At 27.9% G+C, this 45,582-nt stretch carries 49 protein-coding genes, 1 tRNA gene and 1 pseudogene (1 of these 51 cut by a window edge); 9 read left to right on the top strand and 42 right to left on the bottom strand.

Going from position 1 to position 45,582, the window contains the following annotated elements; translation table 11 throughout:
• Window positions 1-125 precede the first annotated feature (125 nt).
• Genes HUU89_RS05810 through sufC form a run of 6 tightly spaced genes read right to left on the bottom strand, consistent with a single transcriptional unit; the run spans window position 126 to window position 5,382 of the window.
• Complete coding sequence (locus HUU89_RS05810; protein ID WP_175301229.1) at window positions 126-650, bottom strand: 5-formyltetrahydrofolate cyclo-ligase; 525 nt, start codon at window positions 648-650, stop codon at window positions 126-128.
• Entirely contained in the window at window positions 643-2,022 is a 1,380-nt protein-coding gene (gene sufB / locus HUU89_RS05805; RefSeq protein ID WP_022002250.1) for a Fe-S cluster assembly protein SufB, read from the bottom strand. The genes HUU89_RS05810 and sufB overlap by 8 nt, the downstream gene beginning before the upstream one ends.
• On the bottom strand, window positions 2,012-2,464 hold the full coding sequence (gene sufU, locus HUU89_RS05800; protein WP_032091421.1) for a Fe-S cluster assembly sulfur transfer protein SufU: 453 nt from the start codon (window positions 2,462-2,464) through the stop codon (window positions 2,012-2,014). Before sufU ends, sufB begins: the two co-directional genes overlap by 11 nt.
• Window positions 2,448-3,671, bottom strand: coding sequence for an aminotransferase class V-fold PLP-dependent enzyme (locus HUU89_RS05795; RefSeq protein ID WP_175301228.1), 1,224 nt, complete (start codon window positions 3,669-3,671; stop codon window positions 2,448-2,450). The genes sufU and HUU89_RS05795 overlap by 17 nt, the downstream gene beginning before the upstream one ends.
• The gene (locus tag HUU89_RS05790) at window positions 3,671-4,570 is read right to left on the bottom strand and encodes a SufB/SufD family protein (protein ID WP_032091423.1); all 900 of its coding nucleotides are present in this window, start codon (window positions 4,568-4,570) and stop codon (window positions 3,671-3,673) included. Before HUU89_RS05790 ends, HUU89_RS05795 begins: the two co-directional genes overlap by 1 nt.
• On the bottom strand, window positions 4,570-5,382 hold the full coding sequence (gene sufC / locus HUU89_RS05785; RefSeq protein ID WP_119363162.1) for a Fe-S cluster assembly ATPase SufC: 813 nt from the start codon (window positions 5,380-5,382) through the stop codon (window positions 4,570-4,572). The genes HUU89_RS05790 and sufC overlap by 1 nt, the downstream gene beginning before the upstream one ends.
• 135 nt (window positions 5,383-5,517) lie before the next feature.
• Here sufC and HUU89_RS05780 point away from each other — a divergent pair, with 135 nt between their 5' ends.
• Window positions 5,518-6,597, top strand: coding sequence for an AI-2E family transporter (locus HUU89_RS05780; RefSeq protein WP_032091425.1), 1,080 nt, complete (start codon window positions 5,518-5,520; stop codon window positions 6,595-6,597).
• A 19-nt stretch (window positions 6,598-6,616) separates the two neighbouring features.
• Here the strand turns inward: HUU89_RS05780 and HUU89_RS15440 are convergent, their stop codons facing one another.
• Window positions 6,617-6,691: a YjcZ family sporulation protein gene (locus tag HUU89_RS15440; RefSeq protein ID WP_081919121.1), complete on the bottom strand. Its 75-nt coding sequence runs from the start codon at window positions 6,689-6,691 to the stop codon at window positions 6,617-6,619.
• A 133-nt stretch (window positions 6,692-6,824) separates the two neighbouring features.
• Here HUU89_RS15440 and HUU89_RS05770 point away from each other — a divergent pair, with 133 nt between their 5' ends.
• From HUU89_RS05770 to HUU89_RS05760, 3 genes are read left to right on the top strand one after another with little or no spacing between them, the layout of a single operon-like run.
• A complete protein-coding gene (locus tag HUU89_RS05770; RefSeq protein ID WP_175301227.1) occupies window positions 6,825-7,820 on the top strand; it encodes a peptidylprolyl isomerase in 996 nt (331 codons plus the stop codon).
• Window positions 7,820-8,728, top strand: coding sequence for a hypothetical protein (locus tag HUU89_RS05765; RefSeq protein ID WP_119363160.1), 909 nt, complete (start codon window positions 7,820-7,822; stop codon window positions 8,726-8,728). The genes HUU89_RS05770 and HUU89_RS05765 overlap by 1 nt, the downstream gene beginning before the upstream one ends.
• A 54-nt stretch (window positions 8,729-8,782) precedes the next feature.
• The gene (locus HUU89_RS05760; RefSeq protein ID WP_175301226.1) at window positions 8,783-9,184 is read left to right on the top strand and encodes an HIT family protein; all 402 of its coding nucleotides are present in this window, start codon (window positions 8,783-8,785) and stop codon (window positions 9,182-9,184) included.
• A 20-nt stretch (window positions 9,185-9,204) separates the two neighbouring features.
• Here HUU89_RS05760 and HUU89_RS05755 read toward each other — a convergent pair whose 3' ends face one another.
• From HUU89_RS05755 to HUU89_RS05705, 11 genes are all read right to left on the bottom strand, one after another.
• Window positions 9,205-10,098, bottom strand: a complete 894-nt coding sequence (locus tag HUU89_RS05755) for an SPL family radical SAM protein (protein ID WP_032091428.1) — start codon at window positions 10,096-10,098, stop codon at window positions 9,205-9,207.
• 116 nt (window positions 10,099-10,214) lie between these two features.
• Window positions 10,215-11,831, bottom strand: coding sequence for a polysaccharide biosynthesis protein (locus HUU89_RS05750; protein ID WP_175301225.1), 1,617 nt, complete (start codon window positions 11,829-11,831; stop codon window positions 10,215-10,217).
• A 78-nt stretch (window positions 11,832-11,909) separates the two neighbouring features.
• Window positions 11,910-12,533 (bottom strand): DUF4878 domain-containing protein, encoded by a 624-nt coding sequence (locus HUU89_RS05745; protein ID WP_175301224.1) that lies wholly within the window; start codon window positions 12,531-12,533, stop codon window positions 11,910-11,912.
• 62 nt (window positions 12,534-12,595) lie between these two features.
• The gene (locus HUU89_RS05740; RefSeq protein ID WP_032091431.1) at window positions 12,596-14,023 is read right to left on the bottom strand and encodes a 6-phospho-beta-glucosidase; all 1,428 of its coding nucleotides are present in this window, start codon (window positions 14,021-14,023) and stop codon (window positions 12,596-12,598) included.
• A gap of 92 nt (window positions 14,024-14,115) precedes the next feature.
• Window positions 14,116-14,667, bottom strand: a complete 552-nt coding sequence (locus tag HUU89_RS05735) for a DUF3793 family protein (RefSeq protein ID WP_032091432.1) — start codon at window positions 14,665-14,667, stop codon at window positions 14,116-14,118.
• Window positions 14,668-14,669: 2 nt separating this feature from the next.
• Window positions 14,670-15,020, bottom strand: coding sequence for a class Ib ribonucleoside-diphosphate reductase assembly flavoprotein NrdI (gene nrdI / locus HUU89_RS05730; protein ID WP_032091433.1), 351 nt, complete (start codon window positions 15,018-15,020; stop codon window positions 14,670-14,672).
• Window positions 15,021-15,202: 182 nt separating this feature from the next.
• Window positions 15,203-15,694: a hypothetical protein gene (locus HUU89_RS05725; RefSeq protein WP_175301223.1), complete on the bottom strand. Its 492-nt coding sequence runs from the start codon at window positions 15,692-15,694 to the stop codon at window positions 15,203-15,205.
• An 82-nt stretch (window positions 15,695-15,776) separates the two neighbouring features.
• Window positions 15,777-16,529, bottom strand: coding sequence for a hypothetical protein (locus HUU89_RS05720; protein WP_175301222.1), 753 nt, complete (start codon window positions 16,527-16,529; stop codon window positions 15,777-15,779).
• A gap of 373 nt (window positions 16,530-16,902) precedes the next feature.
• Entirely contained in the window at window positions 16,903-18,834 is a 1,932-nt protein-coding gene (locus HUU89_RS05715; protein ID WP_175301221.1) for an FAD-dependent oxidoreductase, read from the bottom strand.
• Between the two features lie 125 nt (window positions 18,835-18,959).
• Window positions 18,960-19,757 carry a MerR family transcriptional regulator gene (locus tag HUU89_RS05710; RefSeq protein ID WP_117783268.1) on the bottom strand — a complete coding sequence of 266 codons (798 nt, stop codon included), beginning with the start codon at window positions 19,755-19,757 and terminating at the stop codon, window positions 18,960-18,962.
• Between the two features lie 91 nt (window positions 19,758-19,848).
• Window positions 19,849-19,925: transfer RNA gene (locus HUU89_RS05705), tRNA-Arg, on the bottom strand.
• Between the two features lie 94 nt (window positions 19,926-20,019).
• Here HUU89_RS05705 and HUU89_RS05700 point away from each other — a divergent pair.
• Window positions 20,020-20,904, top strand: a complete 885-nt coding sequence (locus HUU89_RS05700) for a DMT family transporter (RefSeq protein ID WP_175301220.1) — start codon at window positions 20,020-20,022, stop codon at window positions 20,902-20,904.
• A gap of 141 nt (window positions 20,905-21,045) precedes the next feature.
• On the opposite strand, the gene HUU89_RS05695 is transcribed toward HUU89_RS05700, so the two are convergent.
• The 7 genes from HUU89_RS05695 to HUU89_RS05665 all read right to left on the bottom strand — a co-directional run bounded on the left by HUU89_RS05695 (window position 21,046) and on the right by HUU89_RS05665 (window position 27,253).
• The gene (locus HUU89_RS05695; protein WP_175301219.1) at window positions 21,046-21,438 is read right to left on the bottom strand and encodes a hypothetical protein; all 393 of its coding nucleotides are present in this window, start codon (window positions 21,436-21,438) and stop codon (window positions 21,046-21,048) included.
• 195 nt (window positions 21,439-21,633) lie between these two features.
• The gene (locus tag HUU89_RS05690; protein WP_147579880.1) at window positions 21,634-21,867 is read right to left on the bottom strand and encodes a hypothetical protein; all 234 of its coding nucleotides are present in this window, start codon (window positions 21,865-21,867) and stop codon (window positions 21,634-21,636) included.
• A gap of 88 nt (window positions 21,868-21,955) precedes the next feature.
• A complete protein-coding gene (locus HUU89_RS05685; protein ID WP_175301218.1) occupies window positions 21,956-22,834 on the bottom strand; it encodes an HAD hydrolase family protein in 879 nt (292 codons plus the stop codon).
• Between the two features lie 11 nt (window positions 22,835-22,845).
• The gene (locus HUU89_RS05680) at window positions 22,846-23,769 is read right to left on the bottom strand and encodes a hypothetical protein (RefSeq protein ID WP_175301217.1); all 924 of its coding nucleotides are present in this window, start codon (window positions 23,767-23,769) and stop codon (window positions 22,846-22,848) included.
• Between the two features lie 56 nt (window positions 23,770-23,825).
• Window positions 23,826-24,464 (bottom strand): hypothetical protein, encoded by a 639-nt coding sequence (locus HUU89_RS05675; RefSeq protein ID WP_052011132.1) that lies wholly within the window; start codon window positions 24,462-24,464, stop codon window positions 23,826-23,828.
• Window position 24,465: 1 nt separating this feature from the next.
• Window positions 24,466-25,782, bottom strand: a complete 1,317-nt coding sequence (locus HUU89_RS05670) for a M18 family aminopeptidase (RefSeq protein WP_175301216.1) — start codon at window positions 25,780-25,782, stop codon at window positions 24,466-24,468.
• A gap of 31 nt (window positions 25,783-25,813) precedes the next feature.
• Window positions 25,814-27,253 carry an APC family permease gene (locus tag HUU89_RS05665; protein ID WP_175301215.1) on the bottom strand — a complete coding sequence of 480 codons (1,440 nt, stop codon included), beginning with the start codon at window positions 27,251-27,253 and terminating at the stop codon, window positions 25,814-25,816.
• A 326-nt stretch (window positions 27,254-27,579) separates the two neighbouring features.
• On the opposite strand from HUU89_RS05665, the gene HUU89_RS05660 reads away from it, so the two are divergent.
• A complete protein-coding gene (locus HUU89_RS05660) occupies window positions 27,580-27,837 on the top strand; it encodes a hypothetical protein (protein WP_032091467.1) in 258 nt (85 codons plus the stop codon).
• A 26-nt stretch (window positions 27,838-27,863) separates the two neighbouring features.
• On the opposite strand, the gene HUU89_RS05655 is transcribed toward HUU89_RS05660, so the two are convergent.
• From HUU89_RS05655 to HUU89_RS05595, 14 genes and pseudogenes are all read right to left on the bottom strand, one after another.
• Window positions 27,864-28,604 carry an ABC transporter ATP-binding protein gene (locus tag HUU89_RS05655; RefSeq protein ID WP_032091468.1) on the bottom strand — a complete coding sequence of 247 codons (741 nt, stop codon included), beginning with the start codon at window positions 28,602-28,604 and terminating at the stop codon, window positions 27,864-27,866.
• A complete protein-coding gene (locus HUU89_RS05650; RefSeq protein WP_175301214.1) occupies window positions 28,589-29,857 on the bottom strand; it encodes an FtsX-like permease family protein in 1,269 nt (422 codons plus the stop codon). The genes HUU89_RS05655 and HUU89_RS05650 overlap by 16 nt, the downstream gene beginning before the upstream one ends.
• Before the next feature lie 118 nt (window positions 29,858-29,975).
• Window positions 29,976-30,173, bottom strand: a complete 198-nt coding sequence (locus HUU89_RS05645) for a hypothetical protein (protein WP_032091470.1) — start codon at window positions 30,171-30,173, stop codon at window positions 29,976-29,978.
• A 5-nt stretch (window positions 30,174-30,178) separates the two neighbouring features.
• The gene (locus HUU89_RS05640) at window positions 30,179-32,062 is read right to left on the bottom strand and encodes an ATP-binding cassette domain-containing protein (protein ID WP_175301213.1); all 1,884 of its coding nucleotides are present in this window, start codon (window positions 32,060-32,062) and stop codon (window positions 30,179-30,181) included.
• Window positions 32,059-34,077, bottom strand: coding sequence for an ATP-binding cassette domain-containing protein (locus tag HUU89_RS05635; protein ID WP_175301212.1), 2,019 nt, complete (start codon window positions 34,075-34,077; stop codon window positions 32,059-32,061). The genes HUU89_RS05640 and HUU89_RS05635 overlap by 4 nt, the downstream gene beginning before the upstream one ends.
• Before the next feature lie 104 nt (window positions 34,078-34,181).
• The gene (locus HUU89_RS05630; RefSeq protein ID WP_175301211.1) at window positions 34,182-35,306 is read right to left on the bottom strand and encodes a hypothetical protein; all 1,125 of its coding nucleotides are present in this window, start codon (window positions 35,304-35,306) and stop codon (window positions 34,182-34,184) included.
• Complete coding sequence (locus HUU89_RS05625; RefSeq protein ID WP_032091474.1) at window positions 35,306-35,989, bottom strand: LytR/AlgR family response regulator transcription factor; 684 nt, start codon at window positions 35,987-35,989, stop codon at window positions 35,306-35,308. The genes HUU89_RS05630 and HUU89_RS05625 overlap by 1 nt, the downstream gene beginning before the upstream one ends.
• Before the next feature lie 220 nt (window positions 35,990-36,209).
• Window positions 36,210-37,886 carry an ABC transporter ATP-binding protein gene (locus HUU89_RS05620; protein WP_175301210.1) on the bottom strand — a complete coding sequence of 559 codons (1,677 nt, stop codon included), beginning with the start codon at window positions 37,884-37,886 and terminating at the stop codon, window positions 36,210-36,212.
• Between the two features lie 67 nt (window positions 37,887-37,953).
• Window positions 37,954-38,262: pseudogene (locus HUU89_RS14920) on the bottom strand (GNAT family N-acetyltransferase); the annotation flags it as partial.
• A 54-nt stretch (window positions 38,263-38,316) separates the two neighbouring features.
• Entirely contained in the window at window positions 38,317-38,442 is a 126-nt protein-coding gene (locus HUU89_RS15280) for a hypothetical protein (RefSeq protein ID WP_317992323.1), read from the bottom strand.
• Window positions 38,429-38,848: a hypothetical protein gene (locus tag HUU89_RS05610; protein ID WP_175301209.1), complete on the bottom strand. Its 420-nt coding sequence runs from the start codon at window positions 38,846-38,848 to the stop codon at window positions 38,429-38,431. Before HUU89_RS05610 ends, HUU89_RS15280 begins: the two co-directional genes overlap by 14 nt.
• 116 nt (window positions 38,849-38,964) lie before the next feature.
• A complete protein-coding gene (locus HUU89_RS05605; protein WP_175301208.1) occupies window positions 38,965-39,255 on the bottom strand; it encodes a hypothetical protein in 291 nt (96 codons plus the stop codon).
• A gap of 203 nt (window positions 39,256-39,458) precedes the next feature.
• Window positions 39,459-40,019 (bottom strand): hypothetical protein, encoded by a 561-nt coding sequence (locus HUU89_RS05600; protein ID WP_175301207.1) that lies wholly within the window; start codon window positions 40,017-40,019, stop codon window positions 39,459-39,461.
• A gap of 37 nt (window positions 40,020-40,056) precedes the next feature.
• A complete protein-coding gene (locus HUU89_RS05595) occupies window positions 40,057-40,485 on the bottom strand; it encodes a hypothetical protein (protein ID WP_175301206.1) in 429 nt (142 codons plus the stop codon).
• Window positions 40,486-40,638: 153 nt separating this feature from the next.
• On the opposite strand from HUU89_RS05595, the gene HUU89_RS05590 reads away from it, so the two are divergent.
• From HUU89_RS05590 to HUU89_RS05580, 3 genes are read left to right on the top strand one after another with little or no spacing between them, the layout of a single operon-like run.
• On the top strand, window positions 40,639-40,977 hold the full coding sequence (locus HUU89_RS05590; RefSeq protein WP_147579889.1) for a PadR family transcriptional regulator: 339 nt from the start codon (window positions 40,639-40,641) through the stop codon (window positions 40,975-40,977).
• Entirely contained in the window at window positions 40,970-41,377 is a 408-nt protein-coding gene (locus tag HUU89_RS05585; RefSeq protein WP_175301205.1) for a DUF6120 family protein, read from the top strand. Before HUU89_RS05590 ends, HUU89_RS05585 begins: the two co-directional genes overlap by 8 nt.
• A gap of 22 nt (window positions 41,378-41,399) precedes the next feature.
• Entirely contained in the window at window positions 41,400-41,798 is a 399-nt protein-coding gene (locus HUU89_RS05580; protein ID WP_032091481.1) for a DUF6120 family protein, read from the top strand.
• A gap of 24 nt (window positions 41,799-41,822) precedes the next feature.
• Here the strand turns inward: HUU89_RS05580 and HUU89_RS05575 are convergent, their stop codons facing one another.
• The 3 genes from HUU89_RS05575 to HUU89_RS05565 all read right to left on the bottom strand — a co-directional run.
• Window positions 41,823-44,180: an ABC transporter permease gene (locus HUU89_RS05575; RefSeq protein WP_175301204.1), complete on the bottom strand. Its 2,358-nt coding sequence runs from the start codon at window positions 44,178-44,180 to the stop codon at window positions 41,823-41,825.
• Window position 44,181: 1 nt separating this feature from the next.
• A complete protein-coding gene (locus tag HUU89_RS05570) occupies window positions 44,182-44,880 on the bottom strand; it encodes an ABC transporter ATP-binding protein (RefSeq protein ID WP_147579892.1) in 699 nt (232 codons plus the stop codon).
• Between the two features lie 102 nt (window positions 44,881-44,982).
• Window positions 44,983-45,582, bottom strand: partial view of a Cof-type HAD-IIB family hydrolase gene (locus HUU89_RS05565; RefSeq protein ID WP_175301203.1) — the 3' portion only. Its footprint extends 240 nt past the window's final position; the window shows 600 of its 840 coding nt (coding positions 241-840); the start codon falls outside the window, past its right edge; the stop codon is at window positions 44,983-44,985.

The raw sequence follows: 45,582 nt of genomic DNA, 5'->3' as shown, positions 1-45,582 counted from the left end.
GGCTCGAACCGCTGACCCTCTGCTTGTAAGGCAGATGCTCTCCCAACTGAGCTAAGCCTCCTTGACTAGTGCTCACTTATAATAACATCTCTATACCTTTACGTCAACAGTTTTTTACATTTTTTTCATATTTTTTTATCAGTGATAATGTCATCTAATGGAATATCAAAATCTTCAGATTGATAATGCTCAATATATTGAAATGAATAAGCCAGTCCTATTGTTGGTGCATTAAAATCTTTAAGATATCGATCATAATAACCTCCACCATAGCCCAAACGATAACAATTTGCATCATAACCTACAAGTGGAACAATCATTAAATCAAGAAATTCTTTATTAATTTCTTGTTTATCTATCGGTTCATCAATACCATATTTATTTTTTATCATTTTATCTTGATATAAAGTAAAATACATTTCTTTACCGCAAACTATGGGAACATAAAATTCTTTTTGAGTTTTAAATTCTTCAATTAATTTCCAAGTATCCACTTCATGTTTATAAGATAAATAGATTCCTATTTTTTTACTTTTAATGAAACGTGGATCTTTTTTTAACTTTTCTATAATGAAATGAGATTGTTTTTGATAATCATCAAAAGCCAATCTCATTTGTATCAATTGTTTACGTAATTGTTTTTTATCCAATTCCATTTTCACCAAAGTCCATTTTAATCAATTGATTTAACTCAACAGCATATTCCATTGGTAATTCTCTTGAAAATGGTTCAATAAATCCCATAACAATCATTTCTGTCGCATCTTTTTTAGAAAGACCTCTAGACATTAAATAGAAAAGTTGTTCATCTGAAATTTTAGAAACAGTTGCTTCATGTTCAATTAAAGAATCATTATTTCTAGCATAGTTTGTTGGCACTGTATCACTTGTTGAAATTTGATCTAAGATCAATGTATCACATTCAACTTTACTTTTAGCGTTGATTGCCTTTGGATTATGTTGTACTAACCCACGATAGTTTGTTTTACCACCGTTTTTAGCAATTGACTTAGAAACAATACTACTTGAAGTATTTGGTGCTAAATGAATCATTTTAGCTCCAGAATCCATAATTTGATTTTCTCCAGCAACAGCAATTGTAATACAAGAACCTTTCGCTCCTTCTTCCATTAAAACACAAGTTGGATATTTCATTGTAACAGCAGAACCAATATTTCCATCGACCCATTCCATTTGTCCATTTTTATAAACCTTCGCTCTTTGTGTCACTAAGTTTAAGATATTATTAGACCAGTTTTGAATTGTTGTATAACGGCATTTAGCCCCTTCTAAAACAACAATTTCAACAACTCCTGTATGTAATGAATCTTTTGAATAATTTGGTGCTGTACATCCTTCTACATAATGAATATCAGAACCTTTATCAACAATAATCAATGTTCTTTCAAATTGTCCCATTTGTTCAGAATTGATTCTAAAATAAGATTGTAAAGGTTTTTCTAGTTTTACTCCTGGTGGTACATAAATAAATGATCCCCCAGACCAAACAGCTCCATTTAAAGCTGAAAACTTATTATCATTATAAGGAATAACTGTATCAAAATACTTTTTAAATAATTCTGGGTATTCTCTTAAACCACTGTCAATATCTAAGAAAATAACACCTTTTTCTTGAACTTCTTTCAACATATTATGATAAACCACTTCTGATTCATATTGAGTTGTTACCCCTGATAAATATTTTTGTTCTGCTTCAGGAATTCCTAGCTTATCAAAAGTATCTTTAATCGTTTCAGGGACTTCTTCCCATTTATTTGTTTGTTTATCAGAAGGTCTAATATAATACGTATACTCATCAAAATCTACTCTGCTTAAATCGACACCCCATGTAGGCATTGGCTTTTTCAAAAAACAATCAAGTGCTTTTAAACGATATTCCAACATCCATTCAGGTTCACCTTTAATAGCAGAGATTTCTCTAACGATATCTTCATTAATTCCTTTAGGTGTTTTAAAAACAGACACATCTTTATCAGGAATCATAGTTTCATCATTTTCCATGAGTTTCCTCCTTTTCACTTTCATCAATTAATTGTGTAATTCCTTTCCATCCAAGAGTTGCACATTTAATTCTATTGGCCTGTTTATGAGTGTTATAAAAAGCAATCGCTTCTTCTAATATTTCAGGATCATAATCTTTTTCAAAAATCATATTCATATAATTTTCAATAATAACCCTTGCTTCATCAATTGTTTTACCAATTAATAATTCTGTCATAATGGAAGTACTTGATGTACAAATCGCACACGCTTCTCCATCAAAGCGAATATCTTCAATCACTCCATTTTCTATTTTTGCTTGTATATCAATATTATCAATACAAGTTTCACTATCCATATTGACTTTTTTATAGCTATCGTCTTCAACTAATTCATGATTACGTGGATTTTCATAATGATCCATAATAATTTGACGAAGCATCATATTATCCAAAGAAGGCATCTAAAAAGTCATCCCCTTTCTTACATACTTCAATAAACTGATCTATTTCTTCTTTTGTATTGTAGAAATAGAATGAAGCTCTTAATGTTTGTGAAACATGTAAATATTCATCTAATATTTTTGCACAGTGTTGACCAGCACGAATGGCAATTCCATACGTATTAAATAAAGATGCTCCATCTTGAGAAAAAACATTTTTAATATTGAAAGCAATTGCTCCAACACCATTTTCATTGTAAATTTCAATGTTATCTAATTCTTTCATCTTTTCAACGGCATATTTTCTAAGCATTGCTTCATGTTCTTCAATATTTTTCATACCAATATTTTGTAAATATTCAATAGCACTACCAAGACCAATGACCCCTTCAATATTAGGTGTTCCCGTTTCAAATTTTGTTGGTGCATTTTTAAGCTTTACTAAACCACAGCTATTGTATCTTGCATTACTTCCTCCACCAAAACGTGTTGGTGTCATTTCTTCCAATAAATGATATTTTCCATATAATACACCTACTCCTGTAGGTCCACACATTTTATGTCCTGAAAAAGCAAAGAAATCAACATCTAAATCTTGAACATCAACAGCATGATGAGGTGCACTTTGAGCCCCATCAACACAAACAATAATATCGTGTTCATGAGCAAAATTACAAATTTCTTTAATTGGTGCTAAATATCCTAAAACATTTGTAATTTGCGCAAGTGAAATAATTTTTGTATGTTCAGTCACTGCTTTTTTGACATTTTCTAAAGTCACTTTCCCTTCTTCGTCTAGATCAATATATTTAATGATAGCTCCTGTATGTTTAGCTACTTCAAACCAAGGAAGCGTATTGCTTGCATGTTCAGCAAGAGTAATCAATACTTCGTCTCCTTCTTTTAAATGTGTCATCCCATAACCAAAAGCTACCATATTCAAACTATCTGAAGAACCATAAGTATAAACAACTTCCTCTGGTTTACAATGAATAAAATCAGCAACAATACTTCTTACATGTTCAAATTTTGTATCTACTTCATGTGATAAGTCATAATCTCCACGGTGTGCATTTCCAGAATAATTTGTTAAATAATCACAAACACTATCAATCACACATTGAGGTTTTAAAGTTGTTGCCCCATTATCTAAATAAATAAGAGGTTTTCCATGCATCGTCTTTTTAAGCATTGGAAAATCATCTCTAATTTTTAAAACATCTAACATTATAGTCCCACCTTTTCTTTCAAAACATCTGAAAATCTTTCTTTTAAAGATTCTACACTGATAAATTCTAAAACAGGTAAGAAATAACCATAAGTGACTAGATGCATAGCATCTTGTTTAGAAAGACCTCTAGACATTAAATAATAAAGATGATCTTCATCAATCTTTCCAACACTTGCTCCATGACTTGCTTTAACATCATATTCATCAATATATAAATACGGATTAGCTTGTGCTTTGCACCCTTCATCAAAAACAATAATTTTATTTGTTTGATGTGTATCTGATCCAGACATACCTTTATAAATACGTCCCACACCATCAATAATTAAACTTGCTTTTGATTTAACAATACCATAGTTATCCATATCACCATATGTATGTGGTGCTAAATGTTCTAAAGTCATTTCATAATGTTTATTTTCTTTTTCTTTGCTTAAAGAAGCTAAGCGAAGTTTAGCACTTGCTTCCTCTTCAAGTAAACGATATTTTATTTTTGATAAAGTTGTATAATCTGTTAATTCTACATAAGCGCAAGACACTCTTGCGTACTTATAAACATCAACATTTTCATCTAAATCAAGTTGAATATTTTGATGACTATTTTTTTCAACATATCTTAAAACTTCACTTGATTCATTGATTTTTATATTTTTTGTATAAGAACAAGACTTTGATGCTTCATACATTTCTACAAGATCTACATGTAAACGATCTTTAATTTCAATATTAAATTGATAAGTTCCTTCTTCTGTTGTCTTATAAATAATTTGTACTTTTGCATCTTCATTAATCATTAAAGTTTGATTTTGAATTTGAATATCTTGTTTAAAAGATGTTTCTTTGATTGTTCCATTTTCTAAAACAAGATAATTATCAATATCTACTAATCGACTCATTATTTAGCTTTAACCTTATTTCCGCAACTACCTAAAACAATAGGTTGTTTATCTTCTTCAGTTTCAAAATCAAAACCTAGTTCTTTAACCCAACGATAACCTTCTTTATCAATACGATCTATTAATTCTTGTCCTCCACTTAATACAATTTTTCCATCTACTAATATATGAACATGACTAGGTGGTACAAGTTCAAATAATCTTTCATAGTGTGAAACCATCACACAACCAAATGAATCTGATTTCATATCATTGATAGCTTCAGAAACAATTTTTAAAGCATCAACATCTAAACCAGAATCAATTTCATCCAATAATGCAAATTTTGGTTTTAATAATTTCATTTGCAAGATTTCATTTCTTTTCTTTTCTCCACCAGAGAAACCTTCATTTAAATAACGGTGTGCTAAATTTTCGTCCATTTTTAAATCAGCAATATTTTTATCCAATTCTTTAATAAATTTAAATAAAGATACTGGTTTTTCTTGATGAGCATTGAGCGCAGCTCTTAAAAAATCAGAAGTGACAACTCCTGGAATTTCTTGAGGATATTGCATTCCTAAAAAGATTCCTGCTTTCGATCTTTCATCGACTGACATTTCTAAAACATTTTGTCCATCCAAGTAAATACTTCCCTCTGTTACTTGGTATTTAGGGTTTCCCATGATAGCTGATAGCAATGTTGATTTACCATTACCATTAGGTCCCATTAATGCATGTATTTCTCCTGTATTGATTGTTAAATCAATTCCTTTTAGTATTTCTTTATCATCAATACAAACATGTAAATTTTCTATTTTTAAAGTTGACATAAATCAAGCCCCTTTCTACCCACAACATTTTACTAAAATGTCAAAAAAAAAACAATCAATGTGATAATCTTTTGTATTAACAATTTATATTATATCCAAAATATGGTATATTATTTAAACAAAAGGAGTGATAATGTGAAATTTTTGAAATCTTTATTTCAAGTCATATCATCTAAAAAAATTACACAAACCCTGTTAAACTTACTTATTTTATTTTTGATCGTTCTTTTATTAGATATTACAAAAGAAGTATGGGGTGGCGCTTTTAGTATTTTTTGGAAGATTATAAAACCATTCTTTGTAGCATTTGCAATCGCTTATGTTTTAAATCCGCTTATTGAATGGGTACAAAAATATGTAAAAAATCGTGGATTATCTTTAATTATTGTTTATGTAGGAATCATTGCTTGTTTAATACTTATTTTATCACTAGCAATTCCTCTTGTAATTAATAGCGTAACAGACCTCTATCCTGCTTTTGAAGACGGTTTGATTTTTATTTCGCGCTTTGTACAAAGTCATTTAGGCTTCAATATTTCTGAAATAACAACTTATATTCAAACAGAAGCAGCGAAGCTTTTACAAGATATGACAGTTATTAATACAACGTTTGATGTTTTAAATTCTGTTATTGTAAAAATTGGAAACGGCTTGATTTATTCAATCCTTGCAATCTATATGTCTATAAAATTTGATAGTATAAGAATTGCAATTAATCATTTTGCAGGAAAGTTTGATGAAAACTTACCTGTTTATTTAAAGGAAATCAATATTTCTTTAATTGAATATATTGAAGCTTTTGCTTTAAGTGCTCTTATTCAAGGTCTTACAACAGCTTTTGTCTATTTGGTTATTGGTCATCCAAACTGGATCTTACTTGGTATTTTCTCAGCTATCAGTTCGGTAATCCCTTATGTAGGTCCAATTGTTGCTAATTTACTTGGAATCGTCACTTCAATTACGATGGGGGCAACAAAACTTATTATTTTATTTGTACTGATTTTTATTCAATCAAATGTTGTTCCTTATGTCATTCAACCAAAAATATATTCATCAAAAATCGATTTATCGATTATGTGGGTATTATTTGGTATTTTAACTGGTTCAACTTTGTTTGGTGCATGGGGAATGATCATCGCAATGCCTATTCTTGTTACTATTAAAATCAGTTATCGTGTTTATCGTCAGCATAATCCTCAACCTAAAAATGCTTAGCAATTTGCTAAGCATTTTTTTATAACATATTACAAATAATCACTAATAAAATAAAAAGTACTAAAACAAGCGTAAAAGAATTTTCACACTTCATATAAACCCCTCCCTTATATCCTTTTAGTATAAATTATGTAATAAATATGTTTGACCATGTGTTTTTGCCCATAATATTGAAATAAGTGGGAAAAAATAGTATACTTTTTAAGTCTACAAGAAGGAGGAAAATTATGAAATTAAAAAAATGTGCTGCCTTATTACTTGTAAGTAGCTGCCTTTTGACTGGATGTACAACTTCATCAGCAAAAAAAGTTGATTCAAAATACGTTGTTGCATCTTTAGAAAAAGGAAATAAAACAAAAAATATCTTTGCTGATAATTTATATAAAGATATTATTGATAATTCAAGTAATAATTCAACAGTCTTTAATGCTGTATTACAAAATTTAGTTGATCAAAAATTCCCTGTCAACGATGATATGAAAGAAGATGCTGCTACAATTATTAAACAAATTAAATCAGCATATAAATCTAATTATGGTGATAATTATAAAGATTCATTAAATCAAGCTTTAACATCTGCAGGATATAAGAATTTATCTGAGTATCGTCAAAGAATGATCAAACAAATTCAATATGCTAATTTCTTATTAGATTATATTGATGATCATTTTGATGATGTCTTTAATGACTATTATCAACAATGTGCTCCAAAATATGTAAGTTTAATTAAAATTTCTGTATCTGATACAAGTTCACCTACAGATGATGAAACTTCTAAATTAAACGAAGTTAAAGAATTAATCAGTAATACGGATAAATCATTTGGAGATATTGCTCAAGATTACTCTGATGATTCTACTTCAAGTAAAAAAGGATCATTAGGTATCGTTGATAGTAAAGATACTTCTGGTATTGCAAATAGTTATGGTAAAGATGTCTTTAATGCTATTGAAGCATTAAGTGAAGGACAAGTTTCTGATGTTATTACTGGTGATGACGGATATTATTTTGTAAAAGTAACAAGTACTGATAAAAAAACTTTAAAGAAAGAATTAAAGAAAACTGATATTGATTCTCCTTTATTAGCTTATGATGATTATTTACAATATGTTGTCTATAATTCTTATAAAATCAATTATAAAGATAAAGACATTAAGAAAATCGTTCAAGAAGTTGTTAATAAAGCCTTAGAAGAAAGAAAAACAGAAAGAGGTGAAGCCTAATGAGTTCATTAAAAGATAAGCTTTACCAATATAGATTATTAGTTATTATCGTATGTATTTGTCTTATTGGTGGTTGTGGTTATGGTCTTTATAAAAGCTTTAACAAAAAAGATGATTCCTATGTAACCCATGTAAAAGATGGTGATTCAGCAGTTGTTAAAACAGGTGATGTAACAATTACTAAAGATGATCTTTATGAATATTTCTTAGATAATGATGGGTTAAATATGACTTTAAACAGTGCTATCAATTATGTAGCTGATCAAGAAATCACTGATGAAGACGCTATTAATTCTAAAGTTGAAGAATTAAAACAACAATACCTTCAATATGCTAGTACAAGTGATCTAGAAACTTACGCTAAAGATGCTGGCTATGAAAGTGAAGACGATTTTGTAAAACAAATTTTAGAACCTAATGCAAAAATTCAACTTCTTCAAGAAAAATATGTTGAAGATAATTTCAAAAGTTTAGTTAAAGAATATAAAGTAAAATATCTTAAATATTTTACAGTTGATACTGAATCACAAGCTTTAAAAATTATTAAAGATTGTACAAGCGAAGAATCTTTCACAAATTATTTTAATGAAAATAGTGGAACAGATGCTGGTTTAGTTACAAAAGAATCAAGTAGCGTTGATTCTAAAATCATTAAAAAATTAGATAAATTTACAAAAGATGGTATTTATGCAAAAGCAATTAAAACATCTGAATCTAAATATGCAATTGTTTGGGTTTATAATACAGATAAATCAAATTTAAAAGATGAAATTAAAGAAAGTTTAACTTCTATTTCTAATTTTTCTACAAAATGTGAAACTTCTTATTTAAGAAAGTATAACTTTGATGTTTATGAACCATCAATCAAAAAGAAAATAAAAAAATCTTCTAAAGATTATTTTGAATAAGGTCTCGACCTTATTCTTTTTTTGTTTTAAAATAAAGCTATGGAGGAAAAGAAAATGAGTAACTGTATTTTTTGTAAAATTATTAATAAAGAAATTCCTGGAAAAATCATTTATGAAGATGATGTATGTATTGCTTTTTTAGATTTATCACAAGCAACTTATGGACATACCCTTGTTATTCCTAAAAAACATTTTGAAAATATTCTTGAAGTTGACGCACAAACATTGGCTCATGTCATGCAAGTCACTCAAAAATTAGCTAAACAAATCGTTGAAAAACTAAACGCTAAGGGATTGAATATTTTAACAAATACAAATGAAGTGGCAGGTCAAACCGTTCATCATTTCCACGTTCATATTTTACCTCGATATGATGAAAAAGAACTTGTTATTGAATTTAATGATCATAGTCAAGATGTTGATTTAAATGAAGTTTATCAAAAAATCGTAAAATAAAAAGATGGTTTTCCATCTTTTTAGAATAAAGAAAGTTGTTCAAAGTCATGAATATCTTTCTTTTTTATTGGTGTTTTTTCTTCAAATTCTTGTAAATATTCAAATATTTCTAAGTAATTACACATCATTTGATATTCTTGGCATTTTTTAAAGAATAAATTCATTAAATCCCTATTATGTGGGCTATTAAGCGTATATTGATCATTATACGTCATTTGATACTTTTCTTTCATACCTGGGAATAAACGATCTAGTTGCTTATAATAATACTCTCTGCTTCCCTCTCTTAAAGTAACTCCCATACCAAAACAAATAATTCCTTTAACTCCTGCTTCATGACATTCTTCTAAAATCTTTAAAATATTTTCTTGGCTATCATTAATAAAAGGCAAGATTGGTGTTAACCAAACAATTGTGGGAATCCCATTTTTATGGAGTTCTTTTAATACTTCTATTCTTCTTTGAGTTGTACAGACACCTGGTTCTAACTTTTGACATAAATTTTCATCAAATGTTGTAAGCGTCATTTGAACAACACATTTTGTTTGTTGGTTAATTTTCTTTAAAAGTTCCAGGTCTCTTAAAATTAAGTCTGACTTCGTAATAAGTGTTACTCCAAAATGATATTGTTCAATAAGTTCTAAAGCTTTTTGTACATGCTTTAATTCTTTTTCTAAAGGCATATATGGATCACACATAGATCCCATTTGAATCATACATTTCTTTCTTTTATGTTTTAAACCATTTTCTAATAAAGATAGCGCATTTTCTTTAACTTCTATATCTTCAAAGTCATGTTCAAAATGATAACACTTGCTTCTTGAATCACAATAAATACAGCCATGTTGACATCCCCTATATAAATTCATTGTATTATCATTAGATAAAATTCCTTTTACTGTTTTATAATGCATATTATAACCCCCATTGCTTATTATTTTAACATAAATTAAAACAATAAGTTTGTCATATTTCAAAAAACACATCAAAAAATTGGATTTAAAAAACGATTTTGTATTTCAAAAATCGTTTATTTCTTCGTTATTCTCTTAATTTTATAATAAAGTGTTTTCATATAAGGAATTTCAAACAAATAAGCTGGATGTTCCCAATAAATATACATAATCATTACAAAATAAACAAATACGCCTACAACAACAGATAAAATAAGAGGTAAAAAGACTCTATGAGTAAGTGTAAATAAACCATAATAAATACCTAAAACAATCGCTCCCATAACCAATGAAGCTAATAAAGGAATCACATAAGTTCTTTTTATTTCTTGTTTATAGCCTATTTTTTGACGTAAAGCTTTTTGATTTAAATAACATACTTGAAGCGCATATGTACAGTTACCAAACACTAAAACATAAACCCCTAAAGGTGTAATAAACAATAATAAAGCAATAATGATGATGTGACAGACAAGTGAAAATGCTGCATTTCTTAATGGAACATTCACTTCTCCTAAAGCTTGTAAGATCCCATTTGTAAGTGTTGATAAACCATAAAAGATAATCGCTGGAGATCCTAAAGCAAGCAATAATGTAGCTGTCATAATTGTCGCTTTTTGAGGAAATAAAACACCCATGATTGGATAAGATAATACTGCCATTCCTACTGCCGCTGGAATTAAAATCAACATTGTTACTGACAAACCAGATGTAATATGTGTTTTTGCTTCTTTAACATTTCCAAGTGCCCAAGCAGATGAAATAGAAGGAATAGAAGCTGTAGACATCGCTGAAGCTAGAGCAACTGGCACATTTTGTAAAACAATATATTTTCCTGCATAAACGCCATAATTTGAAATATAAGTAATTTTATCAATATGATGAAATGATTGAGCAAAATAGAAAATATACATATCAATCGTAGTGACTAAATTATATACACAAGTTGCTAGAATGATGGGTGCAATAATATGCATGATCATTCTAAAAATTTCTTGATACGAATCTACTCGTTCACTCGCTTCTTCATCTTTTTCTTCTACAAAAGTATTTTTCTTTTTTAAATACATAAAAATCATGTAGATCAAACCAACTAAAACACCAGCCCCTGTTCCAAGTGCAGAACCAGCAGCACCATATGATCCTACTTTTGTTGCATCTACACCAAGATATGGTTGAATAAAAATATAGGCAGCTAGCAATGCAACAACTGCATTAAAGATTTGTTCAATGATTTGTGAAACAGATGTATAAATCGTTGTCTTATGTGCTTGAAAATATCCTCTAAATACTCCTAATAAGCCCGATAAAAAAATTGTTGGACATAGGACCCTTAGTGCAGGAACAGCATTAACATCCACAATGAATGGTGCCAAGATAAATAATAAAATTGCTGCACTTCCAGCAATGGCACAAACATAGATAAATACACATTTTAATATTCTTTTAACATTTTTATATTCTTTTAAAGCAATCTTCTCTGATATTAATTTAGAAATAGCTGTAGGAATACTATACGATGAAATAAGTAAAACTAACGCATAAATATTATAAGCTGTTGAATAATACCCATTTCCTTCGTCTAAAATCATCGCAGTTAAAGGACTACGATATAAAAGCCCAATGATTCTAACTAAAATTCCTGCAAGTGCTAAAATTGATGCTTGTTTAACAATTGAATTAGAACGACTCATAACGACCTCACTTTCCAAAATTCATTATAACAAATATTACCATAAAACAAAATAAGCAATCTTATGATTGCTTATCTTTTATTCATCAATACCTGTAATGATCCATTTGTCATTTTTCTTTTCTAAAGTAAATGTTGCTGTTAATTTTTCAGTAGGTGCGCTTTTATATGTATCTGTCATGCTTTGATAAAGAATAGGAGCAATACCATCATATACTTTAATTTGATATGCTGATAAACCTTCTTCTTTATAGACTTTAGCAAGTTCATCTTGATGTTCTTCTACATATTGTTGTGCAGTTGTGTTTAATTCACTTTGATCAAAAGATACTTGTGAGTAATCTTTTTGTTTTCCTGTCACTTTAACTGTTGTTTTATCCCCATCTGCTTTGATATCTTTAATTTTGATATCTGTAAATAAATCTTGAAAAATAGCTTTTTTGAATTTATTTGTTTCATCAACAAAAACTTTACCATATTCTTCTTCAGTATATTGGCTTAATTCTTTTTCCATTTTTTCAAGATCCATTTCTGATAAAACATCTTCACTCGCTACCTTTTTAAGTTTTGTAATGTCGCATTCCTTTACATAATCAAAAAAGTTTGTTACAACTTCTTTTTGTTCATCTGTTGATGAAGAAGCACCGCATCCAGCAACAAATACAAGTGCAAATACGCACATTAACTTCATTAACTTTTTCATACTATTCTTATCCCTCCATAAGATAATTATATCATAAAAAAAGAATGAGGACATCCCCATTCTTATAATTCTTCTCCGTTTGTTTCAATAACATGTTTATACCAATCAAATGATTTCTTTTTACTTCTAGAAAAATCACCTTCATGATTATTATTATAGTTAACATAGATAAATCCATAACGTTTATCATATTCACCAGTTGAAGCTGAAACGATATCAATTGGAGACCACATTGTATATCCAAGTAAATCAACACCATCATATTCAACAGCATCTTTCATTGCTTGGATATGTTCTTTTAAGTAATCGATACGGTATTGATCATCAACTGTACCATCTGCTTCTTTTTTATCGTAAGCACCAAATCCATTTTCAACAATCATCATTGGAAGTTCAAAACGGTCATTGAACCAGTTTAGACACCAACGTAATCCAAGTGGGTCAATTTGCCATCCCCAATCTGATGCTTTTAAGTATGTATTTCTTACGAAATCTTCAGGTACATAATCAAATGTTTTTTCATTACGTCCTTGATATTTTGTCGCAAATGACATGTAATATGAGAATCCAATATAATCCACTTTACCTTCAGCTAAGATTTTCTTATCTTCTTCAGTAATGAAATCATATCCTTTTCTTTCAAATTTCTTTAAGATATGACGAGGATAATGACCTCTAGCATGTACTTCTACGTACCAATATTTTTGATGCATTGCACCTAAAGCATTCATCACATCTTCTGGTTTTGGTGAAGCTGGATATACACCATTCATACCAATCATACATCCTACTTGTAAATCAGGATTGATTTCATGTGCAGCTTTTACAGCTAACGCTGAAGCTACTAATTCATGATGTGCTGATAAATACATTAAGTATTCTGCATCGTCACCTTCTTGAAGTAAAACAGCACCTTCTTGAATTAAGTTATGTTGTGTCACATCAGCTTGGTTATTGATTTCATTGAAAGTCATCCAATATTTAACTTTATGTTGATATCTTTCAAAACATACTTTTGCAAATTTAACGAACATATCGATGGCTTGACGATTTCTAAATCCACCATATTCTTTAGCTAATGCCCAAGGTAATTCAAAGTGTGATAATGTAATAACTGGTTCAATACCATATTTATGACATTCATCAAATAAATCATCATAGAATTTTAAACCTTCTTCATTTGGTTCTTTTTCATCTCCTCTAGGGAAAATACGAGTCCATGCAATAGAAGTTCTAAATGCTTTAAATCCCATTTCTGCAAACAAAGCAACATCTTCTTTATAATGATGATAAAAATCAACACCTACATGGTTAGGATAATCTTCACCTTCAATAACACCATCTGTTAAACGTCTTGGTGCACCTGTAACGTTATCTCCTGCTGTTTCTACATCACTACAGCTAATTCCTTTTCCGCCTTCTTGCCAGGCACCTTCACATTGATGGGCAGCAACTGCTCCACCCCATAAAAAGTCTTCTCTAAATCCCATTCTATTTCCTCCTTAAAATACACATTTATCATACCATTTTTTAGTACCATTTGCATTAGTATAATAAAAATTGGTAAAGAAATCTTTACCAATTAGACATATCTGCATATTTGCTCAACACTTTCTCCTTGATTAAATCTTTTACATAATTCATGTGTACATTTATGATATTTATCAAATGTATGCTGACAATTTTTAACATGACTATAAACTTTCCAATAACCAACACTTAAATATTCTTTCCCTTCAATAAAACCTAAAACATCTGTCATAGGATATCCTAAAAACAAACCGATTTCATGAGGAAAATCATAATCATTGAGGCGTTTTTGTAAATCTAGGATAAGAGTATCTAAAGATGTACAATTATAATTATATTTTTTAAAGATATTTTGGATTTGTTTACATGCACATAATTTATTTAACTTTTCTTTTTGATAAACATAAATCATAGAACGCCCTTTTATTTTAAGTACTTTTAAATAAATATCTTTTTTATTTAAAAGTTCATTATAATATTGGATACATTCTTCTAAATCATCAAGATCATTTAAATTATAAATACATGCAACTTTAAGTTTTGTAAGTGTTGGTGAAGCATAAAAGATTAATCTTCTTTCAAATTCGTGAGCAGACAATGGCATAATTAAGCAATCACTTTTTTGATAGCTTCGATATCTTCGTCACTACCATCATTTTCTACTTTATATAAGCATGGTACATTATATTGTTCAGCAATGACATCTCCTGCTTTACAATAAGCTTCTCCATATCCAGTATCACCACTTACAACAACACCTTTTAGATGTTCACTTTGACTTTGTAAGAATTCATCTACTTCGTAAGGAACATCTCCGAAACCATCAGTATAAGTAAATAAGATATAATCTTCTTCTACGGTTTCACTTCCATCTTCAATTTTTAAAGCATCTTCAATTCCTAATTTAGAAATAATACTTTCAACATTTCCTGTTCTTGATGCATATACGACTTTCATTTTTTTCCTCCTTTAGTTAACTAAAACTAACTCACGATATTATGTTAGCATAAGCTAACTTAACTGTCAAATATTTTCATTTATAGTTTATCTTATCTAATAAAATATATACAAAAAGCTATAAAGAATTTCTTGATTGACAAGATTAGATTCTTTATAGCTCATCTTTTAATTCATTAAATTTAAAACATCTTCTTCACTATTAATATTAAAAAGATATTTAATGTAAGTTCATTCAATTTTTCTAGCGATGTTTCTGTGAGTTGTTTTTCTAAAGGACTTGATAAAGTTCCTAGTTTCACTTTAAGCAGTTCTTTTAAAGTACTTTGTTTTTCTTCTTGTCTACCTTTTTCAATTCCAATACTTTCTCCCTCGTTTCTCATTCTTTGAAATAATTGATCCATTGCTACACACATATTGATTTCATCTCCTCCTAGTAAGTCTTCTTCTTTAATGTCTGTATGCGTAAAGATGGCTGCCATCTTAAAACTCTCTGCACAGATCATTCGATTTTTTCTTAATCCTTCATAGTCTCCTTTAAGCATACTTTGACTGATCTCTACTACTTCTTTTAATCGCTGACTTTTAAGTATTCTAGTATCTCTTTTTTTATATTGATGTAAGGAATTTTCTTGATTTAATTGTATTATATGTTTAATGATAATTTGTCTCATATTTGTTTCATTTCTATTATTATTTTATCTTTTTTTCCTTCTTTCAATGGACGGATAGTCCAATAAAAAAAGATGCTTACATTTAATTGTAAGCCTCTTGATTTTCATCTTCACCTAAATAATCTCTATAATCTATACTAAAGAAACGATGATGATTCATTTTCCATAAATTTGGATTAAAATCATCTAATTGATGATTAATAATAATTTCATTAATAAGTACAGACAATCCTAAAACATCTACTAATAAATCTGGTTGGTTTAATATTTGAATCGTATTAGCAACAAATATTTGAATCAAATCTGTTGGTTCATCTTGATCAAAGAATAAATCAACAGCTTCGTTTATTGCATCAATATCACATTTTTTTATAGTTCCTACTGTTTCTACAAATATTTTATTTAACTCATAAGCAGCATCTTTATATGTGTCTAATTCCACAGAAATCATTTCTTCATTTAATTGTGGATTAAGCCTTATAAACTCTTGAATATATTCTTCTTTGTATTCATTAATTGTATTAAAGATCGTATTCGTATATGCCGCTAAAGCGGGTGCATCAAGTCCTATATGATGAACAAGTTGATCAAAAATATAATCAATTCTTTCAACATCATTATTTGAAATACGATCATGATACATAATTTCTGTAAATTCATCTGTTAAGTTTTGGATACGTTCTCTATTATTTGCATACGTACTGATTTCGTTTAATACTTTTTGATTGATATTATTCATTTCATAACTGATAGCTGATTTTTCAACATCATCCATCATTGTTTCAACTTCACTTTTTTCAAATAAATCATTAATATTAATTTTAAATTGTTTCATGATTATCCCCTTTCAGTTATTCTTATTTAATCATATATTTAAAATAATGTGAATATTATCCGTATACTATTATATAACATTATTTCTCGATAATCATTAGCTAAATAATCCAAAAAAAGGGGATGTTACGAAATAATTTAAAATCATAACATCCTTTTTTGTTATAATTTCTAACTAGAAATAGGATATTGATATTTTACCAATGATATTTATTTCCTACTAATTAATTTCTCAACGATAACGTTTGAGGAATTATTGTAATTAGAAACAATTGCTTCTTATAGTAGAATAATTTTATTATATTTTTATTCTACAAAAGAAAAGGCTGTATGAAATTAATTGTTTAATTTCGTAACAGCCCCTTTAATATCTATTATAATTTTAAGCCAACTTCTAAACCTTCTTTAGTTGCTGGAATAGCGCCATCTGCTTGTTTAGCACCACCAATAACATAGACTTCCTTACAATATTTTTTAGCAATTTCTTCTAATGGATTATATGATTTATAACCAAAAGCAGAGATAACTTGTACAGCTGGAATCGAAACTGTATTTCCACTTGCATCTTCTCCAATAACAGCAGTTTCTGTAATTTCTTTAACTTTAAATTGTGTTTTTACTTTAATACCTGCTTTTTGGATCATTTCTAATAGACATACTTTTGTCATGATCATCATATCATTTAAAATATCAGGTTGCATTTCTAACAATGTCACATCATGATTTTTTTCAGCTAGATAGTGAGCAGTTTCACCACCAACTTCTCCTCCACCACAAACAACAATAGGACCGTTAGAAATATCATATTTACCAAGTAGCATATCTTCTGCAGTAAATACATTTTTACCATCAATACCTTTAATTGGTGGAACCATTGGTTTAGCCCCTGTTGCAAGAATAATAGCATCTGGTTTAATTTCTTGAATCATTTCTTCACTTACTTCACTATTTAAATGTACAGGAACATTAAGAGCTTCTAAATTAGCACGATAAGAAGAAGTTGTAGTAGATAATTCACCTTTTCCAATTGGATATGCAGCTGATCTAAATTGACCACCTAAATGACTACTTGCTTCATATAAAGAAACATCATGACCTTTAATGGCTGCTGTTCGAGCAGCTACTAAACCTGCTGGTCCTCCACCAATGACCATTACTTTTTTAGGTTGAGTCGTTTTTGTTAAATCTGTTTCATATTCACGCCCTACTCTTGGATTAACTAAACAAGTGACACATCCTCCTGTTAATAATGGACCTTCACATCCTTGAAGGCATCCAATACAATAATTAATTTGATCAAATTTTCCTTCTTTAGCTTTTACTGGTAAATAAGGATCTGCTAAAGAACCTCTAGCCATTCCTACAAAATCACATTTATCCATTTCTAGTAAAATATCAGCCATTCCCGGTTCATTAATACGATTAGCTAAAATAACAGGAATTTTAATGACCTTTTTAACATTAGCAGCAGCTTCCATATTTAATGCATGTTTAGTAAACATTGGTGCAATAATTTGATCAATTGGTGCTGCAGCATAAACTCCATTTGAAACATGAATTGCATCAAAACCAACTTCTTCTAAATGTCTTGCAAGTTGATATGTTTCAGCTTCTGTACGTCCTCCTTGAACATATTCATTAGCTGAAATACGTACTTGAATTGGAAAATCTCCTACTTCTTTTCTCATAGCAGCAATAATTTCATCAACAATTCTTACTCTATTATCAAAACATCCACCATATTGATCTACTCTTTTATTGACATAAGATGATAAAAATTCAGCTAATAAATAACCATGAGCACAATGTAATTCAATTCCATCAAAACCAGATTCTTTACATCTTCTTGCTGCTTGACCAAAATCTTCAACAAGTGTATGAATTTCTTCAACAGTCATTTCTCTTGCTAAATCCATACAAATAGGATCTTTTGTTCCTGAAGGTGCTAATGGTTGAACATTACCATTAACCGCATGTGAACTTTGTCTTCCTGGATGATACATTTGACAGAAGATCTTAGAACCATGTTCATGTACACGACGTGTTAATTCTTTATTTAAAGCAACATGTTCATCTTTATAAAATCCTGGAATATATTGATATCCCTTTCCATGAGGTGTAACACTATAATCTTCAGTAATAATCATTCCCCATCCACCTTTTGCTTTTTCTTCGATATAGGCCATATATCTATCTGTTAAAAAGCCATCTTCATCACAATAATTTGTAACCATTGCTGGTACGACCAATCTATTTGGGATCGTACAATTTCCTACTTTCATAGGTGTAAATAATTTTGTTATCATTCCTTTTTCCTCCTTGTAACCACTTATAGTATACGCCTTGAAAGCATTACAAGGTCAAGTACTTGTGAAATAATACACAAATAAGTAAAATAGCTTAAAAAACACAAAAAAACATTGAAATGATTTCAATGTTTTAAAGCAATTGGTATCTGTATTTCCATAATCCTTTGAAAATTTTCTCCTTCATAACCCCTACCTACAATAATTCCTCTAGGAGTTCCTACTATTTGATATTCATCTTTGATTTCATTTAATATATTTTCTAATTGATTTCTATTAAAACAACCTATTTCACCCATATCAATCATTGTACATAGACATAATTGCTTCTTTAAATACTTTTCATCTTTAAAAGAAAGCTGAAGGGATTCTATGTATCTCTCTTCCATTCCATACCACCAAGTTTCTTTCTCTTTTTCAAATAAGACCATAGATTCCACATAAACCATTCTTTCCTTGGAAAAAAGCAAATTTCTATTTTCAATAGATATTTGTAATTTATCATAGTCATCACCTTTTCCATTAGTTAGAAACACAAGTTGATATGCAGGAATATTTTTGACCCAATACTTTCCTAAATTAAATTTACATGTTTCGATTCTTTCTGCTAATTCTTTAACACGTTCTTTCAATAATATTTTTTTAATAATATCTTGATCTATTTCTTGATAATATTGATACAAATGTTGTGCATAGTTTTCTAAATAATGTTCATTTAATAATTCAGAGATATCTTTGATTCCAAAATGAATTGATTGATAGCGAATAATTTCCATTAATAAAAAAACATCCATGACTGAATATGTACGATAATTATTATCTTCTTTCCTTGATGGTTTTAAAATACCTTGTTTTTCATAATAACGAATCATTTCTTTTGAAATATTCAATATTTTAGATACTTCACCTATTTTATATTCCATACGCAATTCCTCTTTCCATTTATATTATTGTATCATAAAAAAATATTCAATAAGCAATAATTGCTTATTGAATAATCTATTGTTTTAAAAATGGCGGTACTAATGAGATTCGAACTCATGATCTTACGTTCCGGAGACGTACGCTTTATCCAGCTAAGCTATAGCACCAGCAAATATATTCTATCATATTAGAGATAAATAATGTATCAAATATAGTATTTTAAATCAATATTTGTTAGAATGTCATCCATGGGGTGAGGTTATGAAAAAAGGAATTATTATTACATTATTAGGTGGTACATTTTGGGGTATTTCAGGAACCATGGGACAGTTTCTATTTCAAACTTATCATTTAAATACAATGTGGCTTACAACATTGCGTATGATCTTTGCAGGAATCATTCTATTAAGTGTTTGTTTTATCAAAGATACAAAAAAGACATTAAGTATTTGGAATAATAAAAATGATGTCTTTCAACTTATTTTGTTTGCACTATTAGGATTAATGTTTTGTCAATATTCCTATATGACAGCAATCTATTATTCAAACAGTTCAACCGCAGCTATACTACAATACTTGAATCCAATCTTTATTATGTTCTATACATGTCTTGTTTGTAAAAGACTTCCTTATAAAAAAGAACTTCTTTGTGTTATTTTAGCTTTTGGTGGAACCTTCATCCTAGCAACACATGGAAATATTCATGAAATGATCTTATCTTTTGAAGGATTGTTTTGGGGAGTGATGGCAGGATTAGCTGCTTCGTTTTATTCATTGCTTCCTCGACATATCATGAATAAATACGGCAGTTTGATTCCTACAGGATATGCCATGATTATAGGTGGCGTCATATTAGGAATAATTGGACGTGTTTGGAATATCTCTGTTTCTTTAGATATCTATGGCTATTTAGCAATGGCAGGAATTATTGTTATCGGAACTGTTTTAGCTTTTTCAATGTATCTTATAGGAGTCAATCTTATTGGACCTATGAGAGCTTCATTAATTGCTGCAGTTGAACCATTAAGTGCAACGATTTGCATGTGTTTATGGTTACATTCTCCTTTTACATTAATGGATGTATTAGGTTTTATTATGGTTATGTCAACAATCTTCATATTATCTTATAAAAAGAAAGCATCATAAAAATGACATAAAGTATTTAACTTTATGCCATTTTTTATGATTTAAAATATTTTTCTATTTCTAAAACTTCATCTTCAGAAACTTTTAACAATTCAACCGCTTTTGAAAATGAAATACTTAAGCTATTCATCAAATCTGTAATCAGTTCAATATTTTTCTTTTTTGTCCTTGTACTAATCCTTTTTCTATATTTTCTCTCGCTATCATTTCTCCTAAATTACACATCTTTTCAACCTCCTTCTCTATTTCTTCAAATCCATATTCTTTCATGATCTCTTTCTTTTTCAAAAGATCATATGTATTATTTAAAAAGATGACTAACGGTGTCTTGATCCAATCACTACCCTCATACTTCTCTTTGATATCATAATCTTTATTTAAGTATACCATAATCTGTTCGCTTTTATCATAACTTTCTAACCTTTCAATAGTACTTCCACTGATATTTTCTAATTTAGAACTTATTCGATTGACATGTCCATCTCCTTTTTTAGCTGCCTGTGGCAGTATCCATATCACATAGGCTTTTTTCATCCCATCATAATTTCGATAATCCTAGTCTTTACCATTTTGACTGGTAATTATTCTTGAAAGATAATCATTTCCTCTTGTAAGCAAAGCATAGCCAGGATTCTCTACATTTTGTATTTCTACATCTAGTTAGATTCTTTTCATTGTTCCATCAACTTGTGACAGATTGATATAACAGAAATAATCAAATTCTACTTTTCAATGATGAGGTATATCAATAACATTATTGAGTTGTTGAAAATAATAATTTCCTTCCTGATCTTTCTTTCCTTTAATAATTTCAATGATTTCTTCTAAAGAGACATCCTTAGCTTCTTTAACAAAGCCTTTGGTGATTCTTCCTAAAGTTTCTGGATGTCCTAATATTCTTTTACAGAGTTTATCGAGCATGATAATATGATCATTTGATGTAATTTCTAGTACTTGGTCCATTTAATTTATCCCTCCTATTATTATATAGACAATTTTTTGACGTTTTTCTTTAAAAAAAGAAAAACTTTCAAAGCTTTTACTTTGAAAGTTAAATCAAATCTAAATCTTTTAAAATATGAAGTCCTTCTTGAATAGCACCATTTCCACCTGTTTTAGTAAGTGTATAGGTTGCTGCTTCTTTAGCCTCCTTACATCCATTAGCTGGTGTAAAACTATAAGGGAATCCTTTTAACATACATACATCATTTAAACCATCTCCAAAAGTTGCTACTTCATCAAGAGTCAATCCTTTTAATTTTAAAACTTCTCTTAACATAATTCCTTTATCATAATCATCACAAGTAATTTCAATATTATCTTCATATGATGAAGAAATGTTTAAATGAGGTATACAATCTAAACGTTCTCTTACGCCCTTTGCTTCTTCAGGATTTAAATGTCTAGCATCTACTTTTAAAGGAAGTGCTCCTTGTTGATAAATTTCATCAATTGAAGAAACCGACGTACAATCATTTAAATATCCCCATCTTCTAAAGAATGTCGTATTTGGAAGGTCTTCTAAAGTAATGCCCTCACGACCTTTCATTAATAATTTAACATGTAAGTCCCAATAACTTTCAAAATCTGTTAAAATATATTTTCCTTTTGTTGTATGAATAGAAATATGATAATTATGTTTTTGTAAAATAGGAATCATCTTTCTAAAAGCATCTTCATCCATTGGATGCACAATATTTTTAGTTCCTTCAATATTTCGATATTGTGTCCCATTATTAATAATCAAATCTCCATCTACATGAGACTTTTCAATCATATCAAGCATCATATTCATATCTCTACCTGAAGCAAACATAAATTCAATGCCCTTTTTTTTATAAAAATCAATCTCTTTAATATCATCATCATAAAAATGATTATCTCTATCAATACTTGTTCCATCAACATCTAATACAACTAATTTAATCATTCTAATTCCCTCTATTTTCCAAATCTATCTTTTAATTTATCAAACAAACTTTGTGAAATACCAAATTTTTTACACATTTCTTTAACATATTGATCAACTTCTTCATTAGACATATTCTTAAGTCTTTCTTCATCAATACCTAAGTTTTCCATTGTTGATTTCATTTGATCATACATTCCTGTATCACCATTTTGATAATTACTCATCATTTCATCGACCCAACGCTTTGCTCCTTCTAATTGTTGGTTTTCTTGACTATCTTGTTGATCAAAGAAACTTTGTGCTTCATTTAAAGCATCAATTTCATCACTATCCAATCCTAAACTTTCAAAGAAATCTAAACAATAACGACATAAAGAACGACATTCATCTTGATAATCTAAATCTTTAAGTTCTTTTGCCATTTCTAATTCATGTTCAATATCTTTAATTTGTTGGAAGTGTTGTTCGTTAAGTTCTAAATCTTCATAAACATCTTCTTTTAAATCATTTAAAACAATTGGTACAAAGTATTCTACTTTTTCATAAGCTGACATTTCATAATGAACAGGCATTTCTAAAATTTCACTTAAACATTCAATAAATCCTTTTAAATTTAAATATTTATTTTTAAAAACAAAAGTATTTGCTTTTGTTTTGATTTTCGCATAAAAATCAAAACCTTCTTCTTTTTTTACTAGTACTAATTCTTCTATATCTTCATATAAAAAGGAATGAGGCTCTTTAAAACAAAAATAAACACCTTGATCTGTAAAAATCATTCCTTGACTTCCATCATCGCTGGCATCAACAAATCCAAGTACTTGATAATCTGTGGTACTTCCATATAAATAAAGTGCTTGAGAGATTTGTGACGGTATATTTTGTTGATTGTAAAATGTTGCTTCATTTACAATATTTTCATCTAAGTTTTCTAATATGATTTCTTTTTCCATTTTTATCACCTTCTAATACTTTACTATAAATTTGAATGAATGCAAAGAAAAAATCCTTAATTGCTTAAGGATTTTGAATACATTTTCTTACTTGTAAAAAATGCGACAACTAAAATAACAAAAGTGATATCAAAAGGACTGTTATAAAATAAGATTGAAATCAATAATGATATAACAATACTTACTATTTCAATGATAAAAGGTTGAAATGAAACTTGATATCGTTTAATCAATTGTCTTTGATTTAAAAGCTGCTTAACACTTATAACAAGCATAATGACTGCTACTAATAAATCAATATAATAATTAATTAAATAATGATTTCCTACCAATTCTTTAACAAAAAGAAGCACAATATATATACACATGGTAAGTAATATTCCAGACATTTCATATTTATTAGAATCTCTTTGTTTTAATTGATTGATTTTTTCTTTGTAATTTATTTTTCTATCTATTTGATCAACAAATGCTTGACTTCCTTTAGTCATCACTTGTTGAACTGTTTTTCCTTGATCTTGAAAAGATTTCATTTGATCAAGAATTTCAGAAAGTAAAATATTTGTCTTTAAAACATCTTTTCGTTTTTTAAACAAGCATTTTTCAATTTCTTGATAACATTTAAAATAATCATCATTTAAACTTTTTACTTTAACACTATTTTCAAAATATAAATCATACTTCTTTTCTTTCATCTTAATCTACCTTTAACGAATGACTATTTACTTCGCTAATATGACTATTAAAGAACTCTGTCATGACTTGAATCATATAATAAGTATCTTTAATACCAGCAGTTTCATATGTAGAGTGCATTGCAAGTTGTGGTAAACCGATATCTACACTATTCATAGAAACTTGTGCCATTGCGATATTTCCTAAAGTACTTCCTCCCGCTTCATCTGAACGATTTGCGAAGAATTGTACAGGTACATTGGCTTTTTTACATAAATCTTTAAATACTGCAACACTTACCGCATCGCTTGTATATTTTTGACCTGCGTGAGATTTTACAACAATTCCTTCATTCATATAAACACAGTTTGTTGCGTCTGTTTTTTGTGGATGATGTGGATGAACTGCATGTGCATTATCAGCAGATAACATAAAACTTGAAGCAATTGCACAATAGAAATCTTCTTCTGTTTTTCCAAGTGCACTGTTAGCACGTTTTAAAACATCATATAAAAGTGTTGAAGCAGCTCCTTGTTTTGTTCCTGAACCAACTTCTTCGTTATCAAAGCAAGCTAATACATCAATTGATTGATCATTTCCACCAGCTAAGAATCCTTTTAATGAAGTAAAAGCACATTGTAAATCATCTAAATGTTGGCTTGAAATAAATTCATCGTTAGCTCCCCAGATAGATGGCGCTGTACGATTATATAGATATAAATCACTACCATAAATATCTTCTACTTGAACTCCTGCTTCTTTAGCAACGAGTTTCATAAAGTCACCTGGTTTACAATCAGCCCCGCCAAATAAAGGAAGCATATCAATTTGTTTATTATATGCATAACCATCATTGACCGCTCTGTTCATATGAATAGCCATATTTGGAATTAAAACTAAATCACGATCAATATTAATTAATTGTGTTTTTAATTCATTTCCATCTTTAACTAATAAACGTCCAGCTACAGATAATGGTTTATCAAACCAAGTTGAACAAATCATTCCTCCATAACCTTCTGTATTTAATTGTGTGTATTTACCCTTTACTTCTAATTCAGCATTTTCTTTTAATTTGAAAGTTGGGCAATCACTATGTGAAGCAGCAACATTAAAACTATAATTTTCTAAATTGCTTCCGACCTTTAAAGCAATAATACTTGAATTATTACGAGTAACATAATATTTTCCACCTGGAGCCATTTTCCAAGGTTTTCCCTCTAATAATTCAACAAATCCATCTTTGTTTAATTCTTTTTTAATGTTTTCAACAGCATGGAATGCTGTAGGACTTTTTTGTAAAAAATCTAATAATTCTTCTGAAATTCCCCTATACATTTTCTAACACCTCTTCTATATTTTATCACAATTATTCTGTAATAGCGTTGGCTTTTTCTCTTTTAGCAATTGCTGGTAAAATTAAACCTAATGCTGTTAATACAATTGGCGTAATAATATTTAAAGCTAAAGTAAATAAATCAGTTGAGTATACACCCATGATACAGCATGCTGCTGTAACAAAGAAACACCAACCACCAAAGAATAAAGCAACTGGTTGACTCTTAACAAAGCGATAATCAGCTGGGATCTTATCATAGGCTTTTCTTAAACCAATATAAGCTAAGAATACCCAAACATAACGCATTGGCATACATACTGAATTTAATTTATTTAATTGGGCTAATACTCCAGCAGCCCCTTGTCCACCAATGATTTGAATTAAAATAATACTTCCAGATAAAGCCACAACCATTTTAATTCCATTAACATAAGCACCATATTTGTTTTGTTTTAATAATTTAGATGGAATGAATTGTCTTGCATCTTCATTATCTAATAACATTCTAAGTGGTGCATCAATACTTAATACTAATGTTGAGAATTGCCCAATCATATTACATAATGCATAAATAATTAGTAATGCATCTCCCATATGATAGTATTGACCTAATTTTTGGAATGACCAGTAAGCACCATTTGATACATATGAATTGAATGATTCTGGTGTTGCATTGATTACAGTTGGATCAAACATCATACCCATAGCAAATGTACCTAAAATAGCACATACCATAACCATGATTGCAAGTGCAATCATCCCTTTTGGGAATCCTTTTGAAGGATTTTCTACTTTATTTACATAAGGTGAAATCTTTTCACACCCACCAACTGCAAATACCAAAATAGAAAGTGATGTAAAATAATTGACATTAAATTGTGGAACAATTTTGTCAAAACTAAAATCTAATGATAAATATCCCCCATTTGGATTAATTGCTGGTGCAGCAAACATCATTAAGATATATAAGATTGACATAACGAACATACTTGTTCCTGCAACTGTTGCTAATTGTTTAAGTGGGTTTAACCCTCTACTAGCAAACCAACAGAAAAATAAGAATACTGCAAGTGTAGCAAGTTGCACATATAATGTTGGAAGTGAATCATAAACTTCAGCATTTCTAAAAATTGCCCAGCTTAATGCTTTTAAACCTCCACTACCTTTACTTGCAATATAAGTAACGTGACATGCCCAATATGTCCATCCAGCATAGTATGCAAGTTTAGGACCAAATGTTTCATGTACCCAAGAACTTACTCCTCCACCAGAATTTTTAAACGCAGACCCTAGTTCTCCCACCATTAAAGCGTAAGGAACAAAATAAAGTGCGAACATTAATACCCAACTAAAAACTACTTGGATACCATTGAAGTAGATAAAGCCATTTAAAACGTTTCCAAATCCCCAAACAGTAGAAAACGCCATGAAAGCTAAACCATACCACTTGATTTTTTTTGAATCTTCCATGATTTTACCTCCGTATTTTTTGAATAACTTAGGTCGTTTATTCTTAAATAAAATACAAACATTGTACTTCACAATACACAATTATATCGTATTATGTCGATAAATGCTATATATTTTATTTCATTGTGCTCTTTTTTAGACATTTATCCGTAAAATGTCTAAAAAAGCATACATTTATCCCAAAATATAATATTCTATTTTTATCATCAATAAACTTTTATTATTATTCACTTCTATTTAACACCAAATATTTACCTTTTAAACACCTATTTATTTCATCAAATACATGCCCGCTTTGTTAATATAAATCAAAAGAGGTGACAAATATGGAAAATACATTATATTTTAAAGACATGATTCATTGTGATCAAAATAACTATCCTAAAAAAATCTACAAAGTAGAATATTCTAAAATGTTGATAGAAATTTTAGATAGTGATCACATTCAGGGTAGACCCTTCTATTTTAGCAGTCCTCATTCTAGAGACAATTTCATCAAACAAATTAAAGATCATATTTTAAGAATCAATCATGAAGAATTAGAAGATATCCAACTTTATTGGAAAAAAAGCAGATCTTACTAAAAAGAGCATCTGCTCTTTTTAGTATTTTATAATTCCATGGATATCTTAACGATCTTATTAAAATAAGTATCAAATGAATCATCTTTTTTTAATAAATGATCTTTTATTTTACCATCTTCAATATAATACATTTGAGATGAATAAGCTGCATCTAAAGGGTCATGCGTAACCATAATAACTGTAATATTCTTTTCTCTATTGACCTTTTCCAAATATTGCATCAACTGTTTAGAACGTACACCATCTAAATTACCTGTAGGTTCATCAGCAAAAATAATCTTTGGATGCATCACAAGTGTTCTTGCCACGGCCACTCTTTGACTCTGTCCTCCAGAACATTCAAATGGATATTTATCTAAAAGATCATCGATTTCTAAATCTTTGATTATTTGTTTAAAATCTTCTTCATCTATTATTTTACCTGCAAGTTTTAAAGGTAAAATAATATTTTCTTTAACCGTTAAAGTATCTAATAAATTAAAGTTTTGAAAAATAAAACCAATATTTTCTTTTCGAAAATGAGCTCTTTCAGTTTCAGACATTTCATAAATATTTTTACCATAAATAAAAAGTTTACCTTTTGTTAAATCATCAATTGTTGATAAAATATTTAACAATGTTGTTTTCCCTGAACCGCTTTTCCCCATGATCGCAATAAATTCTCCTTCTTTAACATCTAAAGAAACTTGATCTAATGCTAATTTAGGATTTAAACTTAAAGGATTATAGATTTTTGTAAGTGATTCTATTTTTATAATTGTTTCCATATGACTACACTTCTCCCTTCTTTATATCGAGCAATTAAATACATCATCAACATTGGGATGATATAAACAAAACAGATAAATAATGCATTTGTTGATAAAACACCTTTAATAATCAATGAAATTGTCAATGTTAAAATATACAAACTAACACAAATAAAAAGTGTTATATAAAAGAGTGAAATTTCTTTTTGTGAATACTTTTTAATTGTTTGCATGTCATATCCTAAGGTATATAACTTCTTATAAGTGTGTTTATTTTCTAAACGTTTGATATTCAATCTTTGATAAATAATATAATTTAAAATCATACTTGTAAAAATATACATGAATAGAAATTCTATAAAGAAACCTGCTTGATCAAGATAAATATAAATCATTAAAGGCATCATGAGATTGATCAAGATACTTAATAAAATCAACATACCCATTTGATTAATAATAAAGATATAGTTTTTTAACATGACCAATGTTTCTCCTTTAACATCTTTTCTTAAAAGTATGACTTGAATCATTCTAGGTAATGTATATTTAATAATTCCATTGATTCCAAAAGTACAAAGTGAAAGTGGAACGATTAGATTTATCTTTAAAGTAGAGGTTAAGATAATATATAAACCATATAAAAGTAAAGCAACATACAAAAATTCTTTAAACAAACTTTTTGTTTTTATTTTATAAGAAATCGTTTCATCTCCCTTTATTAAATGAGTTGTCGGTGTTTGGATAATATATCTAAACTCTACAAAAACAATAACTAAAATCGTTAAAAAGAAAAAAGCAAGTGTATCTAAATAACTTTTTTCAAAGAAAACAAAAACCATTTTTTCTTGTAAATAAAATGAAATAAATTTAAATAAGAGTGGTGTAACAAGCATACTTAATAATGTAAATAGAATAAAAGAAATACTTAAAATTATAGTGATTTGTATCATAAAAAATAAAACAATTTCTTTGGTCGTATATCCAAAAATCTTTAATAGACCTAATATCTTAGAATGGATCTTATTATAATAATTCGTAGAATAAACAACCACATAGATACAAATCAACATAAAAATTAAAATCACTGTCAATCTAAAAAGTTCCATAAAAAAGGCTGCTAAATCATCTGTCTTTAAAGGTGGATTAAGCGTCGTATTATAAAACATACTTAAAATCAAACTCAGTAATAACATTGCTCCTGTTATCACTCCAATCATACTGATATTCTTTTTGATTTCTTTAAAAAAGTATTTAAGTGTAAAATCAAACATATTTTTATCTCCTTTCCTTGATTTTCTTCTCTTTACACCTTCAAGATAAACTATAGAGTCCCTCTATACTCAAGTGTTTATTATAAAAAAAGCTGAGATTTTTCTCAGCTTAACTGTTTTATTGTTCTTTTCTTTTAATAAACCATAATAATATAATTCCTACTAATAAACTAATTGCGAATCCAATCGCCATCAATTGATAATTAAAATAAGCATATACTGATTGATCAATAATCTTTGTAACAGGATTCATACTTGCTATTAGCCAACTGAATACACATCCTATTAGTACAACAAATACTGGAACTTTTTTCATAGTAATCACTCCTCACTTGTTTTTAACATATTTCCTTCATTGTTTATTTTCATTAAAATGATAAATGTAACACATGGTACAAAAAGAATAATTAAATTCACAATCATCAAAACACTTAACGCTCTTTCTATAATTATACTTGCCAATGTATGGTATTGTAAGTAGAAAATACCCATTACTGAAACTTGTGCTAAAACAATAGATAGTAAACAGTAATTAATCCTTTCTTTTAAAATAAGTTTTAAACATTGTTTTTTATTGAATCCATTAACAAGCAACAATGCGTATTGATAACGCCTTGTGACAACATCAAATATTCCTATGATAAAACATGAAAGTACAAAGAGTATAAATATGATTTTTGAAAAATTGTAAATCATTTCAAAGCCAAATGATGTTGTTTGACTTAAAATCGTAGAAGATACTGGGTTGTAGACTTTAATTTGTTGATCGTGTTTTTTAATAAAATCTGTTACTGCCTGTATGTTCTTATAAGAATTTATTTTTAAGATATAGACATTTGATTGATACGAGGCATCAGGTATACATTGATTGATGATTTTTTGATAGAGATTTTGTGAAATATAAATAATATTTTCAGTTGATTTCGTATAGCGATTACCAATATCCTTATCAACAGTATCTACATTTGAAAGTTCAAAAGGAATTTCAACAAATTCAAATTCATTGTTTTTTAGCACCTGCATGGTTCCAGTCAAATGAATATGACCTTTTATTTTTTGATAAAGTGAATAAGAAATATAAATCTTGTCTGTATTTATTTTTTGTTTATCAATTGAAAATACAGGGTTGCTGTTTTTTTTGACTGTTTTCATTTTCTTATAATAGGGTTGTATGACCACTGTTTCTTTAAAAGATGAATCATTGACTGTCATATGAGCCGCATTCCATTCAAAAAAGGGAGAAATATTTTGAATCATATTATTTTGTGATAAATCTTGTACAAGTGTTCTAGAAACAGGCGTTCCAGCCATATCATAAGCATTTCCACCATCCTTATAAGAAATCCTTAATTCATTATCGATTGCTTTATTAATCATTCTTTCTGTTTCTTTTTGATAATAGGCTTGAAAACACATCATATATGCCATAATGATCATCAAAAAGGAAATGATGATATTTCTTTTATAATGTATTTTATTTGATTTTTGTGCATGTAAATAATAATTAAGCGGGAATGTTTGAATTGTTTTTCTTGCAATTAAATTCTTATTTTCTTTAATGATATTTTTCTTTAATAGAATTTGTCGACTTTCAATATGATAGTGTTTATCTGCAATCTCTAACATATCTAAATCATGAGAAGCAATGACAACTGTCTTATGATATTTATAGCATAAGTCATAAATGATTTTTCTCATACGTCTTCTGTTTTCATCATCTAAATACGCTGTCGGTTCATCCAAAAAAATGATTTCAGGTTCTTTCATCATACAGCATAAAATCAATAGCCTTTGTTTTTGCCCTCCTGATAAAACTTTTACTTCTCCATTTAAATCAATATTTAAATCAAGTTCATCTAACAAATTCATCATTTTATCTTTCTTAAATTCAACCTGACCAAGTTGACTAAAGAATTCAATATTTTGAATGACTGATAGATCGTTAAAAAGTCGACAGTCTTGAAAAACAATAGCAATTTTTCTTCTAAAAGATTCTTCATCTAAATCAGACATTTTTTCATTTTTATAAATATATTCTTTATTTGCATAATCTGTAAGTCGTGCAAGTTCAAATAATAGAGTTGATTTCCCCGAGCCACTCTCTCCTGTAATCAATGTAATTTTCCCTGAATCAATTTTAATTTCTTGATCAGTAAATAGATTTTTATCTTTAAAAGATAAATTGATATGTTTCATTTCAATCATAGTTTCACCTTCTTAACAAAATACTTACTGTAGAATAAATACAAGATGTAAATGATGATAGAAACAGCTATTTGAATACTAAAGAAAAGTAATAAGCTGATGATTAAACTTTGATCATTGACTGCAAAAAATCCCATCTTTCTTGCGACAAAGAAGCCCGGTATACCGAATATTATTGTCAATAATAATTGAACAAAGCCATTTTCATTAATCAATGAATGAACATCCTTATCATTTAGTCCATAAAGTTTTAATAGTTTTACTTCATTTTTACGATCATCAAGTGCATTGATTTGTACCATTGCATAAAGTACAATGGCGACAAGAACCACCATAATCATGTAGATATATCTTCCTTTTCTTTCTTCTTTATAGACATCCGTTGTATCAATGACTGAATTATATTGATCATATGTTACAAGATTTTTAGAAATCTTTGTTATTTCTTTCTCTACTGTTTTTAAATTACTTATACGATCTACTTCTATAACATAGTTTTTACTATGATAAGGTGTAATTGTTGCATTTAATTCTTTAGCGTCTAATAAACTATCTGGTGTCTGATTATTGTATTGATTCAATAAACTATAAAATGATTTTTCTGGCATTAAAATAGTATATCCTGCACTCAAAAACTCATTATAGTAATCATCGACAGAAATGATATGGTCTACTTCTAAATCAAGTTTTACTTTTTTAGTAAGGACTTGCGACATCTCTGCCTTTAGCCCTGATTCATTCATTTCTCCTTGATAACTGTATTGTTGGACAGGTATATAGACCTCTACAGAAATCTTAAAATTCTTTTCATTCTTATCTATTCCTAGCTTATTAGCCAATGACTGACTGATAGCATTTCCTTTAAGCTTTTTACCATTTGATTTGATATTTTGAAAAGAATAATAAGGAGCTACCAGTGGACTGCCACTTTTAAAATAATCAAAATTTACTTTATCCTCCTCACAATAGACACTTGTCGTTGTAACATTTTGCATCTGATTGATCGTATCAAAAACATCGAAAGGATAAACACCTTTAACATGTTTGATTGCTTTCATTTGTGCGAGTTCATCATCACTAATATCAAGATTATCTTCTTGATTAGCTATATAATAACCATCATTTCCTAAAAAAGCATCATTCACTTTTCCTGTATAGACTTCTGCTTTATTGGCTCTTTCTATACCGTTTGCAAGCTGATTTTCCTGTAAAATACTGTCACTTATATTGGTAGAAATAGAAACTGTCATAATAAATCCCAGTAACATCACCAATATAAATTGAAACCATTGTCTTTGATTTTTATAGAAAAAATACTTTTTTATTCTTTGATGTTTTGTATTTTCTATTTTTAAATCCTGTTGAACTTCTTTTATTTCCTGATGACAGTAAAGCTGCTTATTTTCTATTTCATAAACAATATCCAAATGTTCAATCAAAAAATCATCATGTGTCGTAATAATAATATATTTATTGTCTTTTTTTAGCTTTTGTAAAATATTTAAAATAATTTCTTTATTTTCTTGATCTAAAGATGCTGTTGGTTCATCAATGATAATGATGAAAGCATCTTTAAACATTGCAAGTGCTATTAAAAATCTTTTTCTTTGCCCTATAGATAAAGACGAAGGATAATTTTTTAAATCAATGGTATCTAGTCCTACTAAATGCAAGGTTTCTAACATTTTGTTTTGATTAAAATTTTGTTTTTTTAATTGACTGATAAATTCAAAATGTTCAATTATTTTCATATTTTCAAAGAATGTTCCAAATTGATCAATATAACTGACACAATGCAATAAGTAATCTTCCTTATTTTTCTCAGTGATTACTTGCTTATCAATAGAAAGTATTTGATTCTTGTATTGATAAATCAATGCTTTTAAAAACGTCGTCTTTCCACAACCACTTTTTCCTATAATTCCTGTTATTTTCCCTGGACATGTTTTAAAATTAGCATTTTTAAAAATCACTTGTTGCTTAAATTGAATATCTAAATGTTTTATTTCAATCATAAGTCTCACCTCTTTTCTAATTTCATTCTAACAAGCTTTAAAAAAAAGATAAGAGGTTGAGGACGTTTGACTTATTTTAAAGGATAATTAACAAAAAATACCCATTATTGCATGGGTATAAGAAGTGAAAGAATTAAATTTTGATTTTCATGAATGATTTTGATACTGCCTTGATATTTTTTTAGTAGTAATTTGAGAGTATCATATTTTACTGGATCAATATTTTCAATTCCTAAATGCATGGTCATTGTTATTTCAAAAACACATGTATCTTGAATAATTTTAACTTGTAACTCTTGATGATTGACACAAAGAGCTGCTAAATCAAAAAGATAATTAATAATGATATTTAAATGATCATCTTGGATAAAGGAAATATCTTGAATAGAAATAATCATCGTAGGAATGATTTTTTTTAATTGTAATTGTTCAAGTTTCATATTAATAAATGAATCCAGCAACTTATTTCCTGATGTAATCAACATATCTTCTTGATCAAGTAAGGCTATTTTTTGATCAACGATTTGATTTATTGTTTCAAACTCTTTTTCTTTGATTGCCTGTTTCATTTGCAGATAATCATATTTTAAATCATGTTTTAATTTATAAAGTTCATTATTCTTTTTTTCAAGATAAGCATAATTTTGTGGATCATTTTTAAAATAAGTAATAGCTTGATTCAATAATTGTTGTTCATGATTTAATTTTGTATATTTAAAAAACATATAATAAGAAATCATCATTGTAATCACTAGTGTTGTAAGAATAATCAAATGTCGATTAACTCCTAAAATCTCAAGAAAATCATAATAAAGAATATGGTAAATACAAAGTGTACTTAAAGAAATCATCATTAATAAACTCCAATAAATATTTTGATTATCTATTGGATAACGTTGTTTTATATAAACAAGTAAAGCCATAACTGTCATATAAATTATGAATGATATAAGTGTATAAAATGGAAAAATAATAATAATATCTTTAACAACCAATAAAAAAGAAAGATAAAATAAAATTTCTGTTATCCTTCTTTTTAATGAATAAAACAAGAAAAAACATAAGCTCTCTAGAAACAAAATATCCTGTAATAATAAAGAAGAACTGATCATCATCACTACACCATTAACAAATAATGACATACCAATATATCTTTTAAACAGTTCTTTAGGAATATTTAACAGGTAAATTAAAGCAATTTCTATACAACTTAAATATAAAAAAGTCATTATTGAATATACCTCCTATAGGTATGATATTTTTCGATGAGATCTTTTGCTTTTCTAGAGACATTAAATGTTTGTTGATTTAAAAGAGTTACTGATTGATGATTAATTTTAGTCACATATTTAAAATTAATAATCGTATAGGAATTGATTTTATAGAAAGCAATATTTGAACAAAAATATTCCGTACATTTTTTTAAAGTCGTATATTGTTGAAATTCTTGATCTTTAGTATAAAAAGTACAAACATTTCTATGAGATTGAATATAATAAATATCAACGCAGCGAATATATTGATGATTTTTTTCATCAAGCAAATACTGTTTATTACTTTCTGCCTCATCTTTTTCTATCTTCAAAAGCAATCTCTTAAAATCTTCTTCATAAAAAGCTTTTCTAATAAAAAAATAAAGATGAATATCAAAACAATCATAAACTAACGCCTCATTAGCAGATACAAAAATGATCTTTGTCTGTTTATTTTTAACTTTTTTAGCAAGTTCAATCCCACTTGCTTGTAATAACATAATATCTATAAATAAATATTCATAATCCATCAAATCTAATGTTTCAAATTTTTCATTAAAAACAACAATCTCTGCATCTTCAAAATATAAACTTGTTTTTATCTTATTTTTTAATTGTGTGCTAAAACTAACATCATCATCTATAATTCCTATTTTCATATGTAACCTCTTTTCATTTATTATATAATAATTAGATTTATTTTTAAAAGAAAAAGATAAGAGAAACCTCTTATCCTAACTTTACTGGATATAATTTAAATAATCCCTCACCAACAAAAATCATTGATATCAAAATAGCCACAAAAATAATAGAAAGATTTATTTCACTAAAATGATAGTTAATTTCTATTGATGTAAACAGCCTTTAAACAACATCCCATTAACTTGTACCTTTTAACAATTGTTTAAAAAAGGCACCTTCATCTACTAATTGTTGATAACTTCCTGCTTCTTTTAAAGAACCATCTTTTAAAACGAGAATTTCATCAAATTTACTTAAGAGTTCCTTATCTAATTTATGAGTAATCATAAAGCATGTTTTATCTATATTTAAAAGAATACTTTCAATTTCTTTTGCAGTTATATGATCTAAATTAGATGTAGGTTCATCATAAATCAACAAATCTGCATCTTTAAGTAAAGCTCTAGCAATACTGATTCTTTGTTTTTCACCACCTGAAATATTATTTCCATTTTCATTAATAACTGTATTTAAATCCTCAGGTAAGGCATTGACAAAATCTTTTAAGCCTGCTTTTTCTATGACTTCTGTGATTTGATTATCTGAATACTCTTTAAAGTATGTGATATTATTTTTTAAAGTATCATTTAATATTGGCGCATTTTGATGAACGATTGATATATGTTGATAAATATTTTCAATATTTATTGTGTTGATATCTATATCATTAATATATAAAGTCCCTTTACTTACTTCATAATTGTTTAAAAGTAACTTGATGATCGTTGATTTACCAGAACCGCTGTTTCCAACAAGAACGTATTTTTTATTTTTATAAAAAACATGATTAAAATCATGAATAATTTCTTTACTTTGATCATAACTAAATGAAACATCTTTAAATGAGATATTTTCTATAGAATCAATTGAATTTATTCGATGTTCGTGGCTATTTTCAAAATATGTTTCTATTTTATTTTCAATTGGTTTTATACTTTTTAATAAAGGAATTTCATTTGATAATCTTCCTAAAGGATTAGCAATATTATTGACTAATTGTGTAATTGCCAGCATTTCACCTATAGTAATCCTATTTATAATTACAAAATAGAGAGAAATAAGTGTTGTCATTACACTTACTCCTAAAGAAGATAATGTTGAAAAACCTGAAATAATTCCTTCATCGTAGCGATAATTTTGCATACTTGTTTCATATTCATTTTCTACATAATCAAATTGATGAATGACATGATGTGTGATTTGAAAACATTTGATAAGTTCAAAAGAATTGAAGAAATCTTTGATTTTGATATTTAATTGACTATATTTTTGCGTTGAAATCATTTGTTTTTTAGATAAAACTTTTCCAAATAAAATAGGAGCAAATATGGCAATAACATTGATCACAATAACAATAATAGCTAAAGAAAATTGAAATGAAAAAACAGCTACTAAACAAATAATAAATTGTGAGAGATCTGCACTAATCGTTAATAAATTATCAAAATAGTTTCTTTCAATAATTTTTAAATCATTATTAAAAATACTTAAATAGGCTGATGAGTTTTCTTGATTGAACTCTTTGACTGTTTTAAAAAAGATTCCTTTAAATAAATCATGATTCAATGAAAACATCACATTTTTTAAATATTTAGCTCTAAAAAAACCTCTTAAAACATAGATTAAAAAATTAATGATAATAAACAAAACTGCTAAGATCATAACATGATAAAATTGGATGATATTTTTATCAACAGATGTATCTACCATTTTTTGAACAATGCTTGCTAAAAAAACAGACATGATTCCTGCTGTTGAAAATAAAAGAACACATATCATAAAATAAAATTTATTTCTTTTTAAATATTTTTTCATATTCATCTCACCCTTTTATCTATTGTAACATTTTTCATAAATAAAAAGCTATTGGTTGCCCAATAACTTAAAGTATCTTTTTAAAATACAAAACATCATCCATCGGATTATGATAATACGCCTCACGTTCAACAAATCTTACCTTTTTATAAAGATGAATTGCTGATTGTAAAGGAATAATCGTATCCAACACCATTTCCTTATATCCTGCTTTTTTAGCATACTCTAAAATTTCTAAAACAAGCTTTTTACCTAATTTATTTTCTCTATATTTTGGTTTTACATACAAGCGTTTCATTTCACAGCGACTCTTTGAATGGCAATGATAGGCAACCATTCCTATCACCTTTTTCTTTTCTACAGCCACTAAAAGTTCTCCTTCAGGAGCTGTATATTTTTTTACTGGATTTTATAATTCCTCATCAATATTTTAAAAAGATAAATCACGTCCCAAACGCTTTGTATATTCTATAATTAATTCTTTTACTTGATCTAAATAATCAACACCATTACATATTTCCATAAAATCCTCTGATTTCAAACTAATTTTTTTCATATATATTTTCTATTATCTTTGTATCATCCCATATTTTTGAACTTTCAAAAGTGATTACTCTTTCTTTTCCCTTTAATATAAAAATATGTTTTTGAATATCTACAAGAGATTTATTTTGGTAAAAGAAAACAACAACTTCCCCATAACATTTCTTTTTATCATTTTTTGTTTTCTTAATGCATTCATTTAATTGTTGTAAAGAAATATCAGTTATACGATCGATATCAAAATTATTATACTCTTGATATTGAGTACTTCCTTTTGCTTTTATTTCATCATAATAAGCATCTTTAAATTCATTTTTCTTAAAAATGAAAACACTTTGTTTACTTGCAGGTAAACATTTAATTTTTTGAACTTTTAATGATAGATCAATTGGTTTATTTGAAGTATTTTTTAAAATCAAAATAACTTGATCATCTATTTCCTTTGTTTCAAATGAATATAGTTTATTTTATTGATGACATCCTGTAAAAAGTGTTATCAAAATCATGAATGCACATATTTTTATAATCAATTTTTTCATAACTTTTCTTCCTTTTTATATAATCTACGTCGAAGTAAAACTTCTAAAATAAGATCAATAAATACTGTTACAAGATATATTGGATAATAATTCCAATATTTATCTTTTACTCTATTCATTTCATGAATTGGATTTTGTATAAAAGCTAATGTAATCAACAGTATTCCTAAAACATTAGAAATTCTAATAATGATCAATCCATAGTTATTTTCCTTATTTAGCAATTGTATAATTTGTCCTACAATACGTATAAGAAAAATAATTTCTATCGCTATCCAATAAAACATAAAATTTCATCCTTTCCTTTACATGCAGGCAAGAGAAAGCCAAATCAATGAAAGACAAAATACAACTACTGCTATTAAAAATAAAGTAACCCATAAAGCATATTTTCCAATATTTCTTTTCATATTTTTCTCCTTATTATAATTTTTAAAAGGTTTTATTATATATTTACTTACTTTTCAACAATACAATGGTTATTAAAATATTATTTTTCTATCAAAAAGTTTATTGCTTCTTTGGCGTTTGAAATAGGATAATAGGGTGTGCTTTTCTTTGTATTATCTTTATATTCTATTTCTAAACCTTTTTTATTTCCTTTTTTTGGTAAACTTCGATAATAATATCCTGAATAATCTTTTGCATTTTGATTATTAAACTCTAAAAACACTCCTTTTGCATAATAAAATACATAGCCTTCAAATTCTGGAGATACATATCGAAAACCCTCTAATTGTCCATCTTTTAAAAAACGTACTGCCACAAATTCTTGACAAGCTTTTTTATTGTCATCTTTTGATAAAAATATGTGATATTCAAAATAATCATCTAAACTACTTCTGCCTCCTATCAATCGATGATCTCCCATATATTTTTTAACATCTTCTTCTGTAAAATTGCTATTCAAATCCATAAACATTTTTTGATAAGGGCTATATTTTATGATTGTTTTAGTATCATCTAATAAAATATCCTTATTAGATTTTACACTACATCCACCTAATATTACTCCCATAACAAACAGTAATAAAATCATTTTTGCTTTCATTTTATTTCACCCTTCCTTGTTAAAACTACTCAAACATTTAATTATTAATTATATACGTACGATATTTTAAATATAAAACCATATTAATGATCAAACCAACGCACATAAAAGTTATGGCACTTGAATAATGAAACATTGTCATAATTGAAAAATGATACATAACCAAATCAATTACAAGTAATCCAAATAAAAGAAAAGTATTTCTTTTAAGATCAATACATTCTTTAGAAACAACCTTTTTAATCATCATAAAAAAATAAACAAATATTATAAAATAAAACAAATAATGTATGACAACTGATAAATTATAAAGCAAGCCTACTTCCCCATAAATGGAATTTCCATCCGTTCCTATTGTAATCCAATAGGTAGAAATGTAATTATCAAAGTATTTAAATGCTAATAAACCTATTATTTCAAAAACATAGCTTAAATAAATAAGACAAACATCATATTGTTTCTTCATTTTCTTTTCCTCCATCCATAATATTATGAATCAAGGAAGCGCTTTCCTTACTTTCATTATACGTCTTTCTACCATTATGTCAATTATACTTTTATTATAATAGTATCTTGTTTATAATAATTCATATGTTATAATCAATTTGGGTGATAAAAGATGGCAAAATCTAACAGTTTCTTTAATATTGATATGCTTGTTTTAAGTTTGTTGAAAGTAAAGGATTGTTATGGATATGAATTAGTAAAATTAATTAAAGAAATTTCCAATGGCTCATTAGATATTAAAGAAGGTACTCTTTATCCTGTTGTACATAATTTATTAAAAAAAGAATATATTTCATGTCGAGATGAGATCGTTAATAAAAAAATCAGAGTTTATTATCATATTGAACCAATTGGAAAAGAATATTTAGAACAAACAATTATTGAATTTAGAAAGAATATGCAAGGTGTATTTGAAATCATTGCATATGGTGAAGGCAAAAAAGATGAGTAACGATATAAAAAAATATATAAAATACGTTAAAAAAATTATTCCAATCCATTCAAAAGATAAAAAAGAATTTATACAGTTATTAACACAAAAAATCATTGAATTTTCTAATGAACATGACTCCTGTAGTTATCAAGATATCGTAGATGAATTTGGTAGTCCTAATGAAGTTGCTGGTTCTTATATTGAAACTTTAAATAGTGACGAAATTATAAAGAAACTTAATAAAAAGAAAATTATAAATATTTTTATTTCTGTCATAATTATTTTATGCATAAGTGTTTGGGGATTTGAAAGATATCGAATCAATCAATTGATTGATGAAGCAAAACATACAAAGATGAAAACATATACAGCTGAAGAATATAAAGAAAAAATAGCAAAAGAAAAACAAAAAAAATAAGTATTTAAATTAGGAGTAAAAAATGAATAAAGAAATCAAAAAATATATAAAATATGTTAAAAAAATTATTCCTTTTTATTCTAAAGATAAAAAAGAATTTCTAAAGTTACTAACACAAAAAATCATTGAATTTTCAAATACTCAACCTAATTGTACTTATCAAAATATCATAGATGAATTTGGTAGTCCTAATGAAGTTGCTGGATCATATATTGAAAGTTTAGAAAACGATGACATAATAAAGCAACTTAATAAAAAATATATTTTTAAAACATTAGTAACCATTATTATATTTATATCTATTGGTATTTGGTGTTTAGAAATTTATCATTTCAACAAACTCTACCAAGATGCAAGAGACAGTATTCATGGATATTGGGTAGAAGAAATCACTGAAGATAGTCGCATAGAAAATGAATAAGGCTCCTTTCGGAGCCTTATTTTTTTATTCAACATTCTTCAACGCTTCATCCATTGGGATTTTCTTGATTTTTCTCATTTGAATCATCATGACAAACAAATAAGAAATAACTGTCATAATAAACATCTTGATATAAACACTACCTTCTACATAGAAAGGAAGCCATCCTGCATATTTTTCAAAAACAATTTTGAAAGCATAAGATAGGATCCATGTTGTTATTCCAAAAGAAAGTAACGTTGAAATCATAATAACAATCGTTGTGGCATGAACATACATTTTTTGTATTTCTTTTGATGTATAACCAAGAATTTTAACCATGGAAATCGATACTTTATTATTTTCAATAATCATCTTTGTAAGAAGATAAATAAGCATAACAAACATCACAATTGCAAATCCTTCAACTAAATAAAACATTTCTCCCATTGAAACATTTAATTGTCTTGATACTTTTGTTAAATCATCTTGAGTAATGGTTGATGCGATATAGTCATCTTTTAAATCTGTTATTTTTTTATTAGAGAAATAACCATTGAAGTATCCTTCTTGACAGTTAAAAACTTCATTAAAATAAGACTTTGACATATAAAGTGCCATACTACCAGGTGCATCATAAATACCTTTAATTTCAAAAGTATAACGTAAATCTTTATAGCTTTCTTTTAAAGAAATACGATCTCCTTTTTTTAAATTATATTTATCAGCAACATCTTTTGAAATATAAACACCTTTTTTTGGTAATGATTTTATATGAATATATTGACTATTATTTTGTAAACCATAGAGACTAATATCTTCTTCTATTGTACTTTCTGGAAGTGTTTTTAATGAATAAAGTGAAAAAGCTTCTGCCCCTTTGGTTTTAGTTTTATAGTTATCATACATTTCATCATATTGATCATCAATCAAACTTAAGAAACTATCTCTAAATTCTTGAGGAATCGTTTGAAAAACTTGTTCAATGGCTGTGGTATCAACTGATTCTGGTGTATTTAAAATATATTGATATTTAGCTGTCATATTATTAACAACAATATCTTGATAATGATCGAGAACAGGATGCATATCCATTCCAAACATTAATAAAATAATTGCGAATAAAACACCCACAAATAATGTAATATAGCCTGATAAATTATTTAAAATAACACTTAATCTAAATTGAGAAAAGAAGCCCAAACGATGCAATACCAATGTTTTTTTATTCTTTTTAACTTTTTTAATATCTCTTTTCATAAATTTAAGAGGTGATAATTTTAAAGATTTCATTAAAATACCATAATTAATTAAAACCATCATAATAAATGGAATGATTGTCGTTTTAATGAAAGCATCCCCAGACCAAATCGTTACATAAGTTGGTAAGCTATAACTTCCATAATACATACCTGCCATGACATCTTTAAAATATGTATATCCTAAAATATTTCCTACAATACAAGCAACTAAGGAAACAAGAATAGGTAATGTCATATATTGAATCAACATTTCTTTTTTTGTATATCCCATAGCGCGAAGTGTTCCAATCATTGGTGCTTCACTTTCAATAGTATTTTTAGTAGTGATTGCAAAGACAAAGGCAAGAATTCCAATAATGATATAAAGTAAAACCGTCATCATTGCCTCATCACCACCCATATCATCACCTGTAAAGTGAATAGCTTGGTTAGCATATTGAGGAATATAATCGTCAATACCTGAAACATTTTTAACAAGTACATTTAAAAAATCATTACTGACATTAACTTCATTATCAACCTTTTTATTATATGTCCACGCATAGTTATAGTAGATTTTAGCATCTTTAAAGCGTTCAAACCCTTCATCAGAAACAATACCTACACCAAATTTAATAGCATCAAACATTAGATCACTGTTTTTTGAAAAGAGAGCACTATAATCTGATAAAGCGACGAGTCCCGTAATTTTTAACTTCTTTTTACCTACTTTGATGGTTTGGCCTACTTGGTAATTATTATTATCGGCATACATACGATCAATCGCTATTTCATTTTTACTTTGAGGAAGTTTTCCTTCCATAATACATACTTGATTGACTTTGTTTCTTGGTTTAAAGAGACGAATTGTACTTGTAGATTCTACTTCTTCTTCAATGTAATTAAGATCATAAATTGTGACACCTTCTTTTTCTAAAGCCTTTTTATTTTCTTTTGATAGAGAATCATTTAAACGAAAATGTCCATCTTCAATATTGTATTTATCAAAACTGTCATTATAAGCTTTGATCATTGAGCCATCAGCAACTAAAAACCCTGAAATAAGACCAATAGACCCTGCCATAAATAAAAATATAATTAAATATTTCGCAATTTCATCTTTTAAAATATATGGTAATCTTTTAAATAATGGATTCTTCATTTTACCAATTCAAATCCTTTGCTGGAATTTTATGTGTATTTTTAATATTTTCACGAATACGCCCGTCATGTAAATAAATCACACGATCAGCCATATCTTTAATTGCATCATTATGCGTTACAATAATAGTTGTATTACCATATTTTTTATTAACATCTTCAATCAATTGTAAAATATCTTTTGATGTATGATAATCTAAAGCCCCTGTTGGTTCATCACAAAGCAATAAATCTGGATTTTTAATGATTGCACGTCCTATTGAAGTTCTTTGTTGTTGACCACCAGATAATTGGTTTGGTTGTTTATAACGATGTTCTTTTAAACCAAGTGTTTGTAAAAGTTCTTCTTTATCTAATGGATTTTTACTTAAATATTTTCCTACATCAATATTTTGTTCAACATTTAAATGTGAAATCAAATTATACATTTGAAAAACATATCCCAAATGATTACGACGATAATTTGTTAGATCTTTTTCTTTTAATGTTGAAATTGTTTTCCCTTGAATCATAATTGTGCCACTATCTGGTTGATCAATTCCTCCAATAATATTTAGCAGTGTTGATTTACCAGAACCTGAAGGCCCAAGTAAAACACAAATTTCACCTTTTTCTATTTCAAAATCAATACCTTTTAAAACTTCTGTCTTATATTCATCTTCACCAAAGCTTTTTTTAAGATCCTTGATTGATAAAAACATAATATCCCCCTCCTATAGTTAGCCTAATCTAACTAACTATAGAATACTATCCCTTTCCTTTTTTTTCAAGTATCTCAAAGAAAAAAACGGATTTCTCCGTTTTTATAACTCAATATGTTTCATAATGGCTTTGGCAATACCATCATTATTATTTGTATCTGTAATTTCATTAGCTACTGCTTTTAATTCATCTGAAGCATTTCCCATAGCCACACCTAAGCCAACATATTCAACCATTGATTTATCATTTTGAGCATCTCCAAAAGCCATCATTTCTTCTTTTTTATAACCCATAGGAATTAAAACACTATCTAAAGCTTTGGCTTTATCAACACCTTTTGCAGTATATTCAAAATAGAAATCAGATGTAAACATACAGTTTAAACGATCTTTAAATGGTTCCATCATTTCCTTATAATGTGCTTGTAAATAGTCTGGATCACCAAATGTAAGAATTTTATTGATTTCAAAATCAACAAAGGCTGCTAAATCTCTTTTTTCACATAAGATGTAGTTATTTCCTCTTGATTCATATTGCATCACATTAAATGGTTTTCCTTTATATGTAATTGTATTATCAAAAACATCATTAACATACATATATTCATCTTTATCAAACATTGGTCTTGCTTTAAAATTCTTTAAATGTTCTAAGACAGCTTTACTATCTTCTACTGAAATCGCATGATTATAAAGTGTTTC

It is taken from the genome of Faecalibacillus sp. H12 (assembly GCF_013361255.1).
GTDB lineage: Bacteria > Bacillota_I > Bacilli_A > Erysipelotrichales > Coprobacillaceae > Faecalibacillus > Faecalibacillus intestinalis.
Note: the sequence above shows the minus strand (reverse complement) of the source record. Positions and strands in the feature narration are given on the sequence as shown.

What these genes read in the sequence shown, in the direction of transcription:
- sufB (WP_022002250.1), bottom strand. Translation starts at nt 2,022, where the DNA reads ATGGAAAATGATGAAACTATGATTCCTGATAAAGATGTGTCTGTTTTT.
- sufU (WP_032091421.1), bottom strand. Translation starts at nt 2,464, where the DNA reads ATGCCTTCTTTGGATAATATGATGCTTCGTCAAATTATTATGGATCAT.
- HUU89_RS05795 (WP_175301228.1), bottom strand. Translation starts at nt 3,671, where the DNA reads ATGTTAGATGTTTTAAAAATTAGAGATGATTTTCCAATGCTTAAAAAG.
- HUU89_RS05790 (WP_032091423.1), bottom strand. Translation starts at nt 4,570, where the DNA reads ATGAGTCGATTAGTAGATATTGATAATTATCTTGTTTTAGAAAATGGA.
- sufC (WP_119363162.1), bottom strand. Translation starts at nt 5,382, where the DNA reads ATGTCAACTTTAAAAATAGAAAATTTACATGTTTGTATTGATGATAAA.
- HUU89_RS05770 (WP_175301227.1), top strand. Translation starts at nt 6,825, where the DNA reads ATGAAATTAAAAAAATGTGCTGCCTTATTACTTGTAAGTAGCTGCCTT.
- HUU89_RS05765 (WP_119363160.1), top strand. Translation starts at nt 7,820, where the DNA reads ATGAGTTCATTAAAAGATAAGCTTTACCAATATAGATTATTAGTTATT.
- HUU89_RS05760 (WP_175301226.1), top strand. Translation starts at nt 8,783, where the DNA reads ATGAGTAACTGTATTTTTTGTAAAATTATTAATAAAGAAATTCCTGGA.
- HUU89_RS05755 (WP_032091428.1), bottom strand. Translation starts at nt 10,098, where the DNA reads ATGCATTATAAAACAGTAAAAGGAATTTTATCTAATGATAATACAATG.
- HUU89_RS05750 (WP_175301225.1), bottom strand. Translation starts at nt 11,831, where the DNA reads ATGAGTCGTTCTAATTCAATTGTTAAACAAGCATCAATTTTAGCACTT.
- HUU89_RS05745 (WP_175301224.1), bottom strand. Translation starts at nt 12,533, where the DNA reads ATGAAAAAGTTAATGAAGTTAATGTGCGTATTTGCACTTGTATTTGTT.
- HUU89_RS05740 (WP_032091431.1), bottom strand. Translation starts at nt 14,023, where the DNA reads ATGGGATTTAGAGAAGACTTTTTATGGGGTGGAGCAGTTGCTGCCCAT.
- HUU89_RS05735 (WP_032091432.1), bottom strand. Translation starts at nt 14,667, where the DNA reads ATGCCATTGTCTGCTCACGAATTTGAAAGAAGATTAATCTTTTATGCT.
- nrdI (WP_032091433.1), bottom strand. Translation starts at nt 15,020, where the DNA reads ATGAAAGTCGTATATGCATCAAGAACAGGAAATGTTGAAAGTATTATT.
- HUU89_RS05725 (WP_175301223.1), bottom strand. Translation starts at nt 15,694, where the DNA reads ATGAGACAAATTATCATTAAACATATAATACAATTAAATCAAGAAAAT.
- HUU89_RS05720 (WP_175301222.1), bottom strand. Translation starts at nt 16,529, where the DNA reads ATGAAACAATTTAAAATTAATATTAATGATTTATTTGAAAAAAGTGAA.
- HUU89_RS05715 (WP_175301221.1), bottom strand. Translation starts at nt 18,834, where the DNA reads ATGATAACAAAATTATTTACACCTATGAAAGTAGGAAATTGTACGATC.
- HUU89_RS05710 (WP_117783268.1), bottom strand. Translation starts at nt 19,757, where the DNA reads ATGGAATATAAAATAGGTGAAGTATCTAAAATATTGAATATTTCAAAA.
- HUU89_RS05700 (WP_175301220.1), top strand. Translation starts at nt 20,020, where the DNA reads ATGAAAAAAGGAATTATTATTACATTATTAGGTGGTACATTTTGGGGT.
- HUU89_RS05695 (WP_175301219.1), bottom strand. Translation starts at nt 21,438, where the DNA reads ATGAAAAAAGCCTATGTGATATGGATACTGCCACAGGCAGCTAAAAAA.
- HUU89_RS05690 (WP_147579880.1), bottom strand. Translation starts at nt 21,867, where the DNA reads ATGGACCAAGTACTAGAAATTACATCAAATGATCATATTATCATGCTC.
- HUU89_RS05685 (WP_175301218.1), bottom strand. Translation starts at nt 22,834, where the DNA reads ATGATTAAATTAGTTGTATTAGATGTTGATGGAACAAGTATTGATAGA.
- HUU89_RS05680 (WP_175301217.1), bottom strand. Translation starts at nt 23,769, where the DNA reads ATGGAAAAAGAAATCATATTAGAAAACTTAGATGAAAATATTGTAAAT.
- HUU89_RS05675 (WP_052011132.1), bottom strand. Translation starts at nt 24,464, where the DNA reads ATGAAAGAAAAGAAGTATGATTTATATTTTGAAAATAGTGTTAAAGTA.
- HUU89_RS05670 (WP_175301216.1), bottom strand. Translation starts at nt 25,782, where the DNA reads ATGTATAGGGGAATTTCAGAAGAATTATTAGATTTTTTACAAAAAAGT.
- HUU89_RS05665 (WP_175301215.1), bottom strand. Translation starts at nt 27,253, where the DNA reads ATGGAAGATTCAAAAAAAATCAAGTGGTATGGTTTAGCTTTCATGGCG.
- HUU89_RS05660 (WP_032091467.1), top strand. Translation starts at nt 27,580, where the DNA reads ATGGAAAATACATTATATTTTAAAGACATGATTCATTGTGATCAAAAT.
- HUU89_RS05655 (WP_032091468.1), bottom strand. Translation starts at nt 28,604, where the DNA reads ATGGAAACAATTATAAAAATAGAATCACTTACAAAAATCTATAATCCT.
- HUU89_RS05650 (WP_175301214.1), bottom strand. Translation starts at nt 29,857, where the DNA reads ATGTTTGATTTTACACTTAAATACTTTTTTAAAGAAATCAAAAAGAAT.
- HUU89_RS05645 (WP_032091470.1), bottom strand. Translation starts at nt 30,173, where the DNA reads ATGAAAAAAGTTCCAGTATTTGTTGTACTAATAGGATGTGTATTCAGT.
- HUU89_RS05640 (WP_175301213.1), bottom strand. Translation starts at nt 32,062, where the DNA reads ATGATTGAAATGAAACATATCAATTTATCTTTTAAAGATAAAAATCTA.
- HUU89_RS05635 (WP_175301212.1), bottom strand. Translation starts at nt 34,077, where the DNA reads ATGATTGAAATAAAACATTTAGATATTCAATTTAAGCAACAAGTGATT.
- HUU89_RS05630 (WP_175301211.1), bottom strand. Translation starts at nt 35,306, where the DNA reads ATGACTTTTTTATATTTAAGTTGTATAGAAATTGCTTTAATTTACCTG.
- HUU89_RS05625 (WP_032091474.1), bottom strand. Translation starts at nt 35,989, where the DNA reads ATGAAAATAGGAATTATAGATGATGATGTTAGTTTTAGCACACAATTA.
- HUU89_RS05620 (WP_175301210.1), bottom strand. Translation starts at nt 37,886, where the DNA reads ATGAAAAAATATTTAAAAAGAAATAAATTTTATTTTATGATATGTGTT.
- HUU89_RS15280 (WP_317992323.1), bottom strand. Translation starts at nt 38,442, where the DNA reads ATGAAAAAAATTAGTTTGAAATCAGAGGATTTTATGGAAATATGTAAT.
- HUU89_RS05605 (WP_175301208.1), bottom strand. Translation starts at nt 39,255, where the DNA reads ATGTTTTATTGGATAGCGATAGAAATTATTTTTCTTATACGTATTGTA.
- HUU89_RS05600 (WP_175301207.1), bottom strand. Translation starts at nt 40,019, where the DNA reads ATGAAAGCAAAAATGATTTTATTACTGTTTGTTATGGGAGTAATATTA.
- HUU89_RS05595 (WP_175301206.1), bottom strand. Translation starts at nt 40,485, where the DNA reads ATGAAGAAACAATATGATGTTTGTCTTATTTATTTAAGCTATGTTTTT.
- HUU89_RS05590 (WP_147579889.1), top strand. Translation starts at nt 40,639, where the DNA reads ATGGCAAAATCTAACAGTTTCTTTAATATTGATATGCTTGTTTTAAGT.
- HUU89_RS05585 (WP_175301205.1), top strand. Translation starts at nt 40,970, where the DNA reads ATGAGTAACGATATAAAAAAATATATAAAATACGTTAAAAAAATTATT.
- HUU89_RS05580 (WP_032091481.1), top strand. Translation starts at nt 41,400, where the DNA reads ATGAATAAAGAAATCAAAAAATATATAAAATATGTTAAAAAAATTATT.
- HUU89_RS05575 (WP_175301204.1), bottom strand. Translation starts at nt 44,180, where the DNA reads ATGAAGAATCCATTATTTAAAAGATTACCATATATTTTAAAAGATGAA.
- HUU89_RS05570 (WP_147579892.1), bottom strand. Translation starts at nt 44,880, where the DNA reads ATGTTTTTATCAATCAAGGATCTTAAAAAAAGCTTTGGTGAAGATGAA.